Origin of the sequence: Actinomyces sp. HMSC075B09 (assembly GCF_001812395.1) — a bacterium.
GTDB lineage: Bacteria > Actinomycetota > Actinomycetes > Actinomycetales > Actinomycetaceae > Gleimia > Gleimia europaea.
The window spans coordinates 56,930-108,089 of record NZ_KV808739.1 but is presented as its reverse complement, the minus strand read 5'-3'; the positions used below and the strand labels follow the sequence as shown (position 1 = coordinate 108,089).

The 51,160-nt window shown below is 56.7% G+C and carries 39 protein-coding genes, 4 tRNA genes and 1 pseudogene (1 of these 44 only partly in view); 33 read left to right on the top strand and 11 right to left on the bottom strand.

Annotation, left to right across the window (positions count from 1 at the left end; all coding sequences use genetic code 11):
* Positions 1-214: 214 nt before the first annotated feature.
* The gene (locus HMPREF2854_RS06445) at positions 215-1,768 is read right to left on the bottom strand and encodes an aspartate:alanine exchanger family transporter (RefSeq protein WP_070620679.1); all 1,554 of its coding nucleotides are present in this window, start codon (positions 1,766-1,768) and stop codon (positions 215-217) included.
* A gap of 243 nt (positions 1,769-2,011) precedes the next feature.
* Entirely contained in the window at positions 2,012-3,502 is a 1,491-nt protein-coding gene (locus HMPREF2854_RS06440) for a threonine/serine exporter family protein (protein ID WP_070620649.1), read from the bottom strand.
* A 420-nt stretch (positions 3,503-3,922) separates the two neighbouring features.
* On the opposite strand from HMPREF2854_RS06440, the gene HMPREF2854_RS06435 reads away from it, so the two are divergent.
* From HMPREF2854_RS06435 to ilvC, 3 genes are read left to right on the top strand one after another with little or no spacing between them, the layout of a single operon-like run.
* On the top strand, positions 3,923-5,743 hold the full coding sequence (locus HMPREF2854_RS06435; RefSeq protein ID WP_083309431.1) for an acetolactate synthase large subunit: 1,821 nt from the start codon (positions 3,923-3,925) through the stop codon (positions 5,741-5,743).
* A complete protein-coding gene (gene ilvN / locus HMPREF2854_RS06430; RefSeq protein ID WP_070620646.1) occupies positions 5,743-6,264 on the top strand; it encodes an acetolactate synthase small subunit in 522 nt (173 codons plus the stop codon). The genes HMPREF2854_RS06435 and ilvN overlap by 1 nt, the downstream gene beginning before the upstream one ends.
* Complete coding sequence (gene ilvC / locus HMPREF2854_RS06425) at positions 6,257-7,279, top strand: ketol-acid reductoisomerase (RefSeq protein ID WP_070620643.1); 1,023 nt, start codon at positions 6,257-6,259, stop codon at positions 7,277-7,279. The genes ilvN and ilvC overlap by 8 nt, the downstream gene beginning before the upstream one ends.
* 70 nt (positions 7,280-7,349) lie before the next feature.
* On the opposite strand, the gene HMPREF2854_RS06420 is transcribed toward ilvC, so the two are convergent.
* The gene (locus HMPREF2854_RS06420; protein ID WP_070620641.1) at positions 7,350-8,585 is read right to left on the bottom strand and encodes a DUF1015 domain-containing protein; all 1,236 of its coding nucleotides are present in this window, start codon (positions 8,583-8,585) and stop codon (positions 7,350-7,352) included.
* A 156-nt stretch (positions 8,586-8,741) separates the two neighbouring features.
* Here HMPREF2854_RS06420 and HMPREF2854_RS06415 point away from each other — a divergent pair, with 156 nt between their 5' ends.
* Positions 8,742-9,893 (top strand): branched-chain amino acid aminotransferase, encoded by a 1,152-nt coding sequence (locus HMPREF2854_RS06415; protein ID WP_070620637.1) that lies wholly within the window; start codon positions 8,742-8,744, stop codon positions 9,891-9,893.
* Positions 9,894-9,960: 67 nt separating this feature from the next.
* Here the strand turns inward: HMPREF2854_RS06415 and HMPREF2854_RS06410 are convergent, their stop codons facing one another.
* Both HMPREF2854_RS06410 and ilvD read right to left on the bottom strand, forming a co-directional pair.
* Positions 9,961-10,176 (bottom strand): CsbD family protein, encoded by a 216-nt coding sequence (locus HMPREF2854_RS06410; RefSeq protein WP_070620634.1) that lies wholly within the window; start codon positions 10,174-10,176, stop codon positions 9,961-9,963.
* Positions 10,177-10,287: 111 nt separating this feature from the next.
* A complete protein-coding gene (gene ilvD, locus HMPREF2854_RS06405; RefSeq protein WP_070620630.1) occupies positions 10,288-12,168 on the bottom strand; it encodes a dihydroxy-acid dehydratase in 1,881 nt (626 codons plus the stop codon).
* A 144-nt stretch (positions 12,169-12,312) separates the two neighbouring features.
* Between ilvD and HMPREF2854_RS06400 the strand changes: the two genes are divergently transcribed.
* From HMPREF2854_RS06400 to HMPREF2854_RS06390, 3 genes are read left to right on the top strand one after another with little or no spacing between them, the layout of a single operon-like run.
* Entirely contained in the window at positions 12,313-13,362 is a 1,050-nt protein-coding gene (locus HMPREF2854_RS06400) for a lipoate-protein ligase LplAB (RefSeq protein WP_070620627.1), read from the top strand.
* A 9-nt stretch (positions 13,363-13,371) separates the two neighbouring features.
* Positions 13,372-14,085: a YggS family pyridoxal phosphate-dependent enzyme gene (locus HMPREF2854_RS06395; protein WP_083309430.1), complete on the top strand. Its 714-nt coding sequence runs from the start codon at positions 13,372-13,374 to the stop codon at positions 14,083-14,085.
* A gap of 3 nt (positions 14,086-14,088) precedes the next feature.
* Positions 14,089-14,484 carry a YccF domain-containing protein gene (locus tag HMPREF2854_RS06390; protein ID WP_070620620.1) on the top strand — a complete coding sequence of 132 codons (396 nt, stop codon included), beginning with the start codon at positions 14,089-14,091 and terminating at the stop codon, positions 14,482-14,484.
* A gap of 94 nt (positions 14,485-14,578) precedes the next feature.
* On the opposite strand, the gene HMPREF2854_RS06385 is transcribed toward HMPREF2854_RS06390, so the two are convergent.
* A complete protein-coding gene (locus HMPREF2854_RS06385; protein WP_070620617.1) occupies positions 14,579-17,224 on the bottom strand; it encodes a DEAD/DEAH box helicase in 2,646 nt (881 codons plus the stop codon).
* 194 nt (positions 17,225-17,418) lie between these two features.
* On the opposite strand from HMPREF2854_RS06385, the gene HMPREF2854_RS06380 reads away from it, so the two are divergent.
* Genes HMPREF2854_RS06380 through hrpB form a run of 3 tightly spaced genes read left to right on the top strand, consistent with a single transcriptional unit; the run spans position 17,419 to position 22,136 of the window.
* Complete coding sequence (locus HMPREF2854_RS06380) at positions 17,419-18,849, top strand: alanine/glycine:cation symporter family protein (RefSeq protein ID WP_070620614.1); 1,431 nt, start codon at positions 17,419-17,421, stop codon at positions 18,847-18,849.
* Positions 18,850-18,883: 34 nt separating this feature from the next.
* On the top strand, positions 18,884-19,657 hold the full coding sequence (locus HMPREF2854_RS06375) for a fumarylacetoacetate hydrolase family protein (RefSeq protein WP_070620611.1): 774 nt from the start codon (positions 18,884-18,886) through the stop codon (positions 19,655-19,657).
* 4 nt (positions 19,658-19,661) lie between these two features.
* Positions 19,662-22,136 (top strand): ATP-dependent helicase HrpB, encoded by a 2,475-nt coding sequence (gene hrpB, locus HMPREF2854_RS06370; protein WP_148130917.1) that lies wholly within the window; start codon positions 19,662-19,664, stop codon positions 22,134-22,136.
* A 9-nt stretch (positions 22,137-22,145) separates the two neighbouring features.
* Here hrpB and HMPREF2854_RS06365 read toward each other — a convergent pair whose 3' ends face one another.
* Positions 22,146-23,276 carry a MalY/PatB family protein gene (locus HMPREF2854_RS06365; RefSeq protein WP_070620605.1) on the bottom strand — a complete coding sequence of 377 codons (1,131 nt, stop codon included), beginning with the start codon at positions 23,274-23,276 and terminating at the stop codon, positions 22,146-22,148.
* Between the two features lie 147 nt (positions 23,277-23,423).
* Here HMPREF2854_RS06365 and gltX point away from each other — a divergent pair, with 147 nt between their 5' ends.
* The 4 genes from gltX (at position 23,424) to HMPREF2854_RS06345 (ending at position 25,366) form a co-directional block, all read left to right on the top strand.
* Positions 23,424-24,926 carry a glutamate--tRNA ligase gene (gltX, locus tag HMPREF2854_RS06360; RefSeq protein WP_070620602.1) on the top strand — a complete coding sequence of 501 codons (1,503 nt, stop codon included), beginning with the start codon at positions 23,424-23,426 and terminating at the stop codon, positions 24,924-24,926.
* A gap of 134 nt (positions 24,927-25,060) precedes the next feature.
* Positions 25,061-25,132 (top strand) — tRNA-Gln (locus HMPREF2854_RS06355).
* A 48-nt stretch (positions 25,133-25,180) separates the two neighbouring features.
* Positions 25,181-25,253, top strand: a tRNA-Glu gene (locus HMPREF2854_RS06350).
* 37 nt (positions 25,254-25,290) lie between these two features.
* Positions 25,291-25,366, top strand: a tRNA-Glu gene (locus tag HMPREF2854_RS06345).
* 81 nt (positions 25,367-25,447) lie between these two features.
* Here HMPREF2854_RS06345 and HMPREF2854_RS06340 read toward each other — a convergent pair.
* The gene (locus tag HMPREF2854_RS06340) at positions 25,448-26,548 is read right to left on the bottom strand and encodes a glycosyltransferase family 4 protein (RefSeq protein WP_070620600.1); all 1,101 of its coding nucleotides are present in this window, start codon (positions 26,546-26,548) and stop codon (positions 25,448-25,450) included.
* Positions 26,549-26,562: 14 nt separating this feature from the next.
* Positions 26,563-27,300 (bottom strand): IclR family transcriptional regulator, encoded by a 738-nt coding sequence (locus tag HMPREF2854_RS06335; protein WP_016444969.1) that lies wholly within the window; start codon positions 27,298-27,300, stop codon positions 26,563-26,565.
* 224 nt (positions 27,301-27,524) lie between these two features.
* On the opposite strand from HMPREF2854_RS06335, the gene murA reads away from it, so the two are divergent.
* On the top strand, positions 27,525-28,841 hold the full coding sequence (gene murA / locus HMPREF2854_RS06330) for a UDP-N-acetylglucosamine 1-carboxyvinyltransferase (protein WP_070620597.1): 1,317 nt from the start codon (positions 27,525-27,527) through the stop codon (positions 28,839-28,841).
* Positions 28,842-28,850: 9 nt separating this feature from the next.
* Positions 28,851-29,573 carry a lysophospholipid acyltransferase family protein gene (locus HMPREF2854_RS06325; RefSeq protein ID WP_070620594.1) on the top strand — a complete coding sequence of 241 codons (723 nt, stop codon included), beginning with the start codon at positions 28,851-28,853 and terminating at the stop codon, positions 29,571-29,573.
* Between the two features lie 61 nt (positions 29,574-29,634).
* Here the strand turns inward: HMPREF2854_RS06325 and HMPREF2854_RS06320 are convergent, their stop codons facing one another.
* Entirely contained in the window at positions 29,635-30,255 is a 621-nt protein-coding gene (locus HMPREF2854_RS06320; protein ID WP_148130916.1) for an AMIN-like domain-containing (lipo)protein, read from the bottom strand.
* Positions 30,256-30,444: 189 nt separating this feature from the next.
* Here HMPREF2854_RS06320 and HMPREF2854_RS06310 point away from each other — a divergent pair, with 189 nt between their 5' ends.
* The 14 genes from HMPREF2854_RS06310 to HMPREF2854_RS06245 all read left to right on the top strand — a co-directional run bounded on the left by HMPREF2854_RS06310 (position 30,445) and on the right by HMPREF2854_RS06245 (position 48,896).
* Complete coding sequence (locus HMPREF2854_RS06310) at positions 30,445-31,572, top strand: D-alanine--D-alanine ligase family protein (protein WP_070620585.1); 1,128 nt, start codon at positions 30,445-30,447, stop codon at positions 31,570-31,572.
* A gap of 126 nt (positions 31,573-31,698) precedes the next feature.
* Complete coding sequence (locus tag HMPREF2854_RS06305) at positions 31,699-32,613, top strand: ATP-grasp domain-containing protein (RefSeq protein WP_186822306.1); 915 nt, start codon at positions 31,699-31,701, stop codon at positions 32,611-32,613.
* 104 nt (positions 32,614-32,717) lie between these two features.
* A tRNA-His gene (locus HMPREF2854_RS06300) sits at positions 32,718-32,790 on the top strand.
* 298 nt (positions 32,791-33,088) lie between these two features.
* Entirely contained in the window at positions 33,089-36,310 is a 3,222-nt protein-coding gene (ileS, locus tag HMPREF2854_RS06295) for an isoleucine--tRNA ligase (RefSeq protein WP_070620578.1), read from the top strand.
* Positions 36,307-37,866: a bifunctional folylpolyglutamate synthase/dihydrofolate synthase gene (locus tag HMPREF2854_RS06290; RefSeq protein ID WP_070620575.1), complete on the top strand. Its 1,560-nt coding sequence runs from the start codon at positions 36,307-36,309 to the stop codon at positions 37,864-37,866. The genes ileS and HMPREF2854_RS06290 overlap by 4 nt, the downstream gene beginning before the upstream one ends.
* A 103-nt stretch (positions 37,867-37,969) precedes the next feature.
* Positions 37,970-38,971, top strand: coding sequence for a dihydroxyacetone kinase subunit DhaK (dhaK, locus tag HMPREF2854_RS06285; RefSeq protein ID WP_070620570.1), 1,002 nt, complete (start codon positions 37,970-37,972; stop codon positions 38,969-38,971).
* Between the two features lie 4 nt (positions 38,972-38,975).
* Positions 38,976-39,608, top strand: a complete 633-nt coding sequence (dhaL, locus tag HMPREF2854_RS06280; protein ID WP_070620566.1) for a dihydroxyacetone kinase subunit DhaL — start codon at positions 38,976-38,978, stop codon at positions 39,606-39,608.
* Positions 39,601-40,269 (top strand): dihydroxyacetone kinase phosphoryl donor subunit DhaM, encoded by a 669-nt coding sequence (dhaM, locus tag HMPREF2854_RS06275; protein ID WP_070620563.1) that lies wholly within the window; start codon positions 39,601-39,603, stop codon positions 40,267-40,269. The genes dhaL and dhaM overlap by 8 nt, the downstream gene beginning before the upstream one ends.
* 111 nt (positions 40,270-40,380) lie before the next feature.
* Complete coding sequence (ndk, locus tag HMPREF2854_RS06270; protein WP_034500621.1) at positions 40,381-40,839, top strand: nucleoside-diphosphate kinase; 459 nt, start codon at positions 40,381-40,383, stop codon at positions 40,837-40,839.
* A gap of 34 nt (positions 40,840-40,873) precedes the next feature.
* Positions 40,874-44,362: a chromosome segregation protein SMC gene (gene smc / locus HMPREF2854_RS06265; RefSeq protein ID WP_070620560.1), complete on the top strand. Its 3,489-nt coding sequence runs from the start codon at positions 40,874-40,876 to the stop codon at positions 44,360-44,362.
* A 96-nt stretch (positions 44,363-44,458) separates the two neighbouring features.
* The gene (locus tag HMPREF2854_RS06260; RefSeq protein WP_070620558.1) at positions 44,459-44,758 is read left to right on the top strand and encodes a hypothetical protein; all 300 of its coding nucleotides are present in this window, start codon (positions 44,459-44,461) and stop codon (positions 44,756-44,758) included.
* A gap of 79 nt (positions 44,759-44,837) precedes the next feature.
* Entirely contained in the window at positions 44,838-46,082 is a 1,245-nt protein-coding gene (gene ftsY, locus HMPREF2854_RS06255; RefSeq protein ID WP_070620555.1) for a signal recognition particle-docking protein FtsY, read from the top strand.
* Between the two features lie 55 nt (positions 46,083-46,137).
* The gene (ffh, locus tag HMPREF2854_RS06250; protein WP_070620552.1) at positions 46,138-47,712 is read left to right on the top strand and encodes a signal recognition particle protein; all 1,575 of its coding nucleotides are present in this window, start codon (positions 46,138-46,140) and stop codon (positions 47,710-47,712) included.
* On the top strand, positions 47,712-48,896 hold the full coding sequence (locus HMPREF2854_RS06245) for an amidohydrolase family protein (RefSeq protein ID WP_070620551.1): 1,185 nt from the start codon (positions 47,712-47,714) through the stop codon (positions 48,894-48,896). The genes ffh and HMPREF2854_RS06245 overlap by 1 nt, the downstream gene beginning before the upstream one ends.
* Here HMPREF2854_RS06245 and HMPREF2854_RS06240 read toward each other — a convergent pair.
* Positions 48,893-49,894 carry an inositol monophosphatase family protein gene (locus HMPREF2854_RS06240; protein ID WP_070620548.1) on the bottom strand — a complete coding sequence of 334 codons (1,002 nt, stop codon included), beginning with the start codon at positions 49,892-49,894 and terminating at the stop codon, positions 48,893-48,895. The genes HMPREF2854_RS06245 and HMPREF2854_RS06240 overlap by 4 nt on opposite strands.
* A gap of 294 nt (positions 49,895-50,188) precedes the next feature.
* Between HMPREF2854_RS06240 and rpsP the strand changes: the two genes are divergently transcribed.
* The 3 genes and pseudogenes from rpsP to rimM form a co-directional block, all read left to right on the top strand.
* Positions 50,189-50,695 carry a 30S ribosomal protein S16 gene (gene rpsP, locus HMPREF2854_RS06235; RefSeq protein WP_070620546.1) on the top strand — a complete coding sequence of 169 codons (507 nt, stop codon included), beginning with the start codon at positions 50,189-50,191 and terminating at the stop codon, positions 50,693-50,695.
* Positions 50,695-50,931, top strand: a pseudogene (locus HMPREF2854_RS08570) (RNA-binding protein); the annotation flags it as partial. The gene rpsP and the pseudogene HMPREF2854_RS08570, both read left to right, overlap by 1 nt.
* Positions 50,932-51,010: 79 nt before the next feature.
* Positions 51,011-51,160, top strand: the 5' portion of a protein-coding gene (gene rimM / locus HMPREF2854_RS06225; protein WP_070620541.1) for a ribosome maturation factor RimM. The gene runs 351 nt beyond the window's last position; only the first 150 of its 501 coding nucleotides appear in the window; it begins with the start codon at positions 51,011-51,013; the stop codon falls past the right edge of the window.

Below are 51,160 nucleotides of genomic sequence, written 5' to 3'. Positions count from 1 at the left end.
ATGGTTGCGGGAGTAGGTATTCAGAGGGGAAGTGCCGAATCTGAGGGTGGTTTCTGCCAGTTTGGGTCGGAATACCGTTTTGCAGCTCACTTCCTTGTGCAGGTGTGCCGATTATAGATCCGTGGTGGTGGGTGGTAGGTGCGCGGTAGGTGTGCATATGAAAGGGCGGGCAGTTCAAATGAACTGCCCGCCCAATCGCTTATGCGAATGCGGTTTAGAGGCCGCCCAGGACCTGCGCCACGAGGATCTTGCCGATCATCGCGACGGGGTAGATCAGAGCGTAGCCAAGTGCAACACGCGGGTCCGCGTTGGTACGTGAGTTCGCGAATGCGAGCACCGCAGGCTGGGTTTGTGAGCCGCCGAGGAAGCCAGCAAGCTGCGTGCCACCCATCTTGAAGATCCACCTCATGACCATGTACAGGCCAACAGCCATAATCGAGGTGACTACCATGCCGAGGATGAGGATATTCAGCCAGGAGCCGGATGCAAACGCCTCACCGATCTGGCCACCTGCTACCGTGCCCGCTTGGGCGAGGAAGACGAGCAGACCGAACTCGGAGAGCACCATCGCAGCGGTGTAAGGAATAGCGGTGACAACCTTGCCGATACGTCCGATCTTGCCGAAGATCAGACCAACAATGAGCGTGCCGGCCGCAGATCCGATTGAGAAGTACTCGCCCGATGGGGTGAGGATCGGCAGTTCGCCAAGAACAATGCCGAGCGCCATGCCAAGACCTAGTGCAACCGGGTTGATGTCAGAAAGACCGCGCGCGGAGTCCCCGAAGAACTTAGTAATCTCACGCATCTTCGAGGTCGGGGCTACAACGCGTACGCGGTCACCCTGCTGAAGCACGAGGCCCGGTTCGCCAACCATGTCGATGTCACCGCGGCGCACGCGGGAGATAGTTGCGGAGAACTTGTTTCCCATGTCGAGGTCTGCAACGGTGCGTCCAGCCAGCTTCGGGTCGGACACAGTGATGCGCCGGAAGTCCAGGTAAGAGCGGTCTTCCATGAGGGAGTGTGAAGAGCCATGACCAAGTTCGGTTGCAACGCGCGCAACGAGTTCGCGCGGGCCTACAACAGTTACGAGGTCGTCGTGGTTCAGTGAGTCGGACATTGCCGGTTTCTTGATTGGGCCGGTTTCGCCGCGCCTGATTCGCGAGAAGGTTACCTTCTTGCCCATCATTTCGTAGATGTCGCCAACCAGGGGTTTGTCGGAGCGCTCCACGCGGATGGTGCGGTTTGCAAGTGGCGACGGCTTATCAGTGTCGTTCTTGCCGGCGCGTAGCGCCGCCATGGCTGCGATCATCATGCCGATTACGCCAAACAGGTAGGCAATGGAGTAACCAACGGTTGCAAGGCCCGGGTCGCCAGATGCTTGTCCGGCGGCTGCCAGTGCCGGCGTGTTAGTGAGTGCGCCAGCAAAAGTACCGGCAACGAGGGCGATGTCCATGTCGAACACGTAAATGCCGAGGCCGTAGGCAGCTCCTGCAGCAACTATGTAGAGGGCGACAGTGGCCAAGATTGGGCCGAGAGCTGTCTTAATGTTATGGAAGAAGCTCGGGCCAGAGTTAACACCGATTGCAAATGCAAAAACCGCGAGGCCAAGAACGCCAAACACGCCCGGAATTCGGATTTCTACTCCGAGGGTTTCTGCCCATGCGGATACAAAAATCGCTAGGAATAGAACGGCGGCGGCTCCAAGAGACACGCCTTTAAGTTTGATATGTCCAACGAGCATGCCCACGCCAATCAAGATGAAGAGCATGAGGACCGGCTGCTCGGCAAAGAAGGTGAATATGCTTACCAATTCTTTCTTGTACTCCTGACTAAAACTTTCCGGGCGGTTTCAGTTTCTTTGACACTGTCTTCGCCGCCCCTGGTCTTTCATCGCAGGGTTTCGTTCTGGCGTTTTACGCCATGTAAACCATAGCATGAAGCTGGGCGCACGTTTTCTCGCTAAAACTATGATTGTTGGAGAAACATTACACTGTGTTTGGACTCGCTTTAGTTAAGCAATGATCTTTGATTTTCTTGGTGAATCAAATGTCCACCCCGGGTCAGTAAGCATGCGTGAGATGGCGAGCCCGACGCCGATAGCGAGGATCACGAATGATACTTCCGCAATCGAGGCGAAGGCAGTGAGCGTTTCTCCTTGGTTGACTGCCGTGATGGCGCGGTAGAACGGCACGCCCGGGATCATGATGACCACGGCTGGCACGGATAGCGTGACGCGGGAAGAGCGGACCCTCGTGGACAGCAGTGCGGCGAAGAGGCCAACCAGCATGCTCATCAGGCCAACCATCGCCTGGTTTGGGTATCCGAGAGAAACCAGCAGGATCCGCAGGGGATTCAAGAGGGCGCTGACCAGGCCTGCGGTTGCGGCGATGGATAGGGGAGTGTTGAAGAGTACTCCAAAAGAAGTGGCGGCGATGAATGTGGCTAGAGCGTTTAATGCCAAGAGTAGGAGCGGTGCGATAACCATTGGCGCACCGGGTTTAACAGACCAGTTGGTTACGAAGGTTACTGCCCAGACGGATACGCCTGCCGCCACCATTAAAATCGCAACGTAGGTTCCCCTTGTAATGCCCGCATTTAGGTCTAGGCGTACAAGGTCAAGGATTGCTGTGACCAGCGGAAATCCGGGCACGAGGAAGAGGATTGCAGATACCGCTCCGGCCTGGTGGGTGTTATCGGCGAAGCCGAAAGAAACCATCGTTGAAACCGTGCCGATGTAAATGGAGGTTGCGATCGCGGAACAAACCATCCAGGTGGCTACGTGGTTAAACCGTTTACCCAGCATCATGGAGCGCACGTATTGTCCAAGGAAAGCGGCTACGAGTACCGCCAGGCATTCGATGAGGCCGCCCTTGTTCAAGAACGCGAATCCGGCGCAGCCAACTCCTGATGCTACTGCTAGTTGGAGGCGCGAATATAGGTGTGGTTGCGCCGCGATCGCATCGAGGGCTTGGTCGGCGTCCTCGGCCAGCATGTTGGGACGCAGTGAGCGGGTGAACTGTCTAAGGGCGTCGATTCGCGCCGCGTTGACTCCTACTGCGCGCTGTTCTACAACTTCTGTGCGGAAGGTGTCCGCTTTGAAAGCCGTAGTGTTGAGCTCCATTAGCGAGGCGTGAGTTTCAAGTTTTTCAATCCCGATGGCATGTGCGAGGCGCTCCATAGATGCTTTGACACGGTAGGAGCCGGCCCCGGCAGCCATGAGCATGCTACCTAGTTTCACAACGACGCTCGTTTGGTAGGCCAAGCGTTCGCGTCTGATGCGGTTCTCCCGCACCTCCTCTTCTGTCAAGGACAGAATCTGAAGTTGCTCGGCTAGTTCTTCTGAATTTTCGGCGGTATTCTCCGTAAGCGCCCTGATGACGTCTTCGGTTGGTTGAGGTGCGGGCGAGGGCTGGTTGTCTGCCACAGCTGTAGCAACATCCTCGCCACCTGTATTGGCCTTGCGAAAGCGGTTCTTGAACGAATGGAATATTTGCCTAGACATAATGTGTATTCTACTTTTTGCGATCTGGGCGAAAAAGTTTGAAGTACGTAAAGGTGCTCACACCACGTGCGGGGCTCGAATCGGCATAACGGCTGGTTCGACCATGACCGAGAGAGTTCGGGCGCCCTGAAAGACGTCAGCATAATTTGATTCTTTAGCTCCTAGCGTCGCGCGGACGATGTAGATGACCGCTTGCGACCCGCATCCATTATTTGAGATCGTTCATTCCTGGTTTCACGTTTTGCACGCAAAGTTGCGTACTGTGTACCCATGGCTTGTTCAATTCAGATTGTCTCTTCGCGCCGCGTGATTATTCGTTGGCGTGCGGGCTTTGCTGAATAAAGATAAGCCGCACGCCTTACCCTCGCACCCTAAAAGGTCGAGGGTTTTTTATTGCCGCCCTAGCCTTGGGAGACTGAAGTGAAGAAACAGGGAAGATCTAAGTCGAGGAAACCGCTTCCTAGCTTCGACGCTCATCTTGGTCGCGAACAAGCGTCTAAGCCAGAGCATATTAGTGGAGCGAGCGCGGTTGTACGCAGCCTTGAAAACCTGGATGTGACGGATATTTTCGGCATGCCAGGCGGTGCGATCATTCCTGTGTACGACGCGCTTCTTGATTCTAAGAAGCTGAACGTCATTTTAGTTCGCCACGAGCAGGGCGCTGGTCATGCGGCTCAGGGTTACGCGATTTCTACGGGCAAAGTAGGTTGCGCCGTGGTTACCTCTGGTCCTGCTGCAACGAATACATTGACGGCGCTCGCGGATGCGAACCTCGATTCGGTGCCGATCGTTGTGATCACGGGCCAGGTGGGAGCCAGTTTCATCGGAACCGACGCGTTCCAAGAAGCCGACATCGTAGGCGCATCTATGCCGCTCGCCAAGCACTCCTTCCTCGTCACGAAGGCCGAGGACATCCCCAGTAGGATCGCGGAAGCGTTCTACCTGGCATCTTCGGGCCGGCCCGGTCCCGTCCTCGTGGATATCACAAAATCCGCGCAAAACGACATGCTTGATTTTTCGTGGCCACCAAAGCTTGACCTGCCCGGATATCATCCGGCTTCGCGCCCACACAGCAAACAAGTTCGCGAGGCGGCGAAGGCGATTCATGAGGCCGAGGCTCCCGTGTTCTACGTGGGTGGTGGCATGATCCGTTCCGGGGCGAGCGAGGATCTAGCCAAACTGGTCGAGCTGACGGACGCACCCGTGGTGACAACCCTGCCGGCTCGGGGTGCGTTCCCCGATTCAGACCCGCACAACCTGGGAATGCCGGGTATGCACGGGACTGTGGCTGCTGTGGGGGCACTGCAAAAGGCAGACCTCATTGTTTCTTTGGGAGCGCGCTTCGATGATCGCGTGACCGGCAAGCTAGATTCGTTTGGGCCCCGCGCGAAGGTCGTCCACGTAGATATTGACGCAGCAGAAATCTCCAAAAACCGTTACGCCGATATTCCGATTGTGGGTGATCTGGCGTTGACCATGAGCGCGCTCGTGGCCGCTGCAAAACCGTTGTATGAGGAGGAGGCAACCAACCTGTCCGGTTGGTGGCGCTACCTGAACCGATTGCGCGACACGTACCCGCTGGGTTACGAAGAACCAGGCGATGCTATGGCCCCGCAATACGTGCTCGAGCGCCTATCCGAGGTAGTTGGGCCAGATGCGATCTACACGACGGGCGTAGGTCAGCACCAGATGTGGGCGGCGCAGTTCGTTAAGTATGAGAGGCCGCGTAGCTTCATCTCTTCGTGCGGGCTTGGCACCATGGGGTACTGTGTACCCGCGGCGATGGGCGCGAAGGTCGGAAACCCGGATCGGGTTGTGTGGGCGATCGATGGTGATGGTAGCTTCCAGATGACTAACCAGGAGCTCGCCACTTGCACTATCAACAACATTCCCATCAAGGTGGCTATTATTAACAACTCGGTGCTCGGCATGGTGCGGCAGTGGCAGAACCTGTTTTACAACGAGCGCTACTCGCACACCTATTTGAACACTTCGGAAGCACAGATTCCGGATTTCTTGAAACTCGCAGATGCGTACGGCATGGCGGCGCGTAGGGTTACTAGGCCAGAAGAAGTTGATGAGGCTATCGAGTGGGCAATGTCAATCAATGACCGCCCCGTTCTCATCGATTTTAGGGTGTCGAAGGACGCGATGGTGTGGCCGATGGTGGCTGCGGGCGTTTCCAACGATGAGATAAATTACGCGCGCGGTATCGCGCCTGAGTGGGAAGAGGACGTCTAATGAGTGAAATCCGTACACTTTCGGTGCTCGTTGAGAACAAGCCGGGCGTGCTCATGCGCGTTGTCTCCCTGTTTGCGCGCCGCGCGTTCAACATCCGTTCGCTTGCAGTAGGTGAGACCGAGCATCCGGAGATCTCCCGCATGACCGTGGTGGTGGAGGTGGATAAGCATCCGCTGGAGCAGATCACGAAGCAGCTGAACAGGCTGGTGAATGTGCTGAAGGTCGTTGACGTGTCGGCCTCCCCCTCGGTAACGCGCCAGCTGGTGCTGTTTAAGGTGCATGCGGATGACGAGCGCCGCACCGTGGTGCTTCAAATCGTTGAGCTTTTCCGAGCTCACGTAGTTGATGTTTCCCCCACCTCGGTTGTTATTGAGGCCGTGGGGGATAGCGAAAAAGTTAACGCACTTCTCACTGCGCTTGAACCTTATGGCGTTTGTGAGATCGTTCAATCAGGGACCCTGGCGATTGGTCGAGGTCCGCGTTCCATAACCGATCAGCTAAAGGAGAAAGATCGTGGCTGAAATTTTCTATGACGACGACGCCGACCTATCCGTCATTCAGGGGAAGCGCGTAGCGATTATTGGCTACGGCTCCCAGGGACACGCTCATGCGCTTAACCTGCGTGATTCGGGCGTTGAGGTTGTGGTTGGCCTGCGCGAGGGTTCTAGCTCGTGGCAGAAGGCTGCTGAAATGGGGCTGCGTGTAGCCACGATTGCTGAGGCTGTGAAGGTTGCGGATGTGGTTATGATCCTCACGCCGGACCAGGTGCAGCGCGTGGTTTATGCACAGGAGATTGAGCCGAACTTGAAGGACGACGCTGCTCTATTCTTCGCGCACGGCTTCAACGTACGTTTCGGCTACATTGCGCCAAGTGCGGGCCACGACGTGTGTATGGTTGCTCCGAAGGGCCCGGGCCACACGGTTCGCCGCCAGTTCGAAGAGGGTAGGGGCGTGCCTGCGATTGTTGCGGTAGAAAACGACGCGTCCGGCCAGGCCTGGGACGTTGCGCTTTCCTACGCTAAGGCCATCGGCGCTACTCGCGCAGGTGCAATCAAGACAACGTTCAAGGAAGAAACCGAAACGGACCTGTTCGGCGAGCAGTCCGTGTTGTGCGGCGGCGTCTCCCAGCTGATTACCTACGGTTTTGAGGTGCTTACCGAGGCCGGCTATCAGCCTGAGATCGCTTACTTTGAGGTGCTCCACGAAATGAAGCTGATCGTGGACCTCATTAACGAGGGAGGCCTTACGAAGCAGCGCTGGTCTTGTTCCGACACGGCAGAGTACGGCGATTACGTGTCCGGTAAGCGCGTGATCACCCCGGATGTGAAGGAAAACATGAAGGCTGTGCTCGCTGATATTCAAGACGGCACTTTCGCAAAGCGTTTCATTGCGGATCAGGATGCGGGTGCACCCGAGTTCTTGCAGCTACGCAAGGAGCACGAGTCGCACTCGATCGAACAGACTGGCCGCGAGCTTCGCAAGGCTTTCGGTTGGACAGATGAGGACGAGGACTACACAGGAAGCGCAGCGCGCTAAACCTGGCTTTAAGTAGAAGTATGGGAGCACTTGCGAGTGCTCCCATACTTCTACTTAGTAACCCTTTAATCTAGGAGATCTGCCTGGTCTCCAGGTAATAGCGTTTCTCGTTGGCCTCGCCCAGCGAAAATGATTTGCGCGGCATAGCCCCCTGTTTTGCCACGTATTCAAATAGGGAAGATCGATCCAACGCCGGCAGGTCAATACCGAGCGCATCTTCCTCATTTACGAGGCGGGCAAGTTCTTCCTCGCCGTGAATGTACTCGCACGCGTGGGCCGGGTCTAACCCAAGATCACTAATCAGCTGGTCAATTAGCTCTTGTACCGGTTCAACCACAAGAGCACCCGGTTGAACGAGCTCTAACGTGTGACGCCCGCTCGCGGTGAGAAGATCAAGCGAGACAACCTCGCCGTCATGGCTTTCGTTCCATTTGGCCGCAGCATCTTGCAGTTGCTGCGCCGAAATGCCGCGCAAAAGGCGGTGGATCGGCTCCATGACTAGGCCGTCATCATGCACGTTTATAAGTTCAACCAGTGCGAATCTTGCCGGATGACTTGCAAGCTCAGATGGCGAAAGCGTGGGCTTGAGGTGCTCCCAGTGAGACTTCGCGGCCGCAAGCGAATGGTTACCATCGCCCACAATAAAGCGGAAACCGTGGCGCTCCTCAAGTCCATCAAGCACGCTCTTGATGGACGCCCACAGCTGGGAATCACCGGGGATGTGCCAGCTCTTGACGCTACCGCCTTCTTGCATCAGATCGGTACTATACAGCGGGCTTAGCGTGGCAGGATCAATGAGTTTTTGGACCTCGAAGTCGGGGTCATCGTAGAGAACTTGCACGTGCGGAAGTTCCAGTGCGGCGCCGCGGCGCACGGCCTCGCGGGCGGGAATACGCTCCAAAACAGTGGCTTCGGAGGCGCGTGCATCAACTTCTTGGCCGGTGTAGGAATAGGTTTCGAGGTCGAGCGCAAGCACGAGGCTGCGGCGTTTTTCTACGTAGGGTGTTGCTCGCTCCGTGTAGATAACGGTGTTTTCAACCACCTCAATATGGGAGTCAAGGTATTCGTGCATGGCGGCATAGGCGGCCTTCACGCGCGCTTGCAACTCCTCTTCGGTTTCGATCGCCAAATAGACTTCTGGCACGATCATGCGCAAGGTGGATGGCGCGTTGCCTACTATCTGTTCAACTTCGCTCCAATATGCGGGTGAGGCGGAAAATTGATCCGCGGCAATCACGCACCATTTGTATAGGTCCGCTTCTTTTGGCAGGCCAATGTTTGCGGGGAAAACTTGAGCAGTGGTCAAGGCGACTCCTTAAGCTGACTCCCTCCATCATCGCAGATCGGGCGGGGCCTTGTTGGGCCGTATCGAAAGGTAGAGCGTTCACGCTGTGACCACTGCCGGTGCCAGGGGAGCGCGATACCTAAAATAGACTTAAATCGAAGTGAGGAAGGAAGCATCATGAGCGACGGGCTAAGCCATAACATGACGGCGTTGGAAACCGAGGGGGCACGGGCGCTACCAGCGGCCAAGGACGTGGCACAACGTTTTGAAGTGCAGCCACATCCGGCGCCTGCGAGCGAGGAAGCCTGGGCGAAGGCAATGGATGACCTGAGCTTTGGTGCGGCCTATTCGGACCACATGGCCCGCGCGATTTGGACGAGGGGGCAGGGGTGGCACAGCAAGCAGGTTGTCCCGTTTGGCCCACTTACCCTTTCTCCGGCTGCGGCGGTGCTGCATTACGGGCAAGAGATTTTTGAGGGAATGAAGGCATACCGTCACGACGATGGGTCAATCTGGACTTTCCGCCCCGGCTACAACGCGGCTCGCTTTAATGCGTCAGCAAGGCGTATGTGCATGCCGCAAATGGAGGTAGAGGATTTTGTGGGCGCGATCTCTGCCCTCGTTACCGAGGACGCAAAGTGGGTGCCCACCCCGTTTGGTTCCTCTCTGTATCTGCGACCGGTCATGTTTGCCTCCGAGGCGTTCCTGGGCGTGCACGCCGCTGCGGAGTACACCTTCTTGACTATTGCTACCCCCGTTGGTCTCTACTTCAAGGATGGTTTAAGCCCCGTATCTATTTGGGTTTCGGATGGCTTCCACCGCGCCGGCCCCGGCGGAACGGGAGCAGCGAAGACGGGCGGGAACTACGCTGGCGCCCTCCTGCCCCAAGAAGAGGCGGCAGATGCTGGATTCGACCAGGTCTGCTTCCTGGATGCGCGCGAGAACCAATATTTGGAAGAACTGGGCGGCATGAACGTGTTTGTGGTGCGTGGTGATGGTTCGGTGCGTACACCGAGCCTTACTGGCACCATTTTGGAAGGCTCCACCAGGTCTGCAATTATTCGCCTGCTGCGCGACCGTGGAACTCCTGTTTTTGAAGAGAGGATTCGCCTATCCGATTTGGCGCAGGACATTAGGAGCGGTGAGGTAACTGAAATGTTCGCCTGTGGAACTGCCGCGGTGGTAACGCCAATCGGAAGGCTGGCATCAAAGGACTTCGACCTGGAGATTCCTGGATCCGAGCTCACCTTGTCGATCTACAACCAACTGGTTGGCATCCAAAATGGGCACGAGCCAGACCCGTACCACTGGCTCTACCGCATCGTGTAGTCGTTGCTAGAAAAAGTAGCTCCCATCGCCGCTGGGCGATGGGAGCTACTTTATTTGCAAGTCTTGTTTACTCGCCGGAGAATTCCTTCTTCAGCTTGTCAACGCCGGCCTTTAGGTCTTCGCCGGCCTGGTCTGCCTTCCCCTTGACGTCTTCAGCAAAATCCTTGATCTTGCCAGCAACCTGATCTGCCTTGCCTTCGGCCTTCAGATCCTTGTCCTGGGAGACCTCGCCAGCAACTTCCTTCGCCTTACCGGCGATCTTGTCTTTCATACCGTCTACCATGGTTAACTCCTATCTATTGAAAACCGAAACATATATTATTCTAGCGACGTCACCTTAAGGTTTCCTGGGCAAAGCGCATTAAACCGCGTCAAACTAGGCGAAAGTCGGGGTCTAATCCCGCTTCCTTCGTACCAAAGAGATATCTCTTACCGCGCCTTGTGACGCTGAGGTAGCTGTCATCGCGTACAGTTTCAAAGCATCTGAAACTTCGCGTTTACGCTCCTTCGGAGTCCACGGTTCGCTACGCTCCAACTGCTTGTTACGGCGCTGGGCAAGTACTTCTTCCGGCACATTGAGCGTGAGCTCGCGCCGATCCACGTCGATGATGATGCGATCCCCATCTTCAATCAGGCCAATCGTGCCGCCCGCTGCGGCCTCGGGAGAGATATGCCCCACGGAAATGCCGGAAGTGCCACCCGAGAACCGCCCATCGGTAATCAGAGCAACCTTCTTGCCCAGTCCGCGACCCTTGATAAAAGAGGTCGGATACAGCATCTCTTGCATTCCCGGCCCGCCCGATGGGCCCTCGTAGCGGATCACAACCACGTGGCCTTCACACACGGTCTTGTTCAGGATCTTCTCGATGGCCTCTTCCTGGGACTCAAAGACGATTGCTTCCCCCTCAAAGTGAAAAAGGGAAGGATCAATACCAGCCGCCTTGATGACCGCTCCCTCAGCTGCCAAATTGCCGTGCAACACGGTCAAACCGCCACTGGCAACGTAAGCGTGTTCTACAGACCGGATACAACCAGCCTCGCGGTCGGTATCCAGCTCTTTCCACCTGTTGGCGGTCGAGAACGGCTCGGTTGTGCGCACATTACCGGGCGCGGCAGAGAACAGCTCAAGCGCTTCAATCGACGGCGATCCCCCACGGATATCCCACTGCGCAAGCCACGACTCTAGATCAGGGGAGTGAACTGCGTGCACCGAATGCTTCAGCAGCCCAGCGCGGTCAAGTTCACCGAGCAGGGCTGGCACGCCGCCTGCGCGGTGCACGTCCTCCATGTGGTAGTCGTTGTGGTTTGGCGCCACCTTCGAAAGCGTTGGCACGGTATCTCCCAGCCGGCCAATGTCGTCCATGTCAAAATCAACGCCGCCCTCGCGAGCCGCTGCCAGCAGGTGAAGGACCGTGTTGGATGATCCTCCCATTGCCATGTCCAGGCTCATTGCGTTTTCAAAAGCATCCTTGGTGGCAATATTGCGGGGCAGTACAGACTCGTCCTCGCCATCGTAATAACGCTTCGCAAGTTCAACCACGAGGCTGCCTGCACGCTCAAACAGGCCGCGTCGCGCCTCATGTGTTGCAAGTGTTGAACCGTTACCGGGCAGAGACAAGCCGAGGGCTTCGGTCAAACAATTCATCGAGTTGGCCGTGAACATGCCGGAGCACGAGCCGCACGTCGGGCACGCGAGTTTTTCGATCTCAAGTAGTTTTGCATCCGAAACCGCATCGTCAGCCGTTGCATTCATGACGGTGACGAGATTGCCATGCCCCTCTTTGGAATCGCCCAAGATCACATTCGGATCAATGTTTTTGCCGGCCTCCATGGGGCCACCCGAGACGAACACGGTAGGAATGTTAAGACGCAGTGCAGCTAGTAGCATGCCCGGCGTGATCTTGTCACAGTTCGAAACACATACGAGGGCATCGGCGCAATGCGCGTTCACCATGTATTCAACCGCGTCCGCAATCACCTCGCGGGAGGGCAGGGAATAAAGCATGCCCGAGTGTCCCATCGCGATACCGTCATCGACCGCGATGGTGTTGAACTCTTTTGATACCCCGCCCGCTTCAGCCACGGACTTTGCAATAATCTTGCCTACATCGCGCAAATGCACATGACCGGGAACAAACTGGGTGAACGAGTTCGCGATTGCGATGATTGGCTTGCCAAAGTCAGAATCCTCCATGCCCGTGGCGCGCCAGAGTGCGCGGGCCCCAGCCATGTTTCGCCCTGCTGTTGAAGTATTTGAACGTAGCGCAAAAGCCATCGCTAACCCTTTCCGTGTTTCCTCAAGCATATTTCGGTTGCTACTTTCGCGGCGCGCCAACTCGCATACCGAACAGTGACCAAAACCCCGCCCGCGCAAAGCCCTCCGTTAGGAGAGTTGGCCGGGGCTACATAAGATGGAAACATGCACGGTGAATATAAGGTTCCAGGCGGGAAACTTGTTGTTGTTGATTTAGACGCTGCAGATGGAGCGCTTGCAAACGTTCGTATCTCCGGTGACTTCTTCCTCGAACCCGATGAAGCATTATTTCGCATGACTGCGGCGCTCGAAGGCCTCGCAGAGCAGTCCAGCGCGAACGAAATCACTGCCGCGCTGGATGCGGTAGTGCTTCCTACAGATACTTTGTTTGGCCTCACCACGCGCGGCGTTGCAATAGCTGTGCGCCGCGCGCTTGGCAAGGCCTTGGACTGGTCCGATATTGACTTCGACGTAATCCACGGCCCGGCAATCGATCCAATGCTCAACGTTGTCATGGATGAAACACTCGTGGAGGACGTGGCTGCGGGCCGGCGCAAACCGTTCATGCGTATCTGGGAGTGGAACGCACCCCAGGTCGTAATTGGCTCCTTCCAGTCGTACTCAAACGAGATCGATGAGGACGGTATCAAGAAGCATGGCATCGTGGTTTCTCGCCGCGTCACCGGAGGCGGCGCCATGTTCATGGAGCCGGGAAACTGTGTCACCTACTCGCTGGTGATCCCCACCGGCCTCGTTGATGGGCTTTCGTTTGAAGAGTCTTACCCGTTCCTTGACGAGTGGTGCATGGAGTCCCTCGAAAAAGTTGGGGTGAAGGCCTTCTACATTCCGCTCAACGACATTTCTTCAGAAAAGGGAAAGATCGGTGGCGCGGCCCAGAAGCGGTTTGCCAACGGGTATATGGTTCACCACGTAACGATGGCCTACGACATTGACACGGTGAAAATGCTTGAAACCCTGCGGATTGGCAAGGAAAAGCTCAAAGATAAAGGTACCCGCTCCGCGATTAAACGCGTTGATCCTATGAAGTCGCAAACCGGCATGGCGCGCGAAGACATCATCGAGGTATTCCTGGATCACTTCCGCGCGAAGTACAACGCGACACCCGGTGAAATCACCGAGGCTGACATCGCAACCGCTAAAGAACGGGCGCGTACCAAGTTCTCCACACCGGAGTGGGTGAAGCGCCTCCCGTAGGTAATAGTTATGACTATGACGCACATTTCTACAAACATCGAGCAGATTCTGGCTCAGATGGAGGATGCTGCTACCTCCTCGGGGCGTCCGGCCAGCGATGTCGACCTGGAACTTGCTATCAAAACTCGCAGTATCGAGGAATGCGAAGTCGCAACGCGCGCTCTCATCCAGTTTGGCCGTCCCGTCCTCATGGGGCAAAACCGCGTTCAAGAGGCCGAAGTGACCACGCCGTACCTGCGCGGGCTGGGCCTGGCTAATCTAACCACCACCATGATCGGACCGCTCCAGACCAACAAGATCAACAAGGCCCTGCGGGTGGTTGATCAGATTGAAACGGTTGATTCATTGCGTCTAGCCGAGGCAATTAATAAGAGGGTCCATGACCGGCGCATAGACGTCATGATTCAGGTAAATACTTCGGGTGAAGAATCCAAATCTGGAACAGAGCCGCAAGAAGCCATTGACGTGGCGCAGCAAATTGCGCAACTGGAAAACCTGCGCGTCATCGGCTTTATGACCATCGGAGCTCATACCACCAACGAGGTGGTGATCCGCAAGTCGTTTTCTGACCTACGCGAAATTCGTGATCGGGCTCTGAAGTTGCCCGGACTTCAAAATGCCAGCGAACTATCAATGGGAATGACTTCCGACTTCGCGCTTGCAATCGCTGAAGGTGCCACGCGAGTTCGAATGGGGTCTGCAGTTTTTGGAGCAAGGAAGTAAACAATGCACACAATCCTAAACATCATCTGGCTCATATTCGCAGGTATCGAACTGGCGCTAATGTACGTATTTTTCGGCCTGCTTGCCTTCATTCCGATCATTACGATCCCCGCAGGTGTGGCGTCATTTCGAATGGCTGCCTACGTGATCTGGCCGTTTGGACGCACAGTTGTGGAGAAGCCGGGAGCTGGAGTGGGCTCTGCGCTCATGAACGTCGTGTGGTTCCTGATTGCGGGCCTTTGGCTTGCTATCGGGCATATCGCCACCGCGTTCACCCTTGCTATCACGATCATCGGCATTCCAATGGCAATCGCCAACCTGAAACTCATTCCGGTAACCTGCTTCCCGTTTGGAAAGAAGATCGTGGCAACTGATGGGCAAGACGGAGTGCTTGCCTAATACGCGGGTACTACGGCGGAACAAATGCGCAGCCGACTACCGGGTCTTCCAGTTGAAGATATTCGGTAGCCGGCTGTTCTATGCGCCAAGTTGCCTACCTCGGCCCTACGTCAAGTAGGCGGAAGACGGGCTTATCTTCGTCAGCCGAGAGCTCGGCATCAACCAGAGCCACCAGCCTCCAGTCGCCGTCACCCTGCTCATCCTCGAACGTGTATGTAACCAAAATGTTGCCCGCCTGCAACAAGCCCGCATTAGCCTCAATCAGGCGATCAGTTACACCCGCGCTTGCCAAATCCGCGTCCTGCGGGCTGGCCGTCCACGAGTATCGCGCTTTTGACCGCGCCTCGGGGCCTGCTCCAAGCCAGTCATATTCTGCGTAATAGCGGTCTAAAACGTTTTCCCACCGGGCTTCGCTCCAGGTTTCAATGCCGTCAGAATCGGCAAAATCAGTCAGACTGTCAAGATCGTCGAGGGCAAAACGGTCCACCCGTTTGAACAGTTCGTTTCGGATCTGCTGGTGGAAGAAATGCGGGTTGGCTGTGATTGAGACGCTACCGTCCTCCGCTGCGCCGAATGCTCGTTCAGCCCCGGACTCACCCGACTCCATCACCGCGGCATCTGGGTTAGAAAGCGCTTCCCACTCGTCAATTAACGAGGAGTCAACCGCGCGGATCAACTGGCCGAGCCACTCGATGATCTCACGCATCTCATCATTCATCAACGAGTCTGGAATAATCTGCCGTAATGCCCGGTAAGCATCCATCAAGTAGCGCAGAATAACGCCCTCGGAGCGGGAGACGTCAAAGCGGGAGACCAACTCTGAGAACGTCATCGCATTCTCAATCATCATGCGCACAACCGACTTTGGTGAAAGCTCCAAATCACCCACCCACGGGTTCGATTGCGCAAACGTGTGGAATGCGGGCTCCAGCAGTTCGGCCAGAGGGCGCGGCCAAGTCACGTCCTCCAGCGCCTCCATGCGCTCCTCATATTCCATTCCGGCTGCCTTCATCGCCGCAACCGCTTCCCCTTTTTCTTCATTTTGCTGTGCAAACAGGAGGGGACGCGGGTCCTCCAGCACTGCCTCGACTATCGAGATTGCATCCAACGCAAAACTATCCGATTGCGCATCTAGCAAATCTAAGGCGGCTAGAGCGAAGGGGGAGAGCGGCTGATTAAGCGCAAAATCGTCAGGCAAATCCCGCATCAGGCGAAGTCGATCAACACCGGCCGCGCGAGCATCTTCTGAAGAGAGCTTCTCGACAACTCCGGCTTGGCGTAGCGATGTGTAGATCTGTCCGAGTCGCCGCAAATGCGGATTGGATTCGCCTAGATCATCGTGATTGTGCGTTGCTAGATATAACAGATGCTCGGTGGGAGCCTTCGGATTAGCCAGCACATTTAACGCCATTGAATGCGTGAACTCAAACTGTGAGCGCAGAGCCTCGGGCTCGGCAGACTGCAAACGCTCGAACGTGGACTCGGACCAGCCAACCCGCCCCTCGGGGAGCTTCTTGCGAACAATCTTCTTAAGCTTCTTTGGATCATCTCCAGCGCGAATCTCAGCTTGACGATTCTCAATCACATGGTCGGGCGCCTCGACAACAACCCAACCCACTTCGTCGAAACCCGCGCGGCCCGCGCGCCCGGCAATCTGGTGGAACTCGCGTGCGCTCAAATGGCGCTCGCGGCGTCCATCAAACTTAACCAGTGAGGTAATAAGTACAGTTGTAATCGGTACGTTAATGCCCACGCCCAGTGTGTCTGTACCGCAAATCGCAGCCAGAAGCCCCTGTTGGGTTAGGCGCTCTACCAGCCTGCGGTAACGGGGGAGCATTCCCGCGTGATGAACGCCTACACCCCGGTGCAATAGGCTGCGAAGAATCTCGCCAAACCCCTTTCCGAAACGGAAATCAGCCGTGGCCTCTTTAATGCGCTCTTGGTGACGTTTAGAAATGAGATTTGGAGTGGCCAGATTAGACGCGGTCTGCATGGCTGCTTTTTGCCCAAAATGAACTATGTAAATCGGATATTTGCCAGTTTCGATTAGCTCCGCAACCGAATCTGCCAGCGGCAACTTTGTGTAGGCCATCTCGAGGGGAACGGGGCGTTTCGCATCATCAATCACCGAGACTGAGCGCCCGGTGCGTTCCTCTAGATCCTTCACAAAGAAAGAGACGTCGCCAAGCGTTGCAGACATCAAAACGAACTGCGGCTTCGTTAGCTCTAACAGGGGTACCTGCCACGCCCATCCGCGCTGTGGGTCCCCGTAAAAATGGAACTCATCCATAATCACCATGTCCGCATCGAGGTCGTCGCCTTCTCGCAGCGCCTGATTGGCCAGAATCTCGGCTGTGCAACAAATGATTGGCGCATCTGCATTGACCGATGCGTCCCCGGTGACCATGCCTACATTTTGTGAACCAAATAGGGATACGAGGTCAAAGAACTTCTCTGACACCAGTGCTTTGAGCGGAGCTGTGTAATATGATCTGCCGCCACGAGCCAGCGAGATGATGTGGCCGGCAAGAGCGATCAATGACTTTCCCGAGCCCGTCGGTGTGGCCGCAATTACGTGGTTGTTTCCAAGTAGCTCAATAAATGCCTCGTCCTGATGCGGATAGAGCGGCCGCCCACCCGACTCTGCCCACGAACAAAACGCCTCGTACAAGGCGTCGGGATCATTAAGCTTCCCACTATCTTCGAGGTCGTCGAGGAGTTCATTCAAAACTGGGCTCATGCTGTGATTGTCTCAAAAACCTGGGACAAAAATTTTACCGGACCTAGAAGGGGTAAGTGAGTTGCTCGAAACAGGGTGGAAAAGCATTGAAACGTCCGGCCTCTGGTTTTAATTAGGGGATATTTTGTTGTTTTTACTCAATGCTTAGTAATATCTGTACATATCCCAAATGTTTCTCTTCCGGGAGTCCTGTGATGAAAACTGCCTCGATAGGCATTGCGCTGGAAAACGCGCTTCTTTGGTCTGTAAACATGCTCTACTCGTGGGTGCTTGTATTCCTGCTCATAGGAGTAGGTATAGCAATCACCGTTTATCTTGGTTTCCCACAGATAAAGAACGCAAGAGACATTTTTCATTCGGTCTCGGGCTCTCGAACTCAGGTTCTGCAGGGCGTGACATCTTTCCAAGCTTTCGCGGTAGGTATTGGCACGCGCGTTGGCATTGGTAACATCGCGGGCGTTGCCCTCGCTCTTGTAATGGGAGGTCCGGGCGCGATCTTCTGGATGTGGATAGTAGCCCTGGTTGGTATGGCAACTTCGTTTGCAGAATCTGTGCTCGCTCAGGTGTACAAGGAAAAACACCCCGATGGTGTCTTCCGAGGCGGCCCCGAGTACTACATGCGTAAGGGCCTGGGCTGGAAACAAGCCGGCATTATTTTTGCAGTTATTTCCGTGGTGGCTTCTGGCCTCGCGGTGCCAATGGTGCAAATCAACACGGTGGCGGCAACGTTCAATGCAAATCATGACATTTCGCCGTACTCCACGATGCTCTTTACTTTCCTACTTCTGGCCCCTGTCATTTTGGGTGGCATTAAGTCAGTGGCACGTGCGTCCGAGTACCTGGCCCCGATTATGGCTGCGGTCTACATCCTCATCTCTATCGTCGTGATTATTCTTAACCCGGCAGCGGCTCTCGCGGCGCTCGTCCTGATCATCAAATCAGCGTTCGGCTTTGGCCCGATTGCAGGAGGCATACTGGGCGGCATCTTCATCGCCCTTGTAAATGGCGCTAGACGCGGTCTTTTCTCCAACGAGGCCGGACTTGGTACTACGCCTCACGCGGCTGGTTCTGCAACCGTAGCTCATCCTGCACAGCAAGGGTTTTTGCAGGCATTTGGCGTATTCATTGACACGATCATCGTGTGTACGGTCACCGCGCTTTTGATCCTCACATCGGGATTGTACGAGGCCGGCATGGATCCCGAACTGGCCGGCTCGCTAACCGCGCAGTCCGTGAGTGCGCAACTGGGATCCTGGATGGCCCTTCCCATGTCGCTCATCATTTTCATTTTTGGTTACACCACGGCGTACGGTGCTTATTCTTACGGCCAATCCGCACTCGATCACCTAACTCGCAATAAGTACATCTCTTTCGGGTTCAGGGTTGTAGCTGTCATTGTCGCTTCTCTCGGTGCAATCGTGAAGCTCCCGGTGGTGTGGGCGGTGTCGGACCTTCTGCTGGGGCTAGGCGCAATCATTAACCTGCTGGCCCTCATTGCTCTAATGAAAGTTGTACGAACCATATTGCAAGACTGGAACGAGCTGCGTGACAGCGATGACATGAGCTTCAAGATTGCGAAGTACCCCGAACTTGAAAAGCAAGCCGACAAGGATATCTGGGTATAGCTACACTGGGGGCGTCAAGGTTTAGGAGGACCCAGTGCGAGTAACAAGATTTAGTGCGGGTGCGAACCCCAAGTACGGAGCCATTGCTGAGGGAGCGGACCGTATCGAAGGGCTAAAAGGAGACCCTCTTTTTCAAGGGGTGGAGCCGTCCGGCGAAGTCTTTAAACTCGACGAGGTGCGCCTGCTCAGTCCGGTGATTCCTCGCTCAAAAATCGTTGCTGTTGCAAAAAACTACCGCGACCATGCGGCTGAAATGGGTGGGGAAGTGCCGGACCATCCGAATATCTTTTTCAAGCCAAACACCGCTGTGATCGGTCCGGATGACCCGATTGTTCTGCCCGAGTGGAGCCGTGAAGTCCACTACGAGGCCGAACTGGCCGTGGTTATTCGCACGCTGTGCAAAGACGTAAGTGCAGAAAACGCTCTCAACTACGTGTTTGGTTATACGGTTGCCAACGATGTGTCCGCGCGTGATGCGCAGCGAATCGACGGGCAGTGGGCCCGTGCGAAGGGGTTCGACACGTCCGCTCCGTTGGGGCCGTGGATCACGGTAGATCCGCAACTAGATATTGATGACCTCAATATTGAAACGCGAGTAAATGGCAAAGTGGTGCAGCAGGGCAATACTCGCGACATGGTTTTTGACGTGCCCTATTTGATTGAGTACATTTCGTCGGTTATGACACTCCTACCTGGTGACGTCATTATGACGGGCACTCCTGCTGGTGTTGGGCCTATTGAAGCAGGAGACCGCGTGGAATGTGAGATCGAGGGCATTGGTAGCCTCGCGAACTTTGTGACGAGGTAACAAACTGAACTTTATCGCGGCGTTCAACAACTCGCGTCTACCCATTACTTCAGCGCAAAACGACATTGCGGCAGCGGTTTTGGGCAGGCGCCGCTTCGTTCTATCTGCCAGCCCCGGTTCGGGTAAGACTACGCTGGCGCCGCTACTCATTCGTCATCTTCTCGATGAGCAAGGTTCGAGTGGGCGCATCCTGATCGCGCAGCCGCGCAGGGTGGCCGTGAGATCAGCAGCAAAATATGTGGCGTCTTTGTTGGAGGAAGAACCTGGAGGCGCGGTTGGCTGGACGATGCGCTCGGACCGGAAGATCAGCGCACATACGCGGATCGAGTTCACAACTACCGGTAGTTTGCTTCGCCGCCTCCTCGCTGACCCTGATCTAACCGGCGTTGATGCTCTATTGCTAGACGAGGTGCATGAGCGTCACATCGATTCAGACCTCGCCCTCGCATTCGCGCTCGACATCGCAGATATGCGCGATGACCTCCTGCTTGGAGCAATGTCTGCAACGGCGGATGTGGATAGATTCCACGCTTTGCTGGCGAGTTCAGCGCAAACGGACCGGATTGAGGTTGCGGGAGATCCGTATCCGCTGAGCCAAGTGTGGAGGCCAGCGTCTGCACCAGCGCTTGACGCGGGAGGAGCCAGCCCGGACTTCTTGAGCCACCTTGCGTCTACTGCGGTTGAGGCTTTTGAAAACAATGGGCCGACCCTCGTTTTTGCCCCGTCGATTCGCAACGTGGAGGACGTGGCCGCAATGATCCGCGGCGCCGGGATCCGCACGTTCACTCTGCACAGTGGTATTACAACGCAGCAACAGGACGAGGCGCTGGCACCGGGTGAGCGGGTCATTGTGGCAACTGACATTGCAGAGACATCGCTAACGGTTGCAGGCATCAACTGTGTGGTTGACTCTGGGCTGACGCGCAGCCCGCGATTTGATGTGCGTCGCGAGGCCGCTGCGCTGGTAACGGTCAGAGCATCTCGTTCTTCTGCAACCCAACGCGGCGGTCGCGCCAATCGCACGGGCCCTGGTGTTGTGTATCGATGCTATTCGCAAACAGATTTTGCAAGAATGACGCAGTATGCCACCGCGCAGATTGAAAGCGGGGACTTAACCGAAGCCGCGCTACTTGCGCATGCCTGGAGCGAGCCGGAGCAGATGCGCTTGCCTTCTCCATTTCCTGCGCCAGGGTTGACGCGGGCAGAAACCACCCTAGAAGGTATCGGCGCTCTAGCCGGCCGGCAGATAACGGACGAGGGGCGCATGTTGGCTATGGTGCCGGCAGACCCACGCATGGGGCGCGCCCTCCTTCTAGCCAGTAGGTGGAGCGGGCAGGAGCAAACCGTGGCGCGGATCGTTGCGGCGTTAGCCACCGAAACGAGGTCGGAAAGCGCCGATATTACAAAAGTGCTGAATCAGGTGCCGCAAGCCGATGTTCGCAGATTTCGGTCCATCGCTTCCAAGTTTTCGCCCTCGTATGGGTCTGCTTCTCCAGACCTTCTGCTGAATGAAGCGGATCTTCCCGGTGTTGTGATCGGTCTGGCCTATCCGGGGCGGATTGCGAAACAACGGGGCAAACAAGATGGTCAGAAAAGACGCTTCCTGGCGGCTTCCGGTACAGGATTTAGCGTTGATGCAACTTCTCCGCTCAGCTTTGAAACCTGGATTGCTGTTGGCGGCGTGCTCACAACAGGCGGGGTTACAAACGTGACCGTGGGGGCTCCACTACAACCGGAGTGGGCGCGTTGGATCGCAAAGCCAATGTTGCGATCCGAGGTCGTGACCGAGCTTACGGGAGGGCGGATTACTGCAAGTTGCATTGAACGGTTGGGCCAGATCGAGCTTGGACGCCGACGCGTGCAACCGACGATTGAGGAAGTGCGAAAGGTGCTCGCAACTGCCCTGGAGGAGAGGGGCCTGGACTTATTCAAGCTAGGCGCAGCGGGCCTTGACCTCGTGAATAAAGCCAGGTACATCAGCGCGCGGGACGCGTCTTGGCCAGAACTTTCAAACGATCAACTCGCAAGCTCGGTAGATGAGCTACTTGGAGAGTGGTGGGAAGACCTCCTTGGTGGAAAACCGCTGGCGCAAATCGACGTTACAAACGGACTCAAAACTCTGATCGGATGGAACAAGGTAGCAAAGCTAGATCAGCTGGTGCCAAATTCGATCGAACTGCCCTCCGGTAATCGCGCGCGAATCGTGTTTGATCCGGAGCGAGGCCCAACCGTACGTGTAAAACTGCAAGAAACGTTCGGGTTCAAGAAAGTGCCAACGGTGATGGGGGAGCCGCTCACATTCGAACTTCTATCGCCCGCCGGACGACCGCTTGCCATCACCTCGAATTTGGAAACATTCTTCAACGAAACCTACTCGCAGGTGCGCGCGGAAATGCGCGGACGCTACCCCAAACACCCGTGGCCCGAAGATCCGTGGACCGCCACCGCCACGCGCAAAACCAACGCGCGTTTGCGGTGAGCCGGGACCCTAAGCAGACAGCGCTGTCATGCGTTCGATTGAACGGCGCACGACCCCAGCGGAAGACGCGAAACCGAACCGCACATACTGCTCAAAACCTTTACCGAGGGCATTGCCGGGCGTCGTACGAACCTTCGCTTCTTCAAGCAGGTACTCCTGCGGATTTTGTACGCCGAGCTTAGATGCGTCAATCAGCCCCATGTAGGTTCCCTGCGGCGTAGCCCAACTGAGCGAGGAACCCTCCAACAAGCCATCGATTAAGGCCACATTCTGCCGCAGGTAGGCATTTAGTTCGCTCAGCCACTCCTCGCCTTCTTCGTATGCGACTGTTGTCGCCATAGCGCCGAGCGGTGTCGGATGATTCAGCCACGCAGCCGCGGCCTCGAACCTATTGATCATCTGCCCCGTTGTGATCATTTGCGCGCAGTGCAGCCCCGCCAAGTTGAAGCCCTTCGACGCTGCAACCGCGGTGACCGTCCGGTCAGCAAAAGCCGGATCCAGGCCGGCAAAGCAAATATGGGAAGAGGGGGTTGCAACCAGCGGAGCGTGAATCTCGTCATTGAACACAAGCAGGTCGTGACGAGTCGCAATCTCTCCTAAACGCGTTAGTTCACCGGCGGTAAGAACCCTACCGGTCGGGTTCCACGGGTTGCAAAGAATAAGCAGATCAGCATTCTTGGCCGCGACCTCAATGCCATCAAAATCGAGTTGCCACATGCCATCGGCAATCGCGGAAGGAACCTCGATAACCTCGTGACCAAACTTGCCCGGTAGCGTCAAAAAAGGCATGTAAGCAGGGGTTGGGACTATCACCCGTGAGCCGGGCTTCAACATGTGGCCAAGGATCGCATTCAAGCCATCGAGCACTGATGATGCCAACCGCACATTCTCGGCTTCAGCCTCAAGACCGTAGCGGCGGCCAACTACGCTCGCGGTGGCGTCTTTAACCCGGTCGGACAGTTCCTGTGGCATGTAGCCTAGAAAACCCCTCTTAATGGCGCCCACGAGGGCTTCTTCAACTATCGGAGCGGTGCCGAAGTCCATCTCTGCAACCCAATGGCCAGACACGCCCGGCATCTCCCACTTCAAAAGACCGCTGGTGTGGGCGGTGTCCTCGTCAAAAGCATCAAAATCAGTCATTGCAATCCCTTCCGCCTACAACCATAACGACAACGGTGGTTGCGTACGCAAGTGGTACGGGGCAAGGATGGGCTGTGAAGTCAAAGACTTGGTGCGTGGCAACCACGTTGAAAAGCCGGCGCGTAAACGATGTAGAATCGAGACATCATGGATACTATAAATGGCGGCAAAGTCCGCGTTCGTTTTTGCCCATCACCAACTGGAACCCCTCACGTAGGAATGGTCCGCACCTGCCTGTTTAACTGGGCGTGGGCCAGGCATGTTGGGGGTACGTTTGTGTTCCGCATTGAGGATACCGACGCCCAGCGAGACTCTGAGGAGTCATTCGATCAGATTATCGATTCTCTAACTTGGCTTGGCCTGGACTGGGACGAGGGTGTGCTTAAAGGCGGGCCGCATGAGCCGTACCGGCAGTCGCAGCGCATGGACATTTACAAAGACGTCGCGGCGAAACTGCTAGAAGCCGGTTACGCCTACGAGTCCTTCTCAACGCCAGAGGAGATCGAAGCGCGCCACAAAGCAGCAGGTCGTGATCCAAAGCTTGGCTATGACGGTTTTGACCGCAATCTTACGGAAGATCAGAAAGCTGAGTTTCGCGCACAGGGACGCAAGCCGGTGCTCCGCCTGAGGATGCCGGATGAGGACATTACCTTCACGGACCTCGTTCGCGGTGAAATCACGTTTAAAGCCGGCTCTGTTCCGGACTATGTGATCGTGCGAGGAAATGGTCACCCTCTCTATACCCTCGTGAACCCCGTAGATGATGCGCTCATGGACATTACGCACGTGCTACGTGGTGAAGACCTGCTATCTTCCACCCCGCGTCAGATCGTTTTGTATCGCGCTCTCATCGAGCTCGGAATCGCAAAGCAGATGCCGGAGTTTGGCCACCTGCCTTACGTTATGGGTGAAGGCAACAAGAAGCTGTCCAAGCGTGATCCGGAGTCGAACCTGTTGCTCCACCGCGAAAACGGCATGATTCCAGAGGGTCTGCTGAACTACCTAGCCCTACTTGGCTGGGCGATTAGCCCCGATGAAGACATCTTCTCGGCTGAAGAAATGGTGAAGGCGTTTGACATTCACGATGTGAACCCCAACCCGGCGCGTTTCGACCTGAAGAAGGCCATTGCGATTAACGCCGATCACATTCGTATGCTGGAAGAGGATGACTTCAAGCGTCGCATCGTGCCGTTCCTTTACCGCGACGGCTACGTGTCAGCTGAAGAGTTTGATGGGCTTACGGCTCGTGAACAGGAAATCATCACCAAGGGAGCGCCGCTAATTCAAACGCGCATTCGCCTACTTGGCGAGGTTGGCGGCATGCTCGGCCCGTTCTTTGTGGAAACCGAAGTGCTTGAGTTTGAAGATAAAGCTGTGGGCAAGCTCAAGGACAATGCTGGCGAGGTTCTGCGTGCCGGTATAGAGGTCATAGAAGGCCTGCCCGAGTTCACCGTCGAATCTTTGGAAGAGGCGTTACGAGCCCGCCTCATTGATGAAATGCAGGTCAAGCCTAGGCTTGCATTCGGGCCGCTACGCACCGCCATTTCTGGCCGACAGGTGTCTCCGCCACTGTTTGAGTCCATGGAAATTATGGGCAAGGAAGAGGTCTTGGCAAGGTTGCGCCAGCTGGAGGCCAAGCTCGCCCAGTAGCATCCGTGAACGTGAACTAAATAACGATGATCGGATTTTGTAAGGTGATGCTTCGTCGGGTAGAGTTTCTTGTTGGCGCTTCCTAGTGAAGGCTTTCCGTCAGCGGGAAACCGCACGAAGAAGCTACCTTACCTTGGGGTATGGTGTAATTGGCAGCACGAGTGATTCTGGTTCATTTAGTCTAGGTTCGAGTCCTGGTACCCCAGCGAAGCACCTGACCGTAGGTCAGAGGTTTCAAAGCGAGTAATCGCAAGGCCCCCATCGTCTAGCGGCCTAGGACACCGCCCTCTCACGGCGGCGACACCGGTTCAAATCCGGTTGGGGGTGCAGGTTCTAGTAACCAAATTGGCGCGAAAGCGCTTAGGCCCCCATCGTCTAGCGGCCTAGGACACCGCCCTCTCACGGCGGCGACACCGGTTCAAATCCGGTTGGGGGTGCCACAGCACCTGAGAAATCGGGTGCTTTTTTGCTACCGGGTGCCTGTTTCACATAATGTTCAGTGCGCTTAGAGGTGTAAAGATCTAGTTGCGCCAGTCCTCGTACAGCTCCAGGTAGGTCTGCAGGCCGCGGCTCCAAGTGTGGGTAATGCGGTTCTGAAGCGCGTATTCGCGAAGTTTCTTGAGGCGCTGCGGATGTTTAGCGAGCATCGCGAGAGCCGCGGCCATCTCTTTGTCACTCGAGGTTTCTAAGCCGTCGCGGCCATGAGTAATGAACTCTTCAATCCCTGAGCCCTGGCGGTAAATGACGGGCAAACCGCACGCGCGAGCCTCCAGAGCCGCGATTCCGAACGCCTCTTTAACAACCGGGGACACAAAAACCTCTGCGCGCGTATACGCATCAGCCAGTTGCGTGGACATTACCTTTCCATGCAGATGCAGGCGACCACCCGAGAGTCCGGGGCGGGCCAAAGCAGGCCGCAGACCGCCGTCGCCGTACACGTGCACGTCTACGCGCGCCCGCCTTGCGATCTCGGCAAGTTGTAGAACTCGTTTTCTTGGAGCAAGCCGCGTGGCCGTTACTGCTCGGAGGGGCGCAGAAGTAGCCTCCTCGTTGAAATGGGTCAAAGCTGCTTGACGCGCCTGCTCCCAGGGTTCATCAAAGATCAAGTTTGGCAGCACGGCTACTTCAACGTTGCCCCGAGCTGCCGCATTAACCGCCCGTGCAGCTGGCGCCGATACCGCAGTGAGTCGTATTCCGGCGCTCTCCCAAGCGGGCAGGGGATTGACCGCGCCGTACCACCAAGTGCTACCGCCAAGGTGGGAGTGCCAGGTCAAAATCGCCCTCGTACCGGTCTTAATACAGGCCTGCACTGCCATGCGCGCGAACGGCGAGACCAACCCCATGTGAATGTGAACGACATCAAACGAGGGCAAAGCCTGCTCCAGCGCCTCACTTGCAAATGGATTCACCGGAAGATCTAGAGGGATATGTGCGGTCAGACGCCGCACCGTAACTTCGCCATCAAGCTCCGTAAAATCACCGCGCTGCGAGGTTGCGGGCGTTGCCGTAATCACCGTGACGCTGTGGCCGGCGACGGCAAGGGCTTGGCCCAGATTGCGCACCTGGGTTTCAATCCCCCCAACGCGCGGGCTGTACGGGTCAGAAACGAGGGCAATCCGCATTTGCTAAGTGCGAACTACAGGCCAAGTTCTTCGGCGCGGCGCAGGAAATCTGACAGACGGTTGGCCGCTGCAACTACCGACGGGCCGTGTTGGCGGCCAGGCTGACGTCCCATCCGCTCCACGGGGCCCGAAATAGAGATAGCGGCAAGCACTTTGCCTCCCGGACCGCGAACAGGAGCAGACACAGACGCCACGCCTATCTCGCGTTCAGACACGGACTGCGCCCAGCCGCGACGGCGAACGGCAGAGAGCATGGTCGCGTTAAACGAAGCGCCGTATAGGCCGCGGTGAAGGCGGTCTGGCTCTTCCCAAGCGAGGAGCACCTGGGCTGCGGATCCTGCTTTCATCGAAAGTGTGGCGCCAACTGGGATGGAATCGCGCAGACCGATCTGGCGCTCAGCTGCCGCAACGCAAATGCGTTGGTCTCCCTGACGGCGGTAGAGCTGTGTTGATTCCTTCGTGTGATCGCGCAACGCGATGAGAACCGGCGTGGCTGATGCGAGAAGGCGATCTTCGCCAGCAGCCGATGCGAGTTCTGACAAGCGAGGGCCCAAAACAAAACGGCCCTGCATGTCGCGAGCAACGAAACGGTGAAACTCAAGAGCGACTGCAAGGCGGTGCGCGGTTGGCCTGGCCAATTTAGTAGTTGAGACTAACTGGGCAAGCGTTGCCGGCCCGGCCTCTAATGCGGACAAAACAAGCGAGGCTTTATCTAAAACGCCTACGCCACTGGTGGGAGCTTTTTCATCCATACACCGATCTTGCCATCTCAATCATTGAGATAGCAAACTCCTGGATATGATCGGCCGCACAAAAGTGCAGGTGGCAAGCTTTGGGTTGGGTGAACGTGCGGGTGATTGTGCTGGGACATGCGGGGCAGTGGTGTGAGTAATGGAGCATCTGCAGGCCGTGCGTTATAGATTAGTGCAAGGGATAATAATGAATTCAGCTAGCTAGATTAAGTAGGAAGGCTTCCATGGACTCGGTTTTGCGTGTGCAGGGCGGCAAACCTTTGACGGGAGACATCACCGTTCGCGGTGCAAAGAACTTCGTTCCAAAGGCGATGGTGGCAAGCCTACTTGGTACAACCCCCTCGAAGCTCTCAAATGTTCCTCTAATTAGGGATGTGGACCTGGTTTCTGAGCTTCTCGGTCTGCACGGCGTACATATTAATTTTGACCAGGGTGCCGGTGTCCTCGAACTCGACCCGTCAAACGTCGAGGTCGCCCACGTATCGGAAGTCCAGGCCCTCGCCGGATCATCGCGCATTCCGATTCTTTTTTGCGGCCCCCTCTTACATCGTCTAGGAGAAGCCTTCATTCCTGACCTGGGAGGTTGCCGTATTGGTGACCGTCCAATCGACATGCACCTGGATGCGTTGCGGGCATTTGGTGCGCAGGTAGATAAAGAAGATAACGGCATTCGCATCACCGCTCCAGACGGTTTGCGCGGCGCCAAAATCAAGCTTCCTTTCCCGTCGGTAGGCGCCACCGAGCAAACCCTGTTGACCGCGGTAATGGCTGACGGCATCACAGTGCTGAAGAACGCGGCCATCGAGCCGGAAATCATGGACCTAATAAACGTCCTCCAAAAGATGGGTGCCAGCCTGTCCGTTGATACCGATCGCACGATCCGAATCGAGGGAGTATCGGAGCTACGCGGATTTACACACACCGCGATCTCAGACCGCATCGAGGCAGCCTCGTGGGCTTCTGCAGCCCTGGTAACGCACGGCGACATTTACGTGCGCGGAGCGCATCAGCCAGACATGACGACGTTCCTGAACGTATTTCGCAAGGTTGGTGGCCAGTTTGAAATTGACGATGCTGGTATCCGTTTCTTCCACCCAGGTGGAGAGTTGCAATCGATTGTGCTCGAGACCAACGTGCACCCCGGCTTTATGACCGACTGGCAGCAGCCGCTGGTTGTTGCCTTGACGCAGGCGAAGGGGCTTTCAATCGTCCATGAGACGGTTTACGAAAATCGCCTTGGATTCACGAAGGCTCTTAACCAGATGGGTGCGGAAATCCAGATTTACCGTGAGTGCTTGGGCGGCACCCCGTGTCGCTTCGGGCAGCGCAACTTCTACCATTCCGCTGTTATCTCTGGACCTACACCGTTACACGGCGCTGAAATTACAGTTCCAGACCTGCGTGGAGGTTTCTCCTACCTCATTTCTGCTCTGGCAGCTGAGGGGGAGTCCATCGTGCATGGCATCGATGTGATTGCCCGCGGATACGAACACTTCCTCAGCAAGCTTGGCCGCTTGGGTGCCGATGCGGAAAGAATGTAGGAGAAGGCGATGAGTAAGCCGGCAACTGGTATCTATAAAGTCGCGGTTGAAGTCCTGCGTCCTGTTGCGAAACTAACCACCAAGCCGCATTGGCGCGGCCGAAACAACCTTCCCAAGGATGGCCCCTTCATCCTCATCATGAATCACGTGACTGAGTATGACGTGGTGGTAGTGGCTCACTTCATTGTTGATGCCGGACATGCCGTGCGCGTTCTTGCTAAAGACAGCCTGTTCCGGGTTCCCGGACTTCGGCGCGTGCTGACCGGAGCAAAAATGGTGCCGGTAAGTCGGGGAACTTCCAGCGCTGGCGATGCCCTCAAGAATGCGAAAATTGCGCTTGCTGAAGGCGAATCCGTAGCTATCTTCCCGGAAGGCACGCTCACCACAGATCCTGATCACTGGCCCATGAAGTTCAAGACGGGAGCCGCTAGGCTTGCCCTCGCAACCGGGGTTCCTGTAATTCCGTTGGCGCACTGGGGAGGCCACGAGATCATGCACCGCTGGAGGAACTCGTTCCCCTTGCGTAGGCGTGACACGTGGGTGATGGCTGGGCCCGCACTCAATTTCTCTGATCTGAACCAGGATGAAAACGATCACGAGGCTGTCAAAGAAGCGACGCGCCGCATGGAGGATGTCATCACCTCGATGATCGAAGAAATCCGCGGGGAAAAAGCCCCCGAAACCAGGTGGGATCCAAAGCTCAAGGCATACCCTCCCGTTTCGGGTACTTAGACGCCTTGCCCGTTGGTTGTAGAAACAGCAAGCAAGAGCCAGGAAAGCCTTGTACCTTGCCCTACTTGCGTAGGTCGATCACGAGCCGCTTGGGATCTTCAAGAGTGAACACTCGATATTCGCGCTGTTTATCGCTTGATACCGCGATGTGTGTCTCAGATTCGAACGAGCCGTCAAACCAGGCGATGACATTGTCATCCAGCCGTTTATCAGCGGGGCCGTTGTAGTAATATTCCGCAGCTCCGGGAATCGCTGGCCAGGTTGCGCCGTGGATCATAATGTCAAGCACGTTGCCCTGCGGAATTGGCAGTGCCTCGCCGCGCCCGAGCTCAACAGACTTATCGGTCCAACCAATGGTCCAGCCGGGATCGCCCTGGCCCACGAACTCGACCACCACGCGGTAGTAATCCTCGTGTACACCTACGCGAAAATCGTGGGCCAGCAAGGAAGTGTTTGAAGTACCTTCAACCTGCTCAGATGGTCCAGAAATCCATTCCGCCTCGTCCGTAGGAACAACAGTTTCCGCCGTCGTGTCCGCATACGGTGTGGGCAGGTAGGTTTCGGCCTCAGTAGTTGCCGACGTAGAGGCGTCAGGGGAGCCTTCGTCCTGGCTGCATCCGCTAAATACCAATGCCGCTAGCATCGTGGTTAGCGCTACGCTGGCTCGTACTTTTTGATTCATGGTGAGTTCCAATCGCTACTTTTGTCTTACTGTAACCCGCCCAAGCGAGGGCTTCATCTACAATCGACCCCTGACCGACCTCGACGATCAAAATCGCGGTAAACGGCAGATAGTGTCTAACACGCGACATATTTTTGAAGGCACGCGCGAGTTGATTGAACTTGATCATTTTGAAGTAAAGTCAAGGTCATGAGTGATTCTCCAAAAAAGACCCGCGTCGCCCTGATTTTCGGAGGGCGTAGCGGCGAACACCAAATTTCTTGTGCAACAGCCGCAAGTGCAATGGCGGCCATCGATCCCGCGAGGTACGAGATCTTGGCAATCGGTATTACGCCCGATGGTGAATGGGTGCGCGTGCCGGCAAAGCCCGAACTCTACGAGATGGTTGATGGGCGAGGCGTGATGATCGAAGCCGGAGAATCCGCTGTGTCGCTGTGGGCCGGAACTTCGCGGGTGGTGGAGAAACCGCGCGCAGTTTCCGGGGAACGAATTGCGGCCACCGACCTGGGTAGCGTTGATGTAGTGTTCCCCCTGCTTCACGGACCCTACGGTGAAGACGGCACCATACAAGGGCTAATGGAGATGTCTAACGTGCGCTACGTGGGCTGCGGTGTCGCGGCCTCGGCCGTGTCTAATGACAAGCACTTGACCAAAGCGCTCCTGCTTGGCGCCGGCATTTCCGTGGGGCGGTGGACGCTGATCACTGATCATGAATGGAGGAGGGATCGCTCCCGTGCTCTGGAACAGGCTGCAAGCGTTGGTCAGGATCTGTACGTGAAGCCCGCACGCGCCGGCTCCTCGTTGGGGATCACCCATGTTGAGGACCTGGACATGCTCGAGGATGCGATCGAAGAAGCTCGCAAGGTTGATCCACGTGTGATTGTTGAGGCTGCGACGGTGGGCCGCGAGATCGAGTGCGGCGTCCTCGACTTTGGGAGCGAGGGGGCAAGAGCCTCCAGGTGTGGCGAGATCGTGGTTGCCTCGCGCGATGGCTTCTATGACTACAAGACTAAGTATCAGGCGCATGATGACGTGACACTTTCTACGCCCGCTGACCTGCCCAAAGCCGTGGAACAGCAGATTCGAGAAACCGCTGTGCGCGCGTTTGAGGTGCTCGGTTGCGAGGGCCTTGCCCGCGTGGACTTCTTCTACAACGAAGAATCTGGAAAAATCACGATTAACGAGGTGAATACTATGCCGGGATTCACCCCGTGGTCCATGTATCCAGCGATGTGGCAGGCAACCGGGATGGAATATTCCGCCCTCGTTTCGCATCTAATCCAGCAGGCTCTGGCGCGTCCATTAGGGTTACGCTAGAACGTAGCGGCTCTACTTCTTCGTTTTCAAAATGGTAGGGCCATTAGGCGTAATATCTGCGCCCCGTAGCAAGCAGTGTTCTCATCCGTGCAAACAAATCGATCGAATATGGTTAAAGTATCAACTATGAAGCCACGCGTGACGTTAGTAACCTCTTCTGAATTGCCCAATCTTTATCCTGGTGAGGAAGGCTTGCCGGATGAATTGGCGCAGCGAGGATGTGATCCCCAGGTTAAGCGCTGGGATGACCCAGATGTTGATTGGCAAGATGCTGGTCTCGTAATTGTTCGCTCCGTATGTGATTACGCGACGAGGCGCGATGAGTTCCTGGCATGGACTAAGACGGTGCCGCGCCTGCTGAATCACCCGGACATTCTGGAGTGGAACTCGGACAAGCACTATTTGAAGATTTTGAACGAAGAGTTCGGGCTTCCAATCATTCCCACTACGTGGCTTGATGTTGAGAAGAAACTTTCAAAACACCGCGTACACTCGCGTTTCCCAGCCCTCCAGGATTTTGTTATCAAACCCGCGGTTTCTTCTGGAGCGCGCGATATTGGCCGCTACTGTGCGGTAGAACCCGCTTCGAGAAGGGCCGCCGTTGGCCACGTGATGAGCCTTTTGAACGAAGGACGTTCCGTGATGTTGCAACGCTACCAGGAGGCGATCGACAAGCACGGCGAGATCACCCTGGTGTTCTTCAATGGACTCCTTTCGCATGCGGTTCAAAAACAGCCGATGTTGCACGACGCTTCGATCACGATGGAATCCAAGCAGGAAACGCTGGTTAAAGCCCGCGAGGCAACGCCGGAGGAGTGGCGTTGGGGTGAAACTATTCGCGCTGCCCTCCATGCCTACGTCAAGCAACGCATGGGCCGTGACGAGCAGTTCCTGTTCAACAGGGTGGATATTGTGCCCGATGGGGAAGGCTCGTTCATGGTTATGGAAGTTGGCCTGGTGGACGCACAGCTCTACCTGGACTCCTCACCAGAGGCCCTCGGGAACTTCGCTGACGCGATTTCGGTTCGAGCGCACTGGTAAAAGAGGTTCTCTGGCCCCTGCGGTGTGGTAGAGGCAACGCGGTGCGCGTTTTGTTTAGTGCGTCGTTACTGCTACGATTATCTATCGTTGCATAAGCAATGATGGTGGCTGTAGTTCAGCTGGTAGAGCACCTGGTTGTGGTCCAGGACGTCGCGGGTTCGAGTCCCGTCAGCCACCCGGATAAAGATCCGACCAAACGGTCGGATCTTTTTTATTAGCTGTGTGGTGAATTACACCGGCCCGCTTTCTCATCGGCGTCGCGTGCGGGCTATACTTTCTGGCGAATGGCGATGAATCGGCCGGGCAACCGGGTATCACCGATGAGCCTCCGGAAGAACGGCTTAGCCTAGTAGACCCGGACGGGTAAGCCCGTGATAGCAGTTCGAGCGGCCAAAGCATTTGGCAAGCGAGGTGGTACCGCGCACCAACCCACCGGGTTGGAGACGTCCTCGAATGATGAACGAGGACGGAACAAATGAGCAACCACTACCCCCGCCACCGTGATGGCGACGTCGTAGCATCCCCTTCTTTCCCCAGCCTTGAAGAAGAGATTTTGGCTTACTGGAAAGAAAATGACACGTTCAAGAAGTCCATTGAGATCCGTCCTTCAGGTGAGGCCGGTTCCAACGAATTCGTGTTTTATGACGGCCCGCCGTTTGCTAACGGTTTGCCGCACTACGGCCACCTTCTAACCGGCTACGTTAAAGACATCGTTGGTAGGTACCAGACGATGCAGGGCAAACGCGTGGAGCGCCGCTTCGGCTGGGACACGCATGGTCTTCCGGCCGAGCTTGAAGCACAGCGCGTGCTCGGCATTGAGACGAAGGACGAGATCGAAGGTCCGAACGGCATTGGCATCAAGGAGTTCAACGACGCGTGCCGCACTTCCGTTTTGCGCTACACGAACGAGTGGGAAGAATACGTTACTCGTCAGGCTCGCTGGGTTGATTTTGAGAACGACTACAAGACTCTTGACATTGACTTCATGGAGTCGGTCATCTGGGCATTCAAGACCCTGTATGAAAAGGGTCTTGCATACGAGGGACACCGCGTCCTGCCGTACTGCTGGAACGATGAGACGCCGCTTTCAAACCACGAACTCTCGATGGATGACGACGTCTATCAGATGCGTCAAGACAACACCGTAACGGTTGGCCTGCGTCTAGAGACCGGTGAACTTGCACTTATCTGGACTACAACGCCGTGGACGCTTCCTTCGAACCTCGCGGTAGCCGTCGGGCCAGACGTTGATTACGTGACCGTGCAACCCGAAGAAGGGCCGCTTGCCGGTGAACGCGTAATCCTCGCGAAAGATCTCGTTTCTTCCTACGAGCGCGAGCTGGGCGAAGAACCATCGGTTGTTGCCCAGCTGAAGGGCTCAGACCTCGTCGGCCGCGCGTACGCTCCGATCTTCGACTACTTCATCAACGATGAGGATATTCCTGGCCCCAAGGCGTTCCACATCATTGCCGCCGACTTTGTTACCACGAGCGACGGCACCGGCCTGGTGCACCTGGCGCCCGGCTTCGGTGAAGATGACGCAAACGTGTGTAAGGAAGTCGGCATCAAGACGGTTGTGCCGATTGACGACGGTGCGAAGTTTGTGGCCCCAGTTAAAGACTATGAGGGCGTGCATATTTTCGATGCGAACCGCCCCATTATCCAGGATCTGAAGGACGGCAGTGGCCCATTAGCGCGCCGCACTGAAGGTGAGCGTGCGGTGCTGGTTCGCCAACAGTCTTATGAGCACTCTTACCCGCATTGCTGGCGTTGCCGGCAGCCGCTGATCTACAAGGCCGTATCGTCTTGGTTCGTTGAAGTTACGAAGATCCGTGATCGCATGTTGGCCCGAAACGAGGAGATCAACTGGGTTCCAGAGCACGTCAAGGAAGGCCAGTTTGGTAAATGGCTTGAGGGCGCGCGCGACTGGTCGATTTCGCGTAACCGGTTCTGGGGTGCGCCGATTCCCGTGTGGAAGTCGGATAACCCGGAGTATCCGCGCGTGGACGTGTACGGCTCGCGCGCTGAGCTTGAGCGCGATTTTGGAGTGAAGGTCGATAACCTCCACCGCCCCTACATCGATGAGCTGGTGCGTCCAAATCCGGACGACCCAACAGGCAAGTCGATGATGCGCCGCATTTCCGACGTGTTTGACTGCTGGTTCGAGTCTGGTTCAATGTCATTTGCCCAGGTGCACTATCCGTTTGAGAACCAGGAATGGTTCGAGAATCACTACCCGGGCGATTTCATCGTCGAGTACATCGGGCAAACGCGCGGCTGGTTCTACACGATGCACGTGATGGCAACCGCGTTGTTCGACAGGCAGTCATTCCAAAACGTTGTTGCCCATGGCATTGTGCTGGGCGATGATGGCCGCAAGATGTCGAAGTCGCTACGTAACTACCCGAACGTTAATCACGTGTTTGACACGTACGGATCGGACGCGATGCGGTGGTTCCTCATGTCATCTTCCGTGGTTCGCGGTGGCAACCTGATCGTTCGAGAAGAATCGATCCGCGACACGGTTCGCCAGATGATCCTGCCCCTGTGGAATACGTACTACTTCTTCGCTCTCTACACCGGTGCGGCAAACGGAGGAGAGGGATACTTCGCAAAGCCTATTCCGCTGGACTCGGCCGTCGTCGCTGATCTGCCGGTAATGGATCGCTACCTACTTGCACGTACGAGAGATCTCGTGCTCGCGGTAGAGGCAGCGCAGAATGCGTATGATATCCCGGGTGCAACTGCCCATGTACGTGAGTATTTGGATCTGTTGTCAAACTGGTACGTCCGCACTTCTCGCCAGCGTTTTTGGGAGGAGGACGAGGCTGCATTTGACACGATGTACACCGCGCTTGAAGTTATGATGCGCGCAATCGCGCCGCTTTTGCCGCTAATCAGCGAGGAAATCTGGCGCGGCCTCACGGGTGGTGAGTCCGTGCACCTGGAGGATTATCCGAAGCTCGGCGACGCGTGGGCGGATGACGAGCTGGTTGCCACCATGGATGAGGTTCGTTCGGTTGTCTCAGCTGCACACAGCTTGCGTAAGGGCGAGAAGCTGCGCGTGCGTCAGCCGCTGCGTGACCTGACGGTCATCTCGGAGCGGGCGGCTGAGCTTTCGAGCTACGCGGACCTGATCGCGTCGGAGATCAACGTGAAGAACGTGACCTTGAAGACGCCATCTGAATCCGGGTTGCGCGTTGCGCAGGAGCTTAAGTTGAATCCGCGCGAGTTCTCGGCCGAGGTTCGTCGCCACACTTCGAAGCTTTTCGCCGCGCAAAAGCAGGGGCAGTGGCAGGTAGACGGCGACGAGGTTGTCTTCCCCGGAGTCGTAGTTGATGGCGAGCCGGTTCGTCTCGGTGGTGAAGCCGTGTCGGTAAGCACGAAGGTTGAGGCTGAAGAAGGCCAGGTCGCAACGGTCCTTTCTTCAGGATCCTTCGTAGTTTTGGATACTCAGATCGACGATGAGCTCGAGGGCGAAGGTTTTGTCCGCGACCTCATCCGCCAAGTTCAGGATGAACGCAAGGCCGCGGGTCTGCACGTTGCAGATCGCATCAAGCTAACCCTGAGCGTGCCGGCTGAGCGAGTTAGCGTGGTGGAAAAGCACGCTGACATGCTGAAGGCTGAGACCTTGACGCTGGACCTAACGGTTGAAGCCGGTGACGAGATCAAGATTCACGTGGTGAAAATGCAGTGAAAGATTTCGACATCTTCCACGAGTTTGCTGACACCGAGGGCGGTGGCGAGCGCACTCCTGAACAGGTTGTAGATGAGGTCATGAATCGCGATGTCTCCGCCTCCCTTAAGGAGGTCATGGAGGCAGCGCACATGGCCGCGCCTAACCTCGTTGAGAGTGGCGAGGATACAAGCGAGAACGACCTAGATGAGGAAGCTACTCACCTGTACCCGACGGCTGATGAGACCGAGGCGGTTTATCACGCGATTGAACGCGAGATTCTCTCGCGCATGCCCGAACATAAGGTTCAGCCAAGTATTGAACGCGTGCAACTGGCGATGCATATCCTCGGCGATCCGCAAAATCTCTATCGAAGTGTGCACCTCACAGGCACAAACGGAAAGACATCCACGGCGCGCATGATCAGTGCGTTGTTGCGCGCGTCGGGCCGAAAGGTGGGGCGGTTCACCAGCCCGCATCTAACCACAATGCGGGAGCGAATCAGCGTGAATGACGAGCCGATTTCACAGGCTCAGTTTGTTGCGGCGTATGAGGACGTCGCTCCTTACCTCGCGATGGTTGATGAGCACTCGAAGCGTAGCGGTGGCCCCGCGATGTCGTTTTTTGAAGTGCTGACCGTCATGATGCTGGCCGCGTTTGCGGATGTGCCGGTTGATGCCGCAGTGGTTGAGGTTGGTATGGGCGGCAAGTGGGATGCAACGAACGTGATCAATGCGGACGTTGCCGTCATCACGCCCATTGCTCATGACCACGAAAAGTGGCTCGGCTCTACGCTAGCCGAAATAGCAACCGAAAAGGCGGGCATCATCAAGCCCGGTTCATTCGTCATTTCGGCGAAGCAAACCCCTCAGGTCCTTGAGATTTTGCGCGATCGCGCGAACGAGGTTGGAGCGGTGCTACGCGTTGTAGGTGAGGATCTACATCTGGTTTCTTCCCAGCTCGGAGTGGGCGGGCAGGTGGTGTCCATCCAGACGCCAGCAGCTCTCTACAACGACATTTTCATCCCGCTTTTTGGCAAGCATCAGGGTGAGAATGCAGTGCTGGCTCTTGCGGCGTTCGAAGCATTCAACGGTGGCCGCGAAGTGGAGCCGGGCATCGTTGAAGAGGGGTTTAGGATGGCTACGTCCCCCGGGCGCCTCGAGGTTGTGCGATCTTCTCCCTCGATTGTGGTGGATGCGGCGCATAACCCACACGGCGCGCGTGCATTGGCGCAGGCCCTCACTGAGTCGTTTGACTACACGAACATTGCGGCGGTTTATTCCGCGATGGCGGATAAGAATGTCGAGGCCACCCTGGCTGAACTCGAGCCCGTGGTGGGGGATATTGTGATTACCTCGATGGACACGCCGCGCGCAATGGATACGGAAGAAATCGCGCAGATCGCGAGGGATGTATTTGGCGAAGACCGCGTGTTTGTGGAGCCGTCGCTACTTGATGCGGTTGACCTTGCGGTGGAACGCGCTGAGTTGAATCCTGATCCGGCAGGTTCTAACGGTGTAGTTATTACGGGTTCTGTGGTGCTCGCAGGAGCAGCTCGAGATCTGATCAAGCACTAAACGTTAAACGAAGGCGACCTGCACTCCAATTCTGTGGTGCAGGTCGCTTTTTGTATGTAAGAATTGTAGAGACCTGAATCTAACCGACGTGCTTGGAGGAAGTATGAAAAAGCTTGTAAACGACGTGCATGAAGTGGTTCGCGAGTCTCTGGAAGGCTTCCAGCTGGCGCACTCCGATCTGGTTGATGTGCACTTCGACCCAGACTATATTTTGCGTGCACAGCCAAAGGAAGAGGGCAAGGTCGCTCTCGTTTCTGGCGGAGGATCCGGACACGAGCCGTTGCACGGTGGTTTTGTTGGCCACGGAATGTTGGACGCGGCGGTGCCCGGCGCTGTGTTCACCTCGCCAACTCCAGACCCGATCGAGGCGGCTACTCGCGCGGTGGATCGCGGGGCCGGCGTGCTTTACATCGTGAAGAACTACACGGGCGATGTCTTGAATTTTGAAACCGCTGCTGAACTTTGCGAAATGGACGACATTGAGGTTCGCACCGTGATTATCAACGATGACGTTGCGGTGGAAGACTCTTTGTACACGGCGGGTAGGCGCGGCGTGGCGGGCACCATGCTGGTTGAGAAGATCGCGGGAGCCGCGGCAGAACGCGGCGACAACCTGGACGAGGTAACTCGAATCGCCAACGAAGTGAATGACAACATGCGCTCTATGGGCCTGGCTCTTGGGCCCTGCACGGTTCCGCACGCGGGTAAGCCATCCTTTGACCTTGGCGATACCGAGGTGGAAATGGGTATCGGTATTCACGGCGAGCCCGGATACCGTCGTACCGAGATGAAGACCGCGGACGAGCTCACCGCAGAGCTGTACGAGAAGGTACGTGCGGACCTGCCGTTTGTGCAAGGAGATCGCGTAATCGTCTTAGTAAATGGGATGGGCGCCACGCCACTGTCTGAGCTATACATCGTGAACCGGAAGGTCCACGAGCTTCTCAAGGCCGATGGCATTGTTGCTGAGCGTACGCTGGTTGGAGACTACGTGACCAGCCTGGACATGCCCGGCGCTTCACTTACACTACTGCGCGTAAATGATGAAATGCTAGAGCTGTTTGACGCGCCCGCTCTAACAGCGGGATACCGAGAAGGGATGTAAGCAAGTGAGCTTAGATGTGAACTGGGCTTTGGCCTGGATCCAAAAGAGCGCCGAGGCGATTGCGGGGGCGCGTCTTGAACTGATTGACCTGGATCGCCAGATCGGCGACGGCGACCACGGTGAGAACATGGATCGAGGTTTCAGCGCGGTTGAAAAAGCGCTCGCCGCCACAGATACGGAAGACATTCAGTCGGTGTTGAAACTAGTGGCCAAAACCTTGATGTCTACCGTTGGAGGCGCTGCCGGGCCCCTGTATGGAACCGCGTTCCTTCGTGCGGCCAAGGCGGCAACCGGCGAGCAGGATCTGGATGCGATTGCTGTTGCAAACCTCCTCGAGGCGGCTTTGCTGGGTGTTCAGACGCGAGGTAAGGCGCAAGAGGGCGAAAAGACCATGGTCGATGCCTGGGCGCCGGCGGCTAAGGCGGCACGTGAAGTTGCTACCGCGGGCGGGGATGGCGTTGAAGCTCTCCGTGCAGCCGCATTAGCTGCGCGAGAAGGTGCTGAAGCTACGAAGCCATTGAAGGCAACGAAGGGGCGCGCCTCATACCTGGGGGAGCGCTCCATCGGGCACCTTGATCCAGGTGCGGTATCGTCCGCAATCATCATTGAACAAGCCGTGGCGGCGATCGATGTCTAAGGTCAGCCTTGTAATCGTTTCGCACTCGGACAAACTCGCGCAGGGCGTGGCCGAAGTCGCGGCACAGATGGCTCCTGACGTCGTGATCCGAGCGGCAGGAGGTCTCCAGGATGGGAACATCGGCACCTCCTTCGACAAGGTAGATGCCGCGGTTCAAGAACTCGTAGCCGATGGTCCCGTAGTATTACTAACCGACCTCGGCTCGGCAACGCTCACGGTTGAGTCGGTGCTCGACTTTCTTGACGACGAGCCGGCATATTTTGCCGACGGCCCACTGGTTGAAGGTGCGGTAGCGGGGGCGGTTGCAGCCCAGCAGGGCGCCGACGCCGAGGGGGTTGTTAAGGCTGTTCGTGACGCTGCTAAAACGTGGGGTACTTTCACTGAGTCGGAGACAAAACCCTTGGGGGAGGACGTGTGTGAGGCCGAGGTAGCAATAGCAGACCCGGATGGACTGCATGCCCGCCCAGCTGCCCTCGTCGCACGTTTTGTTAGCGACTACGATGCGGAGGTCACCATCGATGGGGCAGACGCAGCTTCAGTCATGTCGCTCATGGCACTGGGCGTTAGACAGGGGCAGACCGTAACCGTGCGCGCTAGCGGCGCTGACGCCCAGAGGGCTGTAAGCGACCTCGTGCAAAAACTTGAGTCAATGCCGGAGTAAAACACCGACAAACAGGCCGAGGAACTGCGGTAACAACCCGGTTTCTCTTTACGTCAAGATAAATTGTCGTAGAATCGATTTTGACACGGAAGTCAATGGAAAGGAAGGCAAATGCCTAGTCCGGAACAGCTCGATGCAAATAAAGAGCACACCCTCGTCCTTGTGAAGCCGGATGGTTTCAGGCGCGGCCTCACCGGCGAGGTGATTCGCCGCATCGAAGCTAAGGGATACCAACTAAAGGGTTTGAAGATCAAGCACGCTTCCGAAGAGCTCTTGCAAGATCACTACTTCGAGCATAAGGAAAAGCACTTCTTCAAGGATCTACTGGAGTACATGCAGTCTGATCTCGTTGTTGCGATGGTCGTTGAAGGCGATCGCGTGATTGAAGGCATGCGTAACCTCATGGGTAACACCAACCCGACGCTCGCAGCGCCCGGCACCATCCGCGGTGATCTCGGTCGAGATTGGGGTACCGGTAACGTGGAGAACATTGTTCACGGCTCTGACTCGCCGGCATCCGCAGACCGTGAAATCGCACTGTGGTTCCCCGAACTTGTTTGGAAAGAATAACGTTTTCGCTCATTTTTCGCCTAAACTTTGAGGCGTGCATCTAAAAACACTTACCATTCGTGGATTCAAGTCGTTTGCCTCGACAACGACCATGAATCTTGAGCCCGGCATCACCTGTGTGGTCGGGCCTAACGGCTCTGGTAAGTCAAATGTTGTAGATGCTCTCGCCTGGGTTATGGGCGAGCAGGGAGCTAAAAACCTTCGCGGCGGTCAGATGGCAGATGTTATCTTCGCCGGAACTTCTGAGCGCGCCCCACTGGGGCGCGCTCAGGTGTCTCTAACTATCGATAACACCGATGGCGCCCTTCCGATCGACTACTCCGAAGTCACCATTTCGCGAACGCTGTTTAGAGGCGGTGGGTCCGAGTATTCGATCAACGGTACTCAAGTGCGTTTGCTAGACATTCAAGAGCTCCTGTCCGACACCGGCATGGGGCGGCAGATGCACGTGATTGTGGGTCAGGGCCAGCTGGATGCGATTTTAGGAGCCGGGCCCGAGGAGAGGCGCGGTTTCATTGAAGAGGCTGCGGGCGTGCTCAAGCATCGCAAGCGCAAAGAGCGGGCGCTGCGCAAGCTGGAGTCGATGGAGGGCAATCTCGTTCGTGTACGTGATCTTACTAATGAGATTCACCGTCAGTTGCGTCCCCTAGCCAAACAGGCTGAAACTGCCCGTAAGGCCGGTGTGATCCAGGCCGAGGTGCGCGACGCGCAAGCCCGACTATTGGCCGATGACCTCGCGAGTTTGAAAGAACGGCTCGACGCGGGGCGAGTCAGCGAAGAGGCAACGAACGCCCGCAAGAAGGTGCTTAACGAGCAGTTGGATGCCGCTAAAGCACGTCTAAATGAGGCGGAACAATTGGCTCGCCTCGGCACCCCTCGCACCCAGGAACTCACGCGGTTGTGGCAAGAGCTATCCACCACGCACGCCTCGCTAATGACACTGTCATCGGTCTCTAACGAACGCATGCGAGGCGTTGCGCAGCCGCTACCCGCACCAAACTTCGACCTCGTGGATCTTGATCAAAAATCAGCAAAGGCAAATGAAGAGGACGCGGACCTGCTCGAACAGGTGCAGGCGTCTGGACAGAAGCTTGCCGATGTAATCAAAGCCAGAGAAGAGGCCGAAGCCGCCGCGCGCACCGCGCTCGACGAGGTGCGTCATTTGGAAGCCGAGCAGTCGAACCGACGCGAGCATATTGCCAGGCTGATTGGTGACGTAAATGCGGCAAAACAGGCGCTGGCATCACGCGCTGCTGAAGCCACCCGGATGAAAAATGCGGTTGCGGAGGCCACGGAGCGAACGAAGCTCGCAAGCGCCGAAATGGAAGGCCTTGAAGAGGTTCAGGCTGACGACCAGATGGCGAACGCGCATGAGGACGCGGTGCGGGCCCGAGATGAGGCGCGCGACCTAGTTGATCGTTTGCTCACGCAGGAGCGAGAAGCCCAGTCTGAGCGCGCCACCTGGACGGCTCGGCGCGACACATTGGCACAGTCTCTGCAGCCGGCGGACGAGACCGCGGAGCTACTGGATGCTGAGCATCCGGAGGTCCTCGGATCTTTGGCCAGTTTTATCTCTACCAGTGCGGGTTGGGAAAATGCGATTACCGCACTATTGGATCCATTTACCGATGCCGCGGTGATCACAGACCTGGGTCTTTCTCTACAGTTTGTGGACTCGGGCGGACGCCGCCGAATGGTCGCGGCCTTGGAGCAGAGCGTGGAGCCCGTAACCATCGAGGGCTGGACCAGGGCTGTTGACGTGGTTCAGGGCGAGCGCGTGCAAGGTCTCATTAACACGCTGCTAGCCGGAGCGGTGGTGTGCGAGGACGAGAGGGAGGCCATTTGCGCCCTTGAAAATCCGCTGGTGACAAAGGTTGCCACTCGAACGGGAGATGTTTTCACCCCGGTTTCGGTACTTACTTCGGGTTCCGACCACGCGTCGGTTTTGGCCCGCCACGCCGACTACGAGGATGCGAGCCGGCGCGCCGATGCCGCAAGCGAACAGCTGGAGGTTGTCTCGCAAAAACTGAAGGAGGCGCGCGAGCGTTACGACGCTTCGCTCAAGGTTGCAAACGAGCAGTTGCAGGCTCTGCGCAAGGCCGACTCAGAGCGGGCGAAGGCTATGGAGGTGCGGGCGCGTGCCAGTTCTCGTTTGCGGGCTGCGCAGGGAGAACAAGAACGCCTTGCCACCACTTTGAAAAAGATCGAAGAGGGCGTGGAACGAGCCCGTGAGCGCCTCGTTGAAGCCGAAGCTAAGCAGGCGGGGGCGCAGGCGCTCCCACAGGTTGCGGATCCCGCACAGGCTCGGGAAGAAGCAGAACAGCTAGAAGAAGCAGCGCGCGAAGCGCGTGCCAAAGAAACTGCGACCCGCCTCGACATTCGAACACTCGAAGAAACGGCGCGCCGAGTGCGTGATCGTGCCCGCTCCCTGCGCCAGCAAGTTGCGAAAGCCCGTTCCGACCTCACTGAATATGAACGACGCGAAGCTGCGCGCAAACGCGAATATCAGCGCCTGAGTGACATTTGTGACCGGATCGCGGCTCCGATCCGCGTTGCCGAAGCCGCACTAGAAGAGGCCAGTCAGCAGCTTCGCGCAGCGGAGAGCGAACGCACCGAAGCATCCGAGGCGGCAGCAAGCGCTCGTCATGAGGTGGACGAGATTCGTGCCAGTCTGCTCGAAATCACGGACGCTGCGCACCGCGATGAGATCGCGCTACAGGAAGTTGCCTTGCGGTACGAGCACACGGTCACGCGAGCACGCGACGAGCTAGCGCTTGAGGCCGAGCAACTTATTGACGAATTCGGCCCGCACAACCTTGTGGTTGCAGAAGATCCTTACCCGTACGTGCGCGTCGAGCAAGAAAAACGTCTGCGCAGCGCTAAACGTGAATTGGACCGGCTGGGCAAAATCAATCCACTAGCTCTCGAAGAACACGAGGCTCTCTCTAAACGCCACCAGTTCCTGGTTGACCAGCTACGTGATCTTACGGAATCCAAGAACGACCTGCTGGGCATCGTTGACGAAGTGGACCAGCGAGTTGAAGAGGTATTCACCCAGGCTTTCCTCGACACCCAAGAGGCGTTTACGCACGTGTTCGCAACCCTCTTTCCCGGAGGGTCGGGCAAACTCGTCCTCACGGACCCACAGAACATGCTGGAGACGGGCGTTGAGATCGAAGCGCGCCCCGCGGGCAAGAAAATTACGCGCCTATCCCTGCTGTCTGGTGGAGAACGTTCGCTTGCCGCGCTCGCCCTCCTCGTCGCCATTTTCAAGGCGCGTCCGTCCCCGTTCTACGTGCTAGATGAGGTTGAAGCCGCCCTTGATGACGTGAATTTGTCACGCTTGATCACGATCTTCAAGGAATTGCAGCAGGATTCGCAGCTGATTATCATCACGCACCAAAAGAGGACCATGAAGATCGCAGACGCGCTTTACGGTGTGACTATGCGTGCGGGTGTGACGCAAGTGGTTTCATCAAAGCTTGCAGACACGAAGCAGGCGCAAGCAGAGTCAAACGGCTAAGTGGTCGTTACCGACCGCTGGTAGTGTGTTGGTCACAACTGCGTAATAATTCGTGTTTTCTATTGCGTATCTGCTTGGATCTGGCACCCTAGAAGAGTGCTACAACCGGCCTTCTTCATTTTTGTCACGCTGACCGTTATCCTTGCGCTTGCGGTGGGCGTCCTTGTGGTACTTCTGGTTACTCGCAGATCTGTTTCAGACTGGCAGGTTCACCTCGAGAAGACAACGAGTGAGTGGAAGCAGGCTGATAATGAAGGGCAAAAGCCAGATCCGGTGACGCCCCGTAAGTCCTCGCTTGAAGCTGTGATTAAGAAAGAGGGGCGCGAGGGGTCCGCTTATCTGCGGGCAGAGGAACTGCCAAGCCTTGAACAGCGGCCCACTCTCTCTGACGACTAGGTCACTTTTACGTAGCCACGACGGTATTTTGTGGCGCTTATTATTGGTGAACGGCGCTCCGGTGCGTAATCATTAATGCATGGACGCATTTCTAGATTTTCTCGGATCCAACATGTATTTGGTGTGGATCCTCGTTGGACTCCTGGCTGTTGGTGGCGCAGTAGCGGTATCACGTTCGCGCAATAAAGAACTGCCACCAGCGCCACGCAAGCCGCAGATTGAGGCAAAGCCCGAAGCCGAAACTGACCGGGTAGAGACGGAACAACTTGAAAGTGAGGTCCCCGCAGGTCCGCAAACCCAGGGCGAGCCGGAGACTGTTGAGAGCGAACCAGCGGATGCCGCCTCCACGTTGGAACAGGAGCCTGCTCCAGCAGGCGAACTTGATCAACCTGAGTCGGCCCCCAGCCGCATGCATCGCCTGCGCTCACGTCTTGCCGGTTCGGGACGCATCGGTTCTGCCCTCCTCGGTATTCTTTCGCGCGGTGATCTGTCCGAGGAAGACTGGGAGGAACTTGAAGACACGCTCCTCATGGCTGATCTTGGCCTCGACACTACGGATCAGATCATGCAGGGCCTGCGCCAAAAGGTGAAGGTTGAGGACACGTCCGATCCGGAGCGTGTGCGCACGCTACTGCGCGAGGAGCTTCTTGCCGCGGTGGATCCGAGCATGGACCGCTCTTTGAATCTCGCGTCTGTTCAGACTGAGACGGGTACGCACCCGGCCGTGGTGCTCGTGGTTGGTGTTAATGGCACTGGGAAAACCACAACCGTGGGTAAATTGGCCCGCCTCCTCGTCGCAGAGGATAAGTCCGTCCTCCTCGGTGCGGCCGACACCTTCCGTGCAGCGGCTGCTGAACAGCTCACCACTTGGGGCGAGCGCGTGGGCGTGGGGACTGTTCGCTCTGAACTTGAGGGGGCAGATCCCTCCTCGGTCGCATTTGACGCGATAAAGACCGGACGTGAGGACGCGGTGGACGTGGTTTTGGTGGACACCGCGGGGCGTTTGCAAAATAAGTCCACGTTGATGGACGAGCTCGGCAAGGTGAAGCGAGTCATGGAAAAACAGGGGCCAATCGCTGAAACGTTACTGGTTCTAGACGCCACCACTGGGCAGAACGGTTTGCGCCAGGCGGAGATTTTCGCCCAAGTTGTTGACGTGAGCGGTGTGGTTCTTACCAAGCTGGACGGGTCAGCTAAGGGCGGCATTGTCGTTTCGGTGCAGAAGGCGCTTGGAGTGCCGGTGAAGCTTGTGGGCTTGGGCGAAGGTGCGGACGACCTGGCCCCATTCAGCCCCGAAGATTTCGTGGATGCAATCGTTGGCTAAGCTCCTCATCGGTTAAGGTAGGATGCAGTAACTTTTCGAAAACAGGATCAATAACGTGTTTCAAAACCTCTCTGATCGTCTAACAGATTCTTTCCGCAAACTTCGCGGCAAAGGCGTGATCACCGATGCGGATATTGATGCAACCGCGTCAGAGATTCGCCGCGCCCTTCTTGACGCGGACGTCGCACTGCCCGTAGTTCGCGAGTTCACTAAGAAGGTTCGTGAGGAAGCTCGCGGCATCACCGTGACGAAGGGACTGAATCCGGGCCAGCAGGTTGTGCGCGTTGTTCACGACCAGCTTGTGGAGGTCTTGGGTGGTGAAACGCGTGAGCTTCACTTTGCTCAGCGCGGCCCCACGGTGTTCATGCTCGCTGGTTTGCAGGGTGCTGGTAAAACCACGCTGGCTGGCAAGCTAGGCCACTGGATGAAGGAGGAGGGCAAGCGTGTCCTCCTCGTGGCCTCGGACTTACAGCGTCCAAACGCTGTCACCCAACTTGAGGTTATTGGTAAGCGTGCCGGTGTTGAAGTGTGGGCCCCGGAGCCGGGTAATGGAGTGGGCAACCCTGTGCAGGTTGCTCGTTCGGGCCTCAACTATGCGATTGAGAATGGATTCGACCTCGTAATCGTTGATACGGCGGGCCGCCTGGGCGTTGACGAAGAGATGATGCAGCAGGCGCGCGATATTCGTAACGCCGTGAATCCGCACGAGATCCTGTTCGTTCTGGATGCCATGGTCGGTCAGGATGCGGTACAAACTTCGGTTGCGTTCCGCGACGGTGTTGGATTTACGGGTGTTGTCCTGTCCAAGCTTGATGGCGATGCGCGCGGTGGTGCGGCGCTGTCGGTGCGTGGCGTTACCGGTCAGCCGATCCTATTCGCATCTACTGGCGAAGGGTTGGAGGACTTCGAGCGTTTCCACCCGGACCGCATGGCTGGGCGAATCCTCGATATGGGTGACATTCTCACCCTTATCGAACAGGCTGAGAAGAAGATCGACCAGCGTGAGGCCGAGGATGTTGCTGCCAAGGCAATGTCGGGTGAGCTGACGCTGGATGACTTCCTGAACCAGTTACAGCAGGTGCGCAAACTCGGTTCGATGAAGAAGCTCCTTGGAATGATGCCGGGAGCGGGGCAGATGCGTGAGCAGCTGGAGAACTTTGACGAGCGGGAAGTATCGCGCATCGAAGCGATCGTAAGATCGATGACGCCTGCTGAACGTAACAACGTCAAGGTGCTCGATGGTTCTCGCAGGCGTCGCATCGCGGCTGGTTCGGGCACCACAGTTGCGGAAGTCAATTCGTTGGTTAAGCGCTTTGAGGCCGCACGCGAAATGATGAAGCGCATGGGGGCCGGCGGTGGAATGCCCGGTATGGGTGGCTTCCCCGGTATGGGGAACTTGCCGGGTGCGGGTAAGCGAGCCGGCGCGCGTCAGCCAAAGAAGGCTAAGAAGCGCTCAAAGTCCGGTGTATCGGGCAATCCGGCGAAGCGTCGCCAGCAGGAACTGAAGGCGATGCTTCCAAAGGAACAGCGTCAGGGGTCCGCGTTTGGCGTGCAACAGGAGGCGCCTCGTCCCACAATGGATGATCTGCCGGATGACGTTAAGCGCATGCTGGGCGGATTTGGCGGCTAATGAGGTTTTCTGGCCACGTACTTTGGCAAAACTCCCCGAAGGTCGGGGAGTTTTCCCTTACGCCCGGCGATGTGGCATGTTGCGAGCGCGAGGTGAGTTCAACCGCTGGCCCTCACGAGTGGGTTAGCGGCACGTTTGAGGTGCGAGACGGGAAGATTCGCCGCCTCGGTAGTGAGTTCAGCCGGGCGGGCGTGGCTAATGATTTTGATGACGTATGGGTAACTCCCGGCCTGGTGGATGTTCACTGTCATATTGGGATAGGCCCGCAGGGGCAGACCACGGGCGAGCAGATGCTTGCTCAGGCTCACGCCAACCGCGATGCGGGCGTGCTCCTGGTGCGCGATTGCGGCGTGATTGGTGACAACTCGTGGATCAATGGGCGGCTTGATACTCTCACCATCTTGCGGGCGGGCAGGCATATCGCTAAGCACAAGTGTTACATTCGCGGGTATGCGATCGAGACCTCGGATGCGCAGTTACCCTCCGTGATGGAGGCCCAGGCGCGGGCGGGTACTGGCTGGGTGAAGGTAGTCGCCGACTGGATCGACCGATCAAACGGGGCGGATTCGGACCTGGATCCGTTGTGGGATACGCAGGCGCTAAAGGAAGGCGTGTTAGCCGCACATGAGGTAGGGGCGCGGGTAACGGTCCACTCGTTTGGTGAAAAGGCGATTGATGGCCTTCTCGAAGCCGGGGTGGACTGTATTGAACATGGCACTGGAATGAGGCCCGAACATGTGCAGGAGGCCTCCCGAATGGGAATCGCGGTTACGCCCACGCTGATGCAGGTGGCGTTGTTCCCGCAGTTCGCACGAGCAGGGAGCAAGAAATACCCGGTGTACGCGCAAACTATGACGGATTTGTGGGAGCGCCATGAGGCTACTCTGGGGAGTTTTATCGATGCTGGAGTGCAGTTGCTTCCCGGCACGGATGCGGGTGGGTATCAGGCGCACGGCGAGGTAGCAAAAGAGGTTGCGATGTGGCGCACGATGGGCCTTGCCCCGTCACAAATTGTCGATTTAGTAACGTGGAAGGCCCGCGAGTACCTTGGCGCGGCTGGACTGCATGAGGGCGCCGACGCTGACCTCGTAATGTTTGATGCTGACCCGGGTCAAAACGTTGAGGTCTTGCAACGACCAACACATGTGTTTTATCGAGGCGTAGAGCGCGTCGAGAGCCTCTAATACTGGGATTGCACTTGATCCAGTAGGTTCGCAAGCATCTCAGATTTGAGACCCGCGGACGTAGCGGCAATGGCCGGTTGCGTGCCCGTTGCTTCGTTTCCGAGGTCACGTTGGTCCACGTGTCCGCCACTTACTCGCACCAGATGGACGCCCGCTGCAATGTCCCACAGTTTGATTCGCGTGGCGAAGACGGCTCCTGCGCGACCAGCGGCAACTTGGGCGAGGTCAAGGGCGCACGCTCCCGGGCGGCGTATGGCGCGGAAGGTGGATAGCAGATCGGTTAGTCCCTGCGCTGCTAGGTTCGGGAACTGTTTCACCTCAGATACGGTGGGGAAGTAGGTGAGGAGCAGCGCTTCGCTCTCGGCCGTAATGGTCTTGCTGCCTTCAATGTTGCCGGACTTTAGCGCGTAGAAGTCATCTCCGCGTTCAATCCAGCCTTCAGTTTCGTTGGCCCAGAACACTTCGTTGTTGTAGGGAACGGTAATGGCTCCGGCTACGATTTCGCCGTCGAGGGAGGCTGCGACGGATGTGCCAAAGTAGGGGAATCCAGCGGCGAAGTTCGCGGTGCCATCAATGGGATCAATTATCCATTTCACGCGCGAGGCCAGTGACCGTGCGTCCACGTGAAAATCAGGCTCTACGATAGGGATCTCATCGGGGAAGTCACTGGGGGTACCGCCGGGCAGGATTTCTTCACCGTGCTCTTCACCGAGCTTGAGCGAGCCGGGGATGAAGCTGCCCAGGAGGGCACTGATCGCGGTCTCGGCAGCTTTGTCGTAAGGCGTGACTGGATCGTGAAAGTTCGCTTTGGTTTCGGTGGTTGCAGCGTCGAGTTTAACCCTTGAAGCCAGCAGGTATGGTCCCACTGCGGTTGCTGCAACTCGGCACATAAGTGCAAGTTCGTGGGTTAGATCGCCCCGCTGCAGGCTTCGCGTGGTTTCAGGGTCGAGGCCGACGATTCTTGGCGGATTGTCCAACCGGTATTGTTCAGTGCTCATGATGTCCTTTCGCTCATACCCATGCTCTCACTATTTTGGGAAGAGTTCCCTGCGCTATGCGTTGCGACGTAGCTTGCGAGGGAGTGCCGTGACCAATCGCACGATAAATCCTGCCTACTTAGGTCAAATACACTTCCCTTTTTGGCTCGTTTTCTGGCACAATGGAGCGTTGTACTCGAAGTCTGCGGACCCCTCTCTACCGTAGTTCTTCGCGTCCAGGATTCTAACCACTGTTTGTGTAACCCCCGATAGCGGTTTGGGTCCACCCTAATAAATCAAGGAGTGACCACTAAAGTGGCAGTTCGTATTCGACTAAAGCGCATGGGCAAGGTCCACGCACCGTTCTACCGTGTAGTTGTCGTTGATCAGCGCAAGAAGCGCGATGGTCGCGTGATTGAAGAGATCGGCACCTACGATCCGACGCGTACGCCGTCGCACATTTCGATTAAGGGCGAGCGTGCTCAGTACTGGCTCGGTGTCGGTGCTCAGCCGTCCAACCAGGTTCGCAACCTGCTCCGTTTGACCGGTGATCTCGCTGCACACAAGGGTGTTAAGAACCCGGTTTCGCGCGTGAAGTACGCTTCTGCGGATGAAGAGGCCGCCGCGAAGGCTATTAAGGCTGCGGAGGAAGAAGCGATCAAGCGTAAGGCAGCTATTGCTGAAGCGAAGCAGAAGGCAGAGGCCGAGGCCGCTGCTGCTAAGAAGGCTGAGGAAGAAGCGGCCGCTGAGGCAGCTGCAGCGGAAGCTGCGGAAGAGGCTCCGGCAGAAGCTGAAGCCGCTGCTGAGGCAGAGGACGCCTAATGCTAGCTGATGCCCTAGAACATCTTGTCAGTGGGATTGTTGATAATCCTGATGATGTCGAGGTGAGCTCGAGGTCTATGCGACGCGGACAGCTTCTGGAGGTTCGCGTTAATCCGGATGATCTGGGTCGCGTCATTGGTAGAAATGGGCGGACGGCTCGCGCACTTCGTGCGGTCATGTCGGCTCTGTCTACTAAGGGCCCGGTCCGGGTTGATGTCATAGATACTGATCGGGATTATTATTTCGATTTTGGGGCGGTGTGGCGCTTGTCCACACCGCCCCAAGTCATATTTTGAGCTGAAGCGGTGGGTGTTCATGGAACTTTTGGTTGCGGTTGTAGGGCCGGCGCATTCTCTTAAGGGAGAAGTTGCGCTGGATTTGCGTACGGATTCTCCGCAGGAGCGCTTTTTTGAAGGCGCGCAGTTTGACACGGCCTCGCATGGGGGTCTCACGGTGGAGGCGATT

What these genes read in the sequence shown, in the direction of transcription:
- HMPREF2854_RS06340 (WP_070620600.1), bottom strand. Translation starts at nt 26,548, where the DNA reads ATGCGGATTGCCCTCGTTTCTGACCCGTACAGCCCGCGCGTTGGGGGG.
- HMPREF2854_RS06305 (WP_186822306.1), top strand. Translation starts at nt 31,699, where the DNA reads ATGAAGCCACGCGTGACGTTAGTAACCTCTTCTGAATTGCCCAATCTT.
- HMPREF2854_RS06335 (WP_016444969.1), bottom strand. Translation starts at nt 27,300, where the DNA reads ATGGATGAAAAAGCTCCCACCAGTGGCGTAGGCGTTTTAGATAAAGCC.
- HMPREF2854_RS06400 (WP_070620627.1), top strand. Translation starts at nt 12,313, where the DNA reads ATGCACGGTGAATATAAGGTTCCAGGCGGGAAACTTGTTGTTGTTGAT.
- ilvN (WP_070620646.1), top strand. Translation starts at nt 5,743, where the DNA reads ATGAGTGAAATCCGTACACTTTCGGTGCTCGTTGAGAACAAGCCGGGC.
- HMPREF2854_RS06445 (WP_070620679.1), bottom strand. Translation starts at nt 1,768, where the DNA reads ATGCTCTTCATCTTGATTGGCGTGGGCATGCTCGTTGGACATATCAAA.
- HMPREF2854_RS06385 (WP_070620617.1), bottom strand. Translation starts at nt 17,224, where the DNA reads ATGAGCCCAGTTTTGAATGAACTCCTCGACGACCTCGAAGATAGTGGG.
- HMPREF2854_RS06320 (WP_148130916.1), bottom strand. Translation starts at nt 30,255, where the DNA reads ATGAATCAAAAAGTACGAGCCAGCGTAGCGCTAACCACGATGCTAGCG.
- ilvD (WP_070620630.1), bottom strand. Translation starts at nt 12,168, where the DNA reads ATGGCTTTTGCGCTACGTTCAAATACTTCAACAGCAGGGCGAAACATG.
- ftsY (WP_070620555.1), top strand. Translation starts at nt 44,838, where the DNA reads ATGGACGCATTTCTAGATTTTCTCGGATCCAACATGTATTTGGTGTGG.
- HMPREF2854_RS06410 (WP_070620634.1), bottom strand. Translation starts at nt 10,176, where the DNA reads ATGGTAGACGGTATGAAAGACAAGATCGCCGGTAAGGCGAAGGAAGTT.
- dhaM (WP_070620563.1), top strand. Translation starts at nt 39,601, where the DNA reads ATGTCTAAGGTCAGCCTTGTAATCGTTTCGCACTCGGACAAACTCGCG.
- HMPREF2854_RS06310 (WP_070620585.1), top strand. Translation starts at nt 30,445, where the DNA reads ATGAGTGATTCTCCAAAAAAGACCCGCGTCGCCCTGATTTTCGGAGGG.
- ndk (WP_034500621.1), top strand. Translation starts at nt 40,381, where the DNA reads ATGCCTAGTCCGGAACAGCTCGATGCAAATAAAGAGCACACCCTCGTC.
- HMPREF2854_RS06325 (WP_070620594.1), top strand. Translation starts at nt 28,851, where the DNA reads ATGAGTAAGCCGGCAACTGGTATCTATAAAGTCGCGGTTGAAGTCCTG.
- gltX (WP_070620602.1), top strand. Translation starts at nt 23,424, where the DNA reads ATGGATACTATAAATGGCGGCAAAGTCCGCGTTCGTTTTTGCCCATCA.
- HMPREF2854_RS06245 (WP_070620551.1), top strand. Translation starts at nt 47,712, where the DNA reads ATGAGGTTTTCTGGCCACGTACTTTGGCAAAACTCCCCGAAGGTCGGG.
- ileS (WP_070620578.1), top strand. Translation starts at nt 33,089, where the DNA reads ATGAGCAACCACTACCCCCGCCACCGTGATGGCGACGTCGTAGCATCC.
- HMPREF2854_RS06365 (WP_070620605.1), bottom strand. Translation starts at nt 23,276, where the DNA reads ATGACTGATTTTGATGCTTTTGACGAGGACACCGCCCACACCAGCGGT.
- HMPREF2854_RS06415 (WP_070620637.1), top strand. Translation starts at nt 8,742, where the DNA reads ATGAGCGACGGGCTAAGCCATAACATGACGGCGTTGGAAACCGAGGGG.
- HMPREF2854_RS06240 (WP_070620548.1), bottom strand. Translation starts at nt 49,894, where the DNA reads ATGAGCACTGAACAATACCGGTTGGACAATCCGCCAAGAATCGTCGGC.
- dhaK (WP_070620570.1), top strand. Translation starts at nt 37,970, where the DNA reads ATGAAAAAGCTTGTAAACGACGTGCATGAAGTGGTTCGCGAGTCTCTG.
- HMPREF2854_RS06380 (WP_070620614.1), top strand. Translation starts at nt 17,419, where the DNA reads ATGAAAACTGCCTCGATAGGCATTGCGCTGGAAAACGCGCTTCTTTGG.
- murA (WP_070620597.1), top strand. Translation starts at nt 27,525, where the DNA reads ATGGACTCGGTTTTGCGTGTGCAGGGCGGCAAACCTTTGACGGGAGAC.
- HMPREF2854_RS06390 (WP_070620620.1), top strand. Translation starts at nt 14,089, where the DNA reads ATGCACACAATCCTAAACATCATCTGGCTCATATTCGCAGGTATCGAA.
- HMPREF2854_RS06395 (WP_083309430.1), top strand. Translation starts at nt 13,372, where the DNA reads ATGACTATGACGCACATTTCTACAAACATCGAGCAGATTCTGGCTCAG.
- HMPREF2854_RS06440 (WP_070620649.1), bottom strand. Translation starts at nt 3,502, where the DNA reads ATGTCTAGGCAAATATTCCATTCGTTCAAGAACCGCTTTCGCAAGGCC.